The 41806-nt window shown below is 40.6% G+C and carries 31 protein-coding genes; 16 read left to right on the top strand and 15 right to left on the bottom strand.

Annotation, left to right across the window (positions count from 1 at the left end; genetic code table 11):
* Positions 1 to 395 precede the first annotated feature (395 nt).
* Positions 396 to 1031, top strand: coding sequence for a glutathione S-transferase family protein (locus N482_RS01475; protein ID WP_063375403.1), 636 nt, complete (start codon positions 396 to 398; stop codon positions 1029 to 1031).
* Positions 1032 to 1278: 247 nt separating this feature from the next.
* The gene (gene zapE, locus N482_RS01470; RefSeq protein WP_063375398.1) at positions 1279 to 2379 is read left to right on the top strand and encodes a cell division protein ZapE; all 1101 of its coding nucleotides are present in this window, start codon (positions 1279 to 1281) and stop codon (positions 2377 to 2379) included.
* 52 nt (positions 2380 to 2431) lie between these two features.
* On the opposite strand, the gene N482_RS01465 is transcribed toward zapE, so the two are convergent.
* Both N482_RS01465 and dapA read right to left on the bottom strand, forming a co-directional pair.
* A complete protein-coding gene (locus N482_RS01465; RefSeq protein WP_063375397.1) occupies positions 2432 to 3730 on the bottom strand; it encodes a DEAD/DEAH box helicase in 1299 nt (432 codons plus the stop codon).
* A gap of 56 nt (positions 3731 to 3786) precedes the next feature.
* Complete coding sequence (gene dapA, locus N482_RS01460) at positions 3787 to 4701, bottom strand: 4-hydroxy-tetrahydrodipicolinate synthase (protein ID WP_063375396.1); 915 nt, start codon at positions 4699 to 4701, stop codon at positions 3787 to 3789.
* A gap of 149 nt (positions 4702 to 4850) precedes the next feature.
* Between dapA and N482_RS01455 the strand changes: the two genes are divergently transcribed.
* Positions 4851 to 5504: a DUF6058 family natural product biosynthesis protein gene (locus tag N482_RS01455; protein ID WP_063375395.1), complete on the top strand. Its 654-nt coding sequence runs from the start codon at positions 4851 to 4853 to the stop codon at positions 5502 to 5504.
* Between the two features lie 138 nt (positions 5505 to 5642).
* Here the strand turns inward: N482_RS01455 and N482_RS01450 are convergent, their stop codons facing one another.
* A complete protein-coding gene (locus N482_RS01450) occupies positions 5643 to 5903 on the bottom strand; it encodes a hypothetical protein (RefSeq protein WP_063375394.1) in 261 nt (86 codons plus the stop codon).
* A gap of 191 nt (positions 5904 to 6094) precedes the next feature.
* Between N482_RS01450 and N482_RS01445 the strand changes: the two genes are divergently transcribed.
* The gene (locus tag N482_RS01445) at positions 6095 to 6352 is read left to right on the top strand and encodes a type B 50S ribosomal protein L31 (protein WP_063375393.1); all 258 of its coding nucleotides are present in this window, start codon (positions 6095 to 6097) and stop codon (positions 6350 to 6352) included.
* A gap of 100 nt (positions 6353 to 6452) precedes the next feature.
* Positions 6453 to 6593, top strand: a complete 141-nt coding sequence (gene ykgO, locus N482_RS01440) for a type B 50S ribosomal protein L36 (protein ID WP_063365231.1) — start codon at positions 6453 to 6455, stop codon at positions 6591 to 6593.
* 162 nt (positions 6594 to 6755) lie between these two features.
* Here ykgO and N482_RS01435 read toward each other — a convergent pair whose 3' ends face one another.
* Positions 6756 to 10805: a rhombosortase-dependent cadherin domain-containing protein gene (locus N482_RS01435; protein ID WP_063375392.1), complete on the bottom strand. Its 4050-nt coding sequence runs from the start codon at positions 10803 to 10805 to the stop codon at positions 6756 to 6758.
* 227 nt (positions 10806 to 11032) lie between these two features.
* Here N482_RS01435 and N482_RS01430 point away from each other — a divergent pair, with 227 nt between their 5' ends.
* Positions 11033 to 12865 carry a TonB-dependent receptor gene (locus N482_RS01430; RefSeq protein WP_063375391.1) on the top strand — a complete coding sequence of 611 codons (1833 nt, stop codon included), beginning with the start codon at positions 11033 to 11035 and terminating at the stop codon, positions 12863 to 12865.
* Here the strand turns inward: N482_RS01430 and N482_RS01425 are convergent.
* The gene (locus tag N482_RS01425) at positions 12862 to 13251 is read right to left on the bottom strand and encodes a cytochrome b562 (protein ID WP_063375390.1); all 390 of its coding nucleotides are present in this window, start codon (positions 13249 to 13251) and stop codon (positions 12862 to 12864) included. The two genes, N482_RS01430 and N482_RS01425, sit on opposite strands and share 4 nt — an antisense overlap.
* A gap of 37 nt (positions 13252 to 13288) precedes the next feature.
* Between N482_RS01425 and N482_RS01420 the strand changes: the two genes are divergently transcribed.
* Both N482_RS01420 and N482_RS01415 read left to right on the top strand, forming a co-directional pair.
* On the top strand, positions 13289 to 14410 hold the full coding sequence (locus N482_RS01420) for an ABC transporter substrate-binding protein (protein ID WP_081227635.1): 1122 nt from the start codon (positions 13289 to 13291) through the stop codon (positions 14408 to 14410).
* 191 nt (positions 14411 to 14601) lie between these two features.
* The gene (locus N482_RS01415; protein ID WP_063375389.1) at positions 14602 to 16251 is read left to right on the top strand and encodes a S8 family serine peptidase; all 1650 of its coding nucleotides are present in this window, start codon (positions 14602 to 14604) and stop codon (positions 16249 to 16251) included.
* On the opposite strand, the gene N482_RS01410 is transcribed toward N482_RS01415, so the two are convergent.
* From N482_RS01410 to dnaK, 6 genes are all read right to left on the bottom strand, one after another.
* Positions 16252 to 17070, bottom strand: coding sequence for an EamA family transporter (locus tag N482_RS01410; RefSeq protein ID WP_063375388.1), 819 nt, complete (start codon positions 17068 to 17070; stop codon positions 16252 to 16254).
* A gap of 6 nt (positions 17071 to 17076) precedes the next feature.
* Positions 17077 to 18027 (bottom strand): phosphotransferase, encoded by a 951-nt coding sequence (locus N482_RS01405; RefSeq protein WP_063375387.1) that lies wholly within the window; start codon positions 18025 to 18027, stop codon positions 17077 to 17079.
* 78 nt (positions 18028 to 18105) lie between these two features.
* Positions 18106 to 20358 (bottom strand): acyl-CoA dehydrogenase, encoded by a 2253-nt coding sequence (locus N482_RS01400; protein WP_063375386.1) that lies wholly within the window; start codon positions 20356 to 20358, stop codon positions 18106 to 18108.
* Between the two features lie 212 nt (positions 20359 to 20570).
* On the bottom strand, positions 20571 to 21029 hold the full coding sequence (ybaK, locus tag N482_RS01395) for a Cys-tRNA(Pro) deacylase (RefSeq protein ID WP_063375385.1): 459 nt from the start codon (positions 21027 to 21029) through the stop codon (positions 20571 to 20573).
* A 525-nt stretch (positions 21030 to 21554) separates the two neighbouring features.
* On the bottom strand, positions 21555 to 22691 hold the full coding sequence (dnaJ, locus tag N482_RS01390; RefSeq protein WP_063375384.1) for a molecular chaperone DnaJ: 1137 nt from the start codon (positions 22689 to 22691) through the stop codon (positions 21555 to 21557).
* Between the two features lie 119 nt (positions 22692 to 22810).
* Positions 22811 to 24733, bottom strand: a complete 1923-nt coding sequence (gene dnaK, locus N482_RS01385; protein ID WP_063375383.1) for a molecular chaperone DnaK — start codon at positions 24731 to 24733, stop codon at positions 22811 to 22813.
* A 219-nt stretch (positions 24734 to 24952) separates the two neighbouring features.
* Between dnaK and N482_RS01380 the strand changes: the two genes are divergently transcribed.
* From N482_RS01380 to N482_RS01365, 4 genes are read left to right on the top strand one after another with little or no spacing between them, the layout of a single operon-like run.
* Positions 24953 to 25762 (top strand): acyl-CoA thioesterase, encoded by an 810-nt coding sequence (locus N482_RS01380; protein ID WP_063375382.1) that lies wholly within the window; start codon positions 24953 to 24955, stop codon positions 25760 to 25762.
* Positions 25763 to 25821: 59 nt separating this feature from the next.
* Positions 25822 to 27027, top strand: coding sequence for a PqiA/YebS family transporter subunit (locus N482_RS01375; protein WP_063375381.1), 1206 nt, complete (start codon positions 25822 to 25824; stop codon positions 27025 to 27027).
* Positions 27024 to 28682, top strand: a complete 1659-nt coding sequence (gene pqiB, locus N482_RS01370) for an intermembrane transport protein PqiB (RefSeq protein ID WP_063375380.1) — start codon at positions 27024 to 27026, stop codon at positions 28680 to 28682. Before N482_RS01375 ends, pqiB begins: the two co-directional genes overlap by 4 nt.
* On the top strand, positions 28679 to 29272 hold the full coding sequence (locus tag N482_RS01365) for a PqiC family protein (protein WP_063375379.1): 594 nt from the start codon (positions 28679 to 28681) through the stop codon (positions 29270 to 29272). The genes pqiB and N482_RS01365 overlap by 4 nt, the downstream gene beginning before the upstream one ends.
* Here N482_RS01365 and N482_RS01360 read toward each other — a convergent pair.
* Positions 29226 to 29771, bottom strand: a complete 546-nt coding sequence (locus N482_RS01360; RefSeq protein ID WP_081227633.1) for a GNAT family N-acetyltransferase — start codon at positions 29769 to 29771, stop codon at positions 29226 to 29228. The two genes, N482_RS01365 and N482_RS01360, sit on opposite strands and share 47 nt — an antisense overlap.
* A 523-nt stretch (positions 29772 to 30294) precedes the next feature.
* The gene (locus N482_RS01355; RefSeq protein ID WP_063375378.1) at positions 30295 to 33168 is read right to left on the bottom strand and encodes an insulinase family protein; all 2874 of its coding nucleotides are present in this window, start codon (positions 33166 to 33168) and stop codon (positions 30295 to 30297) included.
* Positions 33169 to 33513: 345 nt separating this feature from the next.
* Between N482_RS01355 and N482_RS23945 the strand changes: the two genes are divergently transcribed.
* Together N482_RS23945 and ushA are read left to right on the top strand one after the other, a co-directional pair.
* Positions 33514 to 33702 carry a hypothetical protein gene (locus tag N482_RS23945; protein WP_081227631.1) on the top strand — a complete coding sequence of 63 codons (189 nt, stop codon included), beginning with the start codon at positions 33514 to 33516 and terminating at the stop codon, positions 33700 to 33702.
* Between the two features lie 63 nt (positions 33703 to 33765).
* On the top strand, positions 33766 to 35349 hold the full coding sequence (ushA, locus tag N482_RS01350; RefSeq protein WP_063375377.1) for a bifunctional UDP-sugar hydrolase/5'-nucleotidase UshA: 1584 nt from the start codon (positions 33766 to 33768) through the stop codon (positions 35347 to 35349).
* A gap of 38 nt (positions 35350 to 35387) precedes the next feature.
* Here the strand turns inward: ushA and N482_RS01345 are convergent, their stop codons facing one another.
* Positions 35388 to 36311 (bottom strand): hypothetical protein, encoded by a 924-nt coding sequence (locus N482_RS01345; protein WP_063375376.1) that lies wholly within the window; start codon positions 36309 to 36311, stop codon positions 35388 to 35390.
* A complete protein-coding gene (locus N482_RS01340; RefSeq protein ID WP_196763548.1) occupies positions 36308 to 37198 on the bottom strand; it encodes a hypothetical protein in 891 nt (296 codons plus the stop codon). The genes N482_RS01345 and N482_RS01340 overlap by 4 nt, the downstream gene beginning before the upstream one ends.
* 221 nt (positions 37199 to 37419) lie before the next feature.
* Between N482_RS01340 and N482_RS01335 the strand changes: the two genes are divergently transcribed.
* Entirely contained in the window at positions 37420 to 38256 is an 837-nt protein-coding gene (locus tag N482_RS01335) for a S1/P1 nuclease (RefSeq protein WP_063375375.1), read from the top strand.
* 60 nt (positions 38257 to 38316) lie between these two features.
* On the top strand, positions 38317 to 41538 hold the full coding sequence (locus tag N482_RS01330) for a TonB-dependent receptor (RefSeq protein WP_063375399.1): 3222 nt from the start codon (positions 38317 to 38319) through the stop codon (positions 41536 to 41538).
* The last annotated feature ends 268 nt before the right edge of the window (positions 41539 to 41806 follow it).

The following is a 41806-nucleotide window of genomic DNA, read 5'->3' as shown; positions in this document are numbered from 1 at the left end:
AACTACCTTGAAAAACGCCGGGTTTCGGTCTTCCAGTTGGCCCTAACTCTCCGATCTACTATACTCCTTAGTAGCTAAACAAGGGCATTATATGTGAAATCATATTGTGCCCTTAAGATTTTCCTTCCTAATCAATGCATATATTTTATACATAATGATATTCATTAATTAGGACCACCATCCAATTCCTATTTACATTAAATACCTAGTTAAGGTAAAATCATTAACGCTTAAGAAAGTAATGGTTAATCTTGTAAACGACTCTTGCTGGATATAAATTTTTGAATAAAAATAGATGGTTTTATTTGTTATTATTCAAATGCTGTCCTAAAGTCCTTAAGGAATAATCATAAAAGGAGCTTTCCAGTCAATAAAATTAGATGATAAGGCCAGCTATGTACACTTTGTTTTATTACCCACGTAACGCCAGTCTAGCCCCACATTTTGTTTTAGAAGCACTCGACGTACCCTACCAACTTGAACTTGTAGATAGAAAAAAACATGCTCACAAATCTGCCCAGTATTTAAGACTCAACCCAACAGGAAGGATCCCGACTTTAGTAGACGACGACTTTGTATTATTTGAAAGTGGTGCCATCTGCTTATATCTCGCTGAAAAGCACCCTGAATCTAGATTAATACCTTCAGAGCCAAAAACAAAAGGCGAGTTTTACCAGTGGCTTATGTACTTTACAACCACAGTTCAAGCAGAGTTGATGATTTATTTCTACCCAGAGCGCCATACTCAAAGTGCGTTAATGTACGATGACATAATTAAAACGCAGCAAAGTCGCCTAGGTAGTATGTTTGAAATAATTAACCGTCATCTGGCTGGCAAAAGCTATGTTGTGAACGATAAATTCACCATTTGTGATTGTTACTTATTTATGCTCTGCATTTGGGCAGACGAATTAAATAAACCACCTCTCCAATTTGAGCACTTAGCGAGCTACTTGAAGTCGATGGCTAAACATCCGGTAATTAAGAAGGTATGTGAAACAGAATTTACCGATCTTAGTTCTTATAAATAAAGATTTTTAAAAGGCGGTATGTTTATCACCTTTAATTTAATGCATCAATAACAGGTAAATCGAATTATGATGGTCAATTTGACATAGTCATTTTTTTGCGCGGATGAATTTCCTAGATTAATGCCCTTTTCTACCATGTAAATATCAAAACCTAGCACTCATATAACGACAAAGGCATATTTCATTCTTCATATTCTTTTTATACCAAGCTAATATAGCCTGCAATGTATATTCCATTATAAATTAAATGCGCATCATTCAAACTCGATACAACCAGCTTATTAATCAAGGCACGTTAACCTTTGATGAGGCTCAAAGTTACGCAATCTCCACATTAGATGAGTTGTTACTTCAAATCGAACGTAAAAAAGTTAAAAAAGGCATATACCTCTATGGGCCTGTGGGCCGTGGAAAGTCTTTTTTAATGGACTTATTCTTCGAAGAAATTAACTCTAAGAAAAAACGAAGATTACACTTTCATCATTTTATGGCACAAGTGCATCAGCAGCTGAAAGAAATTCAAGGAACGACCAATCCATTACAAAAAATAGCTAAGGTGTGGGCTAAAGACACCAAGGTGCTTTGCTTTGATGAATTCTTTGTCAAAGACATAGGGGATGCGATGATATTGGCAGGTTTAATAGAAGCATTTATCAAATCCGGTATCATTTTTGTTGCTACCTCTAATTCCCACCCTAGTGAACTATACAAAAATGGGCTACAAAGAATTCGATTTGAGCCGACTATCGACTTACTCATAACACACTGTGAAATAGTTGGAATATCAGGAGACATTGATCATCGTTTTAGAAATAGATTCGACAACCGCTTTTATTTTCACGATAACCAAGAGATGTTTGACGCGTTATTCTCCGAACTTTCAGGTACTAGAACTCACGCTGACATTGAATTACTGAGCCGTTTAATTCCAATAATTGGCACCTCCCCCTCTGCGCTTCTATTTGACTTTATGTCTTTATGCTCTTCACCAAGGGCAACAGCCGATTACATTGAGTTAGCGAACCGATATGAAGTAATTTTTATTCAGTCAGTTGTACAGATGGGCTCATCGCCCGCCCGAAACCAAGTCGCTCAGGGGGTTGAAGATGGATACATGCGTCAAAATTCAGCATTAAAAACTCGTAGCTTAGATGATGAGGCAAGGCGATTTATTGCACTGGTAGACGAGTTTTATGATCGTAACAAGCTTGTTGTTATTTCAGCTAACTGCTCGTTAGATTCACTGTATGTAGGAGAGCAATTGTCGTTCGAGTTTGAGCGTACGCAAAGCCGGTTGGTCGAAATGCAGTCTTGGCTATTAAACACAAAAGCAGGCAAGGTTAAGTAGATAGTGGTATGAAGTTCAAACCACTATCTACTATTCGTTAACAATTAACGCTTTATTTATCCAATTTCAGTTTTACACCCTTCAATCGGCTTCTAACCGAGCTCACCTTACTGCGGTTTTTTGCTCTCGCCTCGCCGCTTGCTTGATTGCTAGGTCGGTTTGTGCGCGCTTTTCGTCTTTGATGGCTAGGCTTTTTACTGAGATTTTCGATGAGATTATCTCGATTCGCAACCTCATAGCCAGGCAAATAATAACGTTTGATTTTTTGACCAATCAAAGTTTCAATATGCAATAAGAATTGTTCTTCTTCTCTACTTACAAATGAAATAGCTTGCCCAGAGTTACCTGCTCGACCAGTCCGGCCAATTCTGTGTACATAGTCTTCTGCAAGGTATGGTAAGTCGAAGTTAACAACACGTGGCAAACCTTCGATATCGATACCGCGCGCAGCAACCTCAGTTGCAACAAGTACACGTACATTACCTTCTTTAAACTCTCTCAAAGCTCGACGTCTCGCACCTTGCTTTTTATCTCCGTGACATACAGTCGCAGCTATCCCATCAAGCTCAAGCTCTTTGACAATATCATCTGCATCATCTTTCATGTTCACAAAAACAAGCACCTGCAGCCAATTTTTCTTACCAATTAGTTCAGATAACAACTCTTTTTTGCGTTGCTGTTCTACAGGGTAAACAACATGACGTACCGTCTCCGCAGTTGTATTTTCTGGTGCAGTTTGAACAAGCTTTGGCTCCTTTAGAACTTGCTTAGCAAACTGTTTTACTTCTGACGGGAAAGTCGCGGAGAAGAGTAATAGTTGTTTATCTTCACGAGCAAGACCTATCACTTTTCGCATTTCGTCGATAAAGCCCATATCTAACATACGATCAGCTTCATCTAGCACTAAATGCTCAATATTTGACAAGTCAACACTGCCCAGTCTTACCAAGTCAAGTAACCTACCCGTCGTTGCAACGACAATATCTGCGCCTTGAGCTAGACGCTGTGTTTGCCCTTCTACACTTACACCACCAAAAACGGCAACTGTGCGCAAAGTTGTATTTTTTGAGAAAGACTCACAATTATTTGCAATTTGCTCGGCTAATTCTCGAGTAGGTGCAAGGACAAGTGCGCGGGGAGATGACAATGAAGTACCTTTTAAAAGGTTGTGGATCACAGGTAGCGCAAAAGCAGCTGTTTTACCTGTTCCTGTTTGCGCAGTCGCCAGTACATCGTGCCCTTTTCTGATAACAGGAATGGCCGCTTGTTGAATAGGAGTAAGCTCTTTGAAGCCAATATCATCTAAGGCTTCTAACATAGGCTCTGGGAAACTAAACGATTTAAAATTCATAACGACAAACCTGCGACCAATAATGAGGGTCGCAGATTATACGTCATTAATTGACTTTAACAAAGCTTAAGTAGCGTATCATCTACTAAATTTGCTTTTCCGCCAACGATATATTGTTCATCAAGCGCATTGATGAGTGCTTGTCCCTGCAATTGCTGCTCTTTATTCAAAGGCACATAAGGCAGCCTAAATACTGGGCTCACCGCACCAGTCATGATCAGTGCTGTATTGATCGCAATTGGGTTTGGCTCACAAAACAACCAATTTACCAAGGGGTTTAACTCTTTGTTCAATGCATCACTGCGCTCATCCATTAGTTGCCTAAACAACTTAGGTACTAGGTTTGAAGTTACAGAAATTACCCCATGTGACTGGAACAGGTGTCGTCCGTCATGGGCTTCATCATCGTTTCCAGACCAGCACGCAATACCTTGTGCTTCATAACGCGCAATTCTCTCATTACCAGCACACTCTTTAACACCAATAAAGTGCTTACTCTTTGATAGTGGTTCGATAATATCAGGGGTTAAGTCTTGTCCTGTACGACCTGGTACGTTGTAAACAAATGCAGGTCCAATTTCTAATACACGATTGAAATGCTCCATCACCCCGTCGATAGAAGTTCTGCCATAATAAGGGTTTATCTGAAGCGCCGCATCCATACCCGAAGCAAAACCATACTCTGTTGCCTTAATAGCTTCACGAGTATTATTACTACCTGTATTTCCTACAATAATCAGCCGTTCAGAAAACTTACTAACACTGTGTGCTATCAGCATTAAGTGCTCTTCCCAGTTCATTAACTGACCTTCGCCAGTTGTACCACCTACAATAATACCATCGACACCGGCTTCTATCTGTATTTCCACCAATGCATCATAAGCTACTAGGTCAACCTCCCCATTCATCTTATATGGCGTTTTTATAGCTGTAATTAAGCTGGCTTTTTTTATGGTTTGTATACTTCGCATGCAAATTCTAACTGATTGTGAATATACGATATGTTGTAACACAATTGGCTCGGTATGCCGAGAGCAAAAATAAAGAATTACGAATTTTCTTGCGTAAACTTGGGATTTAATACACAATCAAAATACTGTACATTTAACCAGTATCAAAGATGCGACTTTCTGAGTACCTTAAAACGAACTTTTATGACACCCAAGAGTTATGCAGTTTATTGAAAATCGATTCATCACAGCTTCAGCTATGGCAAGACAGCAGTCTTTTTCCAAATGCAAGCTATAGTATCGAGAATCAGATCAAATGTAGTTCTTATCTTGGGTTATACGAATGTATAGAGATTACAGATTATTATCCCCGGGGTCTTATTGAATGGGCACAAATATTAGTAAAGAATTCAGTGACTCAATCCAGCCATGCATTTGAGCTCTTCCAACAAAAGTATATTATGACTTTACAGACATGCGCTCAAAAAGGCATTGTTTCTCAAGATGACAGGTTTTCAGAAGATATCGTGGAGCATATTCAGCAGGTTTGGCAGCAATTTTTATGTAGCAAGTATGGCGTAATAAGTTTAAATGGACTTATCGAAGAAGTCGTTTTTATCGATCTTGGTCGAGCCATTGTGGACTCCATTACTGATGATAGAACGAAACATACTATTGCTGTTGAATTAAGAGGCCAGCTTCATGATGCAATTAAACTGCTAAATCGAGCACTCAGCCATCATGCTAGCCATGAAAGAAGTTCGTCACTGCGCGAAAAATACATTGAGAGTTTAATGCAAAAATATGATTTATCGATTTGTTAGAAAATCACAGTATTTTCAATAAATAACCTGCAATTAGGTTAAATTATCAAATGACAAGCGCATTAGAAAGCCACTATAGCAACATGTGGCTTTACAAATAGTTTTAATACAACAACGCTGGCTTTGGATGTGGTTTATCTAATTAGTACCTTCATAGTGAGCACGATATATTTCAAAGCTTTTCAGTACTCTCAGTTGATCTTCACATAAATTGTCATACCAATTATCAAATTTTTGATCATCGTCCTGCTCACTCAAAACTTGATATTGCGCAAGTAATTCTACAATGTCACTGTGATCGCAAGTTAGTCCATCTAGTTGTTGAGCTAAAGATGAATGATCCTTATTTTGCAATTCCGCAATGACACCATTGTCTAATTGTTGTGATTCTTCAGTCACGGCGTTATCCTCTTTCTCGATCTAGTTCCTAGTTATAACAGTCTGATGTCGAAGATCCAGTAACAATTTGCTAATTAGTACAAACAGTAAGCAAAACTCCCCAAAAAAATAATTATTGGAATTAATTGAAAACTATTCTCAAATAGAATAATATTGTGACGTTATCACATTTCATAAGGTTTTAATTTAATATGAAAGCAAATATCCACCCGGATTATCAAGCTGTTGCATTTCATGACACTGCAGTAGACAAGTACTTTATCGTTGGCTCAACTATCAAATCTGATAGAACAGTTGAAATTGATGGTAAAGAGTACCCGTACGTTCCAATCGATGTTTCAAGTGCTTCTCACCCGTTTTATACAGGTAAGCAGAAAATCGTTGCTAGCGATGGCCGTGTTGCTAAGTTCAACCGCCGCTTTAAAAATATCGCTTCTACATCTAAGTAATAGACAAAGCACTATGTTGGGCATCGCTTACTTTCATTAGTAGCGATGCCTAGACGCTATTTGGTACGTAAAATTTAAATCACTAGTAAAGGAGCATAAGTTGAAAGTTTTAAGTTCATTAAAAAGCGCGAAAAGCAGACCTGGATGCCAAGTTGTAAAACGTCGTGGAAAAGTTTATGTAATCTGTAAAACTAACCCTCGTTTTAAAGCTGTTCAAGGTAACAAAAAGAAAAAGCGTTAATTTTTTAATGCTTTTATCAAACCGAGCACTTTATTCTCAAAGTGCTTGTCCATATTTCTAATCGTACACCTCAAAAACAACCCATTATTTCACCTCCCCTAATTTCACAGAAAATGCCGAAAAAAAAGCGGCTATCGCCGCTTTATTTGTACCTTTTTAAGTTTAACGCTTACGTCTTCTTAACAACGCTAATGGTAAACTTAACAGCGTTAAGAATCCTAGTGAACCTGAATCACCGTCATTGTCATCGTCGTCATTACCTCTTACGTCAATTAAGTTAACGGTTACTTCTGTATATTCAGACGTGTTTCCATCGGTATCTTGGGCTCTCACACCAAACTTAATTACACTTTGGAATTCAAAGTCTAAGTTACCACGAACGACAATGTCTCCATTTGGTTCAATACTGAAAGGCGCATTACCTATTACAAAAAACTCTTTTACAGGTGTTGTATCTGGGTCTGGGTCAAAATATTCCAGTTGGCCTACAATAGTACCTAAAGCAGCATTTTCTCTTATTTCAAATACTTGCCCGGTTGGGATCGCTGGTTCTTGATTGTCGGCGCCCTGATCATTTGGATCATCAATAACTGTTACGTTAACTTTCGTGTAGTCAGAACTGTTGCCTTTACTTCCAATCGCTTTCACCGCGAATTCAAAGTATTCATGCGTTTCAAAGTCAATCTCACCTGATACCGTCACACCACCACTGGTGTTAACTTCAAATGGGACATTACCCAAAACTTCGAACGATTCAACAGGAGAGTCATCAGAGTCATTAAACTCTAGCATACCAATAACAGTACCGATCTCTGGGTTCTCAACCACTTCAAATACTTGCCCTTCGTCGATTACTGGATCAACAATCTCGTCATCCGCAGGATCATTTGTTACAGATACATTTACTTCCGTATAATCTGAGCTGTTTCCTAAAGTATCAATAGCGCGTACAAAGAAACTGTAATCATTCTCCATTTCGTAATCTAGCTCTACTGTCGCAAAGATTTCACCCGTTGCGTCAATCATAAAAGGTACTTCGTCTAGAACCATAAACCCTTCGACTGGTGATATGTCAGGATCAGGGTCACTAAACTCTAGTATACCGACTGAAGTCCCTTCTTGGTTATTTTCTTGCACTTCAAACGACTGTCCTTCTTCGATCATAGGTGCGCGCTTAGGCGGCTCATCGATATCTAACCTAAACGACTGTGTAGCCTCTAATTCACCATCACCCACCATTAACGTCATTTGTTGAGTAAATTCTGTAAACGGTCTTCCAGAGAGCACGCCATCTATAAACGACATACCTGGCACTGAAGGCTCCAATGAAATCATAAGCTGGTCATTGTCTACGTCTTCAATATGCTCCTTGAAGTCAATTTCAACTAGCTCATCAATATATAAATTTAAATCGTCCAACTGCTGAATGGCTGGCGCATCATTAACAGCTTTTACCGTGATATCGATAGTATGTTCATCCGCTACACCATCGTTATTTGGCGTATCCGTTGGTTCGTTTGTTGTACCTCTGAAAGTGAATGCGTCGTCACCATTGAAATTGTCGTTTGGTTTATATTTAACACTCGCAAAATCAGCCTGTGCTACTTGCGAACCCACTTCTAATGCTTGGTCTCCTGAAAGTAACATCCCGTTTTCTGAAGTTTGAACAATTTCAATTGAGTCATAGGCCTGCCCAAATTCATCGACCAGCACGTCACTTAACATCAACTCAGTGTCTTCTTCAATCTCTAAGATGCGATTTGCTTCGTTCTTAATCGCAACTTTATACGCGCTGCGCCCATGAGTGAAAGCAAATAGCTCAGAACCCTTAATAGCAAGTTTCGCAATATTAGTATTAGCAAGACCTGATCCATCAGCCATCCAGTTCATGCCACCATCTACGGATACAAATACGCCCAAGTCAGTACCAACAAACAGTCTTTGAGTATCCACTGGGTCTACAGCAATTGTGATAGCAGGCACATTAGGCAATCCATTGTCCATAGCTTGCCAATTTTGACCCCCATCAGTTGTCTTCCAAACATGGGTTACATCAAAATTAGATAAGGTTGCGTATATAATTTGATTGTCTTGGGGATCAAACGCGATAGAACTCACCGTCGCGCCAACCACAGGTGTCGCCTCTACCCATTGGGTTTGAGTGTCAGCTTGCTCGGCACTGTATGACACGTAAATTGAACCGCCATTAGTACCAGCTGCAACCGCATTTTCTGTATTTGGTGCTATCCCTATTGAATACACAGATCCGTTTAAAGCTCCGGAAGCAGCAGACCAACTTTCAGCTTGGTCGCTAGTACGCCATAGTTGATTACCACCAATCCATAATACTTGTGGATTTGAAGGTGCCATTTCAAATCGAGTAATAAACGGAAACCCATTATCCCCTGAAATGCCAGTCGTTGCGGCACTGAAGCTTTGACCACCATTGGTAGACTTTTGAATCGAAAGCCCCGTATTTTCCGCAAACATAATATCTGGGTTTGTCGGATCTATTGCTGTCCAACCACCATCACCACCCAGTATTTCAGTCCAACTATTAAACCCGCCATCTTGACCAGATAACGTGCCATTATCTTGGGTCCCCCCAAAGTAGCTTTCTCCATTGGGCTTAACAGTACCATGGTAAAATTGAGTTACAGCATATCCATTATTTAATGTTGACCAACTTACTCTTTGGGCAGGATCAGCAGCTGTATTACCGCACACCTCATCAAGGGTCAAGCGGCCCGCGAGAGCATTATCGGTTCTTTGAATACCCCCGTCATTACCGACAAACATTGTGGTATTCGTTGTCCCATTATAATCAGGGTGGAACACGATTTCATGATGGTCGGCATGCGCATATTGTGGATTTGTTGGGTCAAACCACCAAACGCTTGCAGGTACGAAAGATTGACCACCGTCATCAGAACGGAATACATCAATACCCCCAGTCCAAACGACATCAGGATTCACTGGATCTACAGCGATAATGTTATCGTACCAGCCTTGATTAAAGAACTGAGCCGTACCTCCAAAGCACTGATCAAACAATCCAAATACCGTATTACTTAAAAGCAATTTGGTGAATGAATCGCCTGTATCTTGTGTTACCGTAGTTACCCAGGTGGCGCCCATGTCTGTAGATTTATAAACCGCGTCCATCGCATGCGAGTTTCTATTAGCAGACAAGGCATAAATTATATTATTGTCAGATGGCGCAACGGCAATGGTTGTTCGCCCTTGGTTTGCACCATTAATAACCTGCACCCAATTTGCGCCCGCATCTGTACTGCGGTGTACGCCACCTGTATTAAAAGAGCCACATGCAGTTAACAAAACATCGACACTAGACTCGCTTAAAACAGTTAAATCTGTACACCCTACTGAAGCGCCGACAGGAACAAATGCAGTGCTCCAAGTAACACCGCCGTCCAATGATTTTTGAACACCAGTTCTCGTCGCTGCATACATTGTACTCGCATCATTTTTGCTAAACGCTATCTTGTTGATATATTGAAAATCACCATTACTTGCAGTGCTAGCAATCTGCTCCCATGTCGTCCCCGCATCAGAAGACTTGAATATCCCGTCGCCTCTCAGTGCATCAAAGTTGAAAAAGCCTTCCCCAGTACCCGCGTAGATAATATCTGCATTATTGGGGTCAAAAGTTAGAGTTGTCACCGCTAAGTTCGTTGCAAGATCACTCAACGGCTGCCAAGATGCACCAGCATCCGTTGTTTTCCATACCCCTCCAGCAACTCCAGCGGTGTACATTATGTCGTGATTGGTTGGATGAATAATAAGTGTTCTTGTTCGGCCACCAATGTTACCAGGGCCAAGTTCTTTCCAATCTCCAAGCTGTTGATTCTGTCCATCAGGCGCATTCAGCTGAGGCTGATAATCAAATAGAACTGAGTTTTCGGCAATTGAATAATGCGGCATGTTTTTTATTTGAGCCAGTGCAGCTGAATACTTTTCCGTCGGCAGTGCTGAAGCACCTATTGGTAGCCTCTGTTGTACATAAAATTCATGGGCTTCTTTCGGTTTATCATACCGCTTTGGTGTCTGAGATTTGCTAGCTGCTTTTTTCTCTAGAAAGCCTGCTTTCTTTTCATAAGGGGTTACTTGGGTATTCTTTTCAAAGGCTAAATATGCAGCTCCGCCGAGCGCTATTGCCACAGCAAGACTTACGGGGTGGAGAAGTGTCATTGGTTTTATCCCTTTTTTTCGTAACAAATTGCCGTCCTATCGGGTCAGCTAAATATTACTACTGGTGTTGAACCACAGATTTCAAAACACACCTATTTGCATAGCGTCAAAATTGTTTGAATCTTCACACGAACACATTTAACATCTTTCAGAACGATAGGTATCCGAGCAAAGTGTAGTAACAAATACCAATTAATCCACGGAAAAAACAATGTTTATGGAGATATATGATTGAATTACTGGGGTTAGCTGTTGCGTTAAACCACATTGAAGTTGTTGAGGTATATGCAGGAAAAAACCTACTACAGGAAGAGATATTTACTGATAGCGCCATAGAGACATTATCTCCAAGTATATTTAGTTCATCTAACACAAATATTGCAGAACAATTAGAACGTTTCTCTGGCCTTAACAAGGTGGGCCAAGGTGGTTTATTCCAAAGTTATAGTATTCGTGGTCTAGGAGGTTGGCGAATTAGAACCCATATAGATGGAATTCCTATCATCACAGACAGAAGAGCTGGTAACTCGGCCTCATTTTTGCCGCCGTCACTTGTACAAATGTATGAAGTAAAGAAAGGTGCCAGCTCTATGATGCATGGTTCTGGTGCTATTGGTGGAGTGATGAATCTCACGACCAAAAAACCGGAACACCCTACATTTAGCGCAACGCGTCAAGCGCCCAATCAGGGCACAAGCTTTTCCATTGGCAGTGGTAACATCTCGAACTCTTTTCTAGTGAGTTATCGTCGGGCTGACAATCAAGAGTCTGCATCAGGAGTGCCATTAAATACTGGCTATAAACAGTTTGCAGCATTGCTTTATCAACAAGGTAGCTTTTCAGGAGGGCTTGAGTACAACTTAAGTTGGTTACCAGCTGTGGGTAAAGATATCGGGAAAAGTAGTGCCAAGTACCCTTCTTCGCAAATCGCAATATACCCGAAGGACAATCATAGTTTATTTCAAGCCACGCTAAATTCAGACAGTTGGTTTCTAAAAGTATTTCATCATTATCAAAATTGGGATAGCCAAGTAGAGCGTATTGGCAGCAGAGAAAATCTGACCAGTTATCAGTCTCACACGTATGGAAGCAATATATACTCCAGCATCCACACACAAACTGCCTCGTGGCGCTATGGGGTCGATTGGTTAGCACGAGAAGGCATTAAAATCTCTGACCGAGAAACACCTATTTCATCAGCACCGCAAAATCAGGTATTGATAGATGGCAGTACTCTGAATATCGCCCCCTTTGTAGACACAGCCATTCAACTCGATAATGTTAAAGTAAACATAGGTGCTCGTTACGACTATTTCGAAGCAATGAATGAAGCACGTGATCGCTCAGATAATCATCTTTCCTACCAAAGCTCGGTAGAGCAGAAGTTCAAAAATCACTTTTTAAGAGTATCTTATGGGAGTGCATTTAGGTTCCCCGCTATGACAGAGCTTTATTTTAACGGTGTTACCCCTCGGGGAGACACGTTTGGCAACCAATTTCTTAAACCAGAAAAAAGTCGGACAGTAGAGCTAAACTATATTTACTCCCACCCCTCTTTTTCAGGGCGTCTAAATGTGTATAAAAGTACTCTAGATAATTTTATCGAACGTACCAAGCTGGAGAATGACGATAGGACATACATTAACTTGAACCGGGTAAATATAGGTGGGTATGAATTCGCACTGGAAACTAAGCCCACATCACAACAAAGCCTAAAATGGAATATCGCAAAACAGCATGCACAACAACACAATGGCAATTACGTGCAGGGAGTAGCGCCGCTAAAAATGAGTGTGACTTATCAATTTAATTTGCGTGAGATAGAGTTATCAACAGAAGTTACCCACCGATTTAAAAAGCACCGAGTGAGTTCTTCGGAGCAACCATTGCCCAGTTCAACACTGGTTAATGCTTATGCAAAGTGGCAACTTACTGACACGCTGAGTAGTACCCTTAGAGTATCAAACGCGTTAAATAGTGAGTTTAGAACTACAGCAGATGAAGACGCCCCCTTTGTTTCACAGCGTCAAATATCTTTGCAGTTAGACTGGCGAAATTAACCCCCAAATAGCAAGTCCCAAATACTTGGTGGCTCGTGCAGCTTGTGATACTCAATACGCAGGTCATCTATTTTTTTTAGCTTTGCTTTGGCTGAAACGAGGTTTTTAGATCTGGCCAAACTTCGAGCTTGCTTTGCAAGTTCTATCGTTTGTTCAAGGCCTTTTATGGACTCATTCGCCTTACCTTCTTGAAACCTTTGAGTTTTGGCTAGTTCCACTAGTTCAATAAATGCACCAATGTGTAAAGACATTTCACTGGGGGCTTGAGCCTTTACTGCAAGTTTATATTCATGACCCATCTTTTTCATGATCTGATTTAAATCTTGCACTTCGCCGCTATGTGCAAAACCAGACAACAAAATTGCTAGAATAATTATAAACTTCATAATCCCCCCTTCTTAAATTGCGCTAGTATATATAAATATGCAAACTGCACAAGAGCAACCACGTGTAAAGGGCGTTAACATTTTGAAAATTTATATCTGTTTATATTTGCTTGTATTCAGTATGTTTCCTTTGGTCCTTGGTGTAACGAGTATAAACGCTCATGCTTCACAGCCATTAAAAGTAACATTCATCAACCCAGGCTTTAACAGTGACAACCCAACTGGTAATTTCTGGTTCAATGTTTCAAACATCATGAATGCTGTCGCAGAAGACACAAATATCGAATTAACAACGTTATTCGCAGAACGCAATCATATTTTAATGAAAGAACTAACTAAGCAGGCACTAAATTCCGATGCAGAGTACCTAATACTCGTTGATGAAAAACGCGTTGTTACCGAGGTTCTTTTGTTGTCGGAAAAATCCCACCCGAATATTCTTTTTTTGTTAAACAGTCCTGATAAACTTGCACAGAAAAGGCTTGCAGCCAAAGGCTTTGGCGTAAAAGCATCAATCTTACCCGATAACTACCAAGCTGGCAGTATGCTAGCGCGTGAGTTAGCACTCAAGGGTAATCAAAAAGAAGTACAAGATAACACTCAGTCAATGCTTGCATTTTTGGGTGATATAGCGACTAATGCAGCGACAGAAAGAGAGCAAGGCCTACTCAGCTATACCAACAGAGTGTCCAATATAAATTTAATTGACAAGGTAGATGCTCAATGGTCAAAGCAGCGAGCTTTGGAATTATCACGTGGGCTCCTGCGTCGTTATAGAGACTTAGATTTGATCTGGTGCGCAAACGATGCAATTGCATTTGGGGTTAGCCAGGCAGCTGTCGAACTAGGGATCAGGGATAGGTTACAAATTGGCGGTATAAATTGGGACGACGAACATGACTCTAAATTGGATGTATCCATTGGTGGACATGTATTATTGGGCGGCTATTTACTGATCGAACTCAAAAAACTCCAACTTGGACTGGTGAAATATATTGGTACTCAAAAGATAGCAATTTTTAGGCCATATAAAAAAGAATTTGCCCCTATCTACAAAGCTATTCATGAAGATAAACTGCGCCAAGTGGACTTTTCTCAATTCATCAATGATAAAAAAGATTACAATATTATGACCATTAACAGTGAATTAAATTTCTAATCTTTTAATGACTCTTTTATTAAAATTCAATCCAAAACCAAATAAAAAATCAAAAATTTAATTCAAATTACACTTATGTTATAAATACATTAATCAAGATGATAAAATGAATGTTTTTCACGCAGTTGACAGTGAGTCGAATACCTGTTTTAGTTAAAATGGTTAACAACATGTAACTAGGACAAACAAAAATGAAACACAACTTTCTAACAAGCACTAAATGTACTTTACTTGCCCTTGGCGTTGCGTCTGCGCTTGGTGCTGCCACAGCACACGCGTCTAATACCGAGCGTATGATCGTTACTCTGAAAAGCGAAGCAATGACAAATACGTTGCCTGTTGCAATGTCAAACGCTGAAATTTCAGAGTTTAAATCACAGTCATTATCGCTGTTCGCAAATGACTTAAATACGACTGCAATCAAAACATTACCAAATATTAATGCAGTTGTAATGGAGGTAACGCCTGCGCAGTTGGCTGAGCTTGAGAAAAACGGTGATGTTGAAACGGTTGAAGTGGATCCAAAGCGTTACGTTCCTGAAGTAATTGAAGCGGGTATCTCTCCACTTGCTGAATCTACTCCTTACGGTATCAATATGGTACAAGCTAAGCTTGTAAGCGACGCTGCAGCTGCTAACCGCAAAGTATGCATCATGGATACCGGTTATCATCGTGCGCACGAAGATTTAGTTAGTGCTGGCGTAACTGGTGATGATGGTTACGGCTCTAATGACACAGGTCTTTGGTACAACGATGGTAACGGTCATGGTACACACGTTGCGGGCACAATCGCTGCACTAGGTGAAAACGGGACTGGTGTTGTGGGTGTTAACCCATCTGGTAACCTTGGCCTTCATATTGTTAAAGTTTTCAATGACTCTGGTCGCTGGGCATATGGTTCTGATCTAATTGAAGCGATTAACCAATGTGAAGCTGCTGGCTCTCACATTACTAGCATGAGTTTAGGTGGAAGTGGCAGCTCAACTGCTGAGCGCAATGCATTCGACCAAAGTTACCAGCGTGGTATGCTGCACATCGCTGCCGCAGGTAACGGCGGAAATAGTGCGCTAAGCTATCCTGCTTCTTATAACAACGTTGTTTCTGTTGCCGCAGTAAACAGCTCTGAAAACAAAGCGTCATTTTCACAATATAACAGCCAAGTTGAGATTGCAGGCCCAGGTGTAAGTGTAAACTCTACATGGAACAACGGTGGCTACAGAAGTATCAGTGGTACATCGATGGCAACGCCTCACGTTTCAGGTGTAGCGGCACTAGTTTGGAGTAACTTCCCACAATGTTCAAACGCAGATATCCGTGCAGCGCTTAATGCAACTGCTAAAGACAAAGGTGCAGCAGGTCGTGATACTTCATACGGTTACGGTATTGTTCAAGCAAAAGCAGCTTATGATTACTTAGCACAAGGTTGTGGCGGCGGTGATCCTGTTCCTGTTGCAAACTTCAGCTTCACGACTGAAGGTCTGAAAGCGACATTCACAAACTCTTCGACAGTTGGCACTTATAACTGGACATTCGGTGACGGAAACTCAAGCTCTCAGGGTTCTCTAAGTCACACATACGCGCAAGCAGGTACTTACGATGTAACACTTAAAGTAACTAACTCTGCAGGTGACTTTGACAGCATCGTTAAACAAGTAACTGTTGACGACGTAGTTACACCTCCTGGTTGTAGTGGCCTATCAGCTTGGAGTGCTTCGACGTTCTACCGTATTGGCGACAAAGTATCTTACAATGGATACGAGTATCACTCTACTTGGTGGTCAAAAGGCGCACACCCTGATGTATTCTCAAATGTATGGAGAAAAGTAGCTAAGTGTAACTAATCAAATAGAAAAGATTACACTAGTTACTAAAATAACCCCAATGCAGGACCACTGTGTTGGGGTTAACTTTTCTTGAAACAAATATACCCCTATCAAGCCTGCACCGATAATGCCAATAGCACGCTTTAACGCTTCCAAAATACCGGGCTGGATTTCTAACAATGCGACAAATTGAAGCGTAACAGCAAACGAGAAGCAAGCTGCTGCACTCACCCATAGACCCGCATATTGTACCAATTTAGACAGATCAATTTTTGGTCTAAATAGCAATCCATTAAAAACGAGCACAACAAGAGTGATATAAACAACATGAAACTCTATGGAGCTGAGCTTCAGTGCCTGCTTATCAAACACAATACAACAACCCCAACACATTGACGTTAGCAATATATAACCGCTGCCCGGCTCTATAAAAGTAAGCTTACCACCTTGCAGAATAAATGAAGCACTCACCAAAACAGCAATGGCTGAAACCTCAATAAAACTTAATGACTCACCTAGCCATATCCAAGCGAAAACGCCAGAAATTACGGGAGTTAAAGAAAGCATAGGTAGCATCACTGCTACTTTACCAACAGCTAAGGCTCGGATAAAACTGACACTGCCAATGCCTGCTAATAAGCCACTGATTGTCGCTGGATAAAAGTATTGAAAAGCAGGGACGGATTTATCTGCATAAAACCAATAGATCAAGTAACACGGTAATACTAAGGCGCTAAAAACGACCGACATTAGAGGAGCTGGGAAAAAGGCAGCCAAGCGCTTGCGTGTGTAGTCAAACCCTACCCAAAATAAAGCACTTACAAGAGCAAACTCCATGAATAGTTAACGCCTCTTAATTAGCATGTGGTTAGACTGCGCCGTCATATAATTATTGATTTTATGATGTTCTGGCTTCCATCCAGCCAAAAAACGATGAAAATCAGCCCAGATTATTGGCCACAAAGGTCTCCACTCACTTTCGACTTGTTTTCCGTCTATTTCACCGTGCGCTTTTCTCAATTGCGTTGTTAACGCTCTAAAATACGCGTCTAACATCGATTCGCATCGCGCTTCTAAACCTTGATTATCCAGTACGGTAGTCAGCAATAACATTACATCTGACAACCCAATCCCGACTCCCACATGCTGAAAGTCGTAACCGAGCACACCTTTGCTATCAAAAGCAAAGTTTGCAAGCTTGGCATCACCATGGATCATAGTTGTGAAATTTGTCGACGATAAAGCATCATCGATAATGTGAGCGTTCTGCTTGAGCAACCCATCAGGCATTTTTTTAAACTCATCTGGCCGAGTTTTGAGGTGCCAATAATTACCAGCCCCATATTGTTCAAATTTCGAGTGTTCCTGAGAGTTTTCCATCCAAGTAGCATGAAAATTCGCCAGCCACTCAATTATCTTAAGTATATCTTCTGTACATGCAGAATTTTTATTTATGAACCCTTTAGCTTCGTAATCTTCAAGCAATGTAACAAACAATCCGCGTTCGGCATGTAGCTCAAACATTTTTGGTACGTTACAGACACCTTTCAAAGCATCCGCACAATGTTGGTAAAACATTTGCTCTTTTTCGTAGCTTCTAACTTTTCGATTAAGAGAAAAACGCGTTTGCTTAATACTACTATGCTGCAAGTCTTCTGGAACTTGAGTCACCTTTGCTACATAACATTGGCTGCCAATCGAAAACTTTTCTAACGTGCCACATCCATTCCAAAGCGCTAAACACTGATCGGTACTTCGAGTATTAAGAAATTGTTCGTAAAGAATGGGCTGCATCTGTTTTAATCATTGAAACTTTTCGTGCAGTTTATATGAAACACCCGCTTATAGATATAAGCGGGTGAAAAAGGAAGGTTACTGATTAATTGCTGTTTTTAGCCCCTCGTCAATTTTTTCATCGGCGATAAGGTTTAAATCAAAATCATACTCATCTACGCGTATTGCTTTTTCACGCTTGCGGTTATAGTCGACAAGCTTGATGTATTCTTGCTCATTAACTACATGGGCAACAAAAGCATTATTTAGCGTTTCATCAAAGCTAACACCTGCTTTAATTTCTTTGCGTTTCAATGCCTTTTTGACTTTTGCAAGTGACTCTAAGCAAGCCATTTTTGCTTTATAAGCTTGCTCATTAATGTCATGCCCATCGTCTGGCGTTGGCTTAACTAAGTGAGTAATTTGCTGTTTAAACGCAGTATCTAGTTGTGCAGCTTTTGCTAATTCACGGATCATGTCATCGCTAATTTTAGGCATGCGATGTGTAAAGTTCACCGTAGCGATTCGCATAAATCGTCTAGCTGCAGCGTTTGGGAAGTTATCCAAGAACTTGTGTAACGCTTTCTCAGCTTCTGCAAGTGCGTAGCGCGTCGCGTAATGGAAATAAGGTGCTGCTTGGGCTCTGTCACTCTCAGACACTTTTTGCTCGTAGTAGCGAATGGACGCCATAGCTGCATACACAAAGCTCATCACATCACCAAGTCTTGCTGACAATAACTCTGCTTGCTTCAACTTGCCGCCTAGCACAAGCAGTGAGAAGTCGGCATAAACAGCAAGTTTTGCAGATAACTGTTGGGCAGCCTTTTCGTACTCTACTACTTCAGGTAATCTTGATGTACCTGACGCTAAGAATGGAAAAGCACCTAGCTTAAAGGCTCTAAACCCATTACCTACACTATATCCAATGGTCTTTCTAAGGCTCTTATTAAACTCTTTATCAGCCGTCGGAGACTCGCTATGAATTGACTCGACCATACTTTGCAGATATGGGTGACAACGCATCACCCCCTGACCGAAAATCATCAGGTTTCGAGTCAGAATATTAGCTCCCTCAACCGTAATTGCAATTGGCTGAGCTACATAGCCACTGGCCAATGTGTTTTGAGGACCGTTTTGGATAGCTTTACCCGCTAAGATGTCCATTGCAGAGTCCAATACATCACGGCCGAGTTCAGTCATATGATATTTTGCAATTGCAGTGACGACTGAAGGCTTTAAGCCCATGCCTAAACCTTCGGTAGTCAGAACACGCATAGACTCTTGTAAATACGCTTTACCAGCGATATCAGCGAGCTTTTCTTGAATACCTTCAAACTGGCCAATTGCAAGACCAAACTGTTCACGTACCGCGGCATATTCTGATGCTGATTTCAGGGCGACCTGACTAGATGACACCCCAAGTGCTGGAAGAGAAATCCCTCTGCCCGCTCCTAAGCAACTAACCAGCATTTGCCAACCACGACCAATATTCTTTTGACCTCCAATGATGAAATCCATTGGAATAAATACTTTCTTACCGCGAGTTGTACCGTTGTAAAAACGGATACCCATCGGGTCATGTCTGTTTCCAAGTTCGACACCTGAGTGGGACTTCGGTATTAACGCGCAAGTAATACCCAGTGATTCTTTACCGCCCAACAAACCTTCTGGGTCAAATACTTTAAATGCTAAACCAAGTACCGTTGCAATAGGTGCAAGTGTGATATAACGCTTGTCCCAAGTTACTTCTAGGCCCAGTACTTCTTTGCCCTCGTACATGCCTTTAGTAACGATCCCTTGGTCTGGAATGCCACCTGCATCAGAGCCAGCTTCTGGGCTAGTCAAGGCAAAGCAAGGGATATCGCGTCCGTTAGCAAGTCTTGGCAGATAGTGGGCTTGCTGCTCCGCTGTACCGTAATGAAGTAATAACTCTCCAGGACCTAGTGAATTTGGTACCATAACAGTTACAGCAACTGCTGACGACTTCGTAGCTATCGTACCAACGATTGTTGAGTTTGCATAAGGACTAAACTCAAGGCCCCCATATTGTTTTGGTATAATTAGCGAGAAAAATCTTTCTTGTTTCAAGAAATCTAAGATGTGATCAGGCAAGTGCTTAGAATTTTGGATCTGATTTTCGTCGATCATCGACATTAAAGTTTTAACAGGGCCATCCAAAAATGCTTGCTCATCAGCTGATAGCTTAGCTTCAGATACCGCTCTTAATGTGCCAAAATCTGGCTTTCCTTGATAGATAGAGCCTTCAAGCCAAACATCCCCTGCGTCTAACGCCTCTTGTTCTGTGGTTGAAATGCTTGGCAATATTTTTCTTAGCTGTGTTCTTAAACTCATAATAAACTCATCCGACCAGATAGATATACCTACATTACGGCATAAAAATAAAATTAGATCAATTGCTCAAATGAAAAAATTAACGATATTTTTACTGAATTAGCTAAACTATGCGGAAAAGTAGCCCAGAATTAATAGCTTACACATGTACGCTGAAATTTTTGAACACAACTTTTTTTTGTTTGACTATTGCGAATTATAGACAAATCTGGTTAAAAAGTAGCAAGCGTTGCTTTTGTAATCTTAATTAATATATTCGGGCATATAGAAATTTCTAGACCACGACGTCCGCCACTGACATAAATATTGGGATATTTCTTTGCCGTTTCATGAAGCACAACTGGGATATTCTTCTTATGCCCAAAGGGGCTTATTCCCCCTAAAAGGTAGCCTGTCGCAGTTTGCGCCCTATTTTTATCAGCCATTTGTGCTTTTTTACCACAAATCGACTTTGCAAAAGACTTCAAATCAACTTGTTGACTCGCTGGTGTTATACCTATGTATAGCGCTCCGTCGACATCTATGACCAAAGTTTTAAACACTTGCTGCTCATCTAGGTTAAGCTTTGTCGCCGCTTCTTGAGCATAATTGGACAGACTAGGGTCGTGCCTAAACTTTAACACTTCAAAGTCTACCTTCTGCTGTTTCAATAAATTTATTGCGGGGGTCATCACGCCTCCTTGATAAAACTAACGAAATATTGAGTTATCGCTTTGCGTCCCAACTCTTTTCAAACGCCTTTTCTTTCGTGTATTACAATCATTTTCAGGTAGCAAAATAAAGCTCATATTATACTAAAATATGCTCGACAATATGGGATTGTCTACTAGAGTAGTATATATCGGCAAACGCTTATTGAACCACGAGCACCTAATGCTTATCTTTACTGCGACACGGTTCTAAAAGCATCAATAGCCGAGTGAGAAAAGTAACATGAGTGTTCAAGTTGTAAAAGCATTAAGCATGATCATTTGCGCATGTTTGGTGGTGTTTTTTTTAAGTAACGAGTACCACTTTTGGCTTGACAGGTTGGCTTGTAATGAAAAATGTGAAGTCTTAGGGTGTCGCTCTGGAACACTGATTTCAGGAGAAGACCGATCGGACCTACTGTGCCGATGCAACGACGATATGGATTATCTCGTAATTTTAGACTGAGAGGTAAAACGGCGCCAGTGGCGCCGTTTTGATTAGATATTCTACTTGGTTAAGTCATCAAAGAACTTTTTAACGCCATCGAAGAACCCTTGAGCTTTAGGGCGATTTTTACTTGTATCACCACTCATGCTTTCTTCAAGTTCACGTAATAACTCTTTTTGACGATCGTTAAGGTTTACCGGTGTTTCGATAACAACCTTACAAATTAAATCACCTACAGAGCCACTTCGAACAGACTTTACACCCTTGCCTCTCATGCGGAACATTTTACCCGTTTGACTTTCAGTAGGTATCTTCAGGTTCGCACGACCATCTAGTGTTGGGACTTCGATCTCACCACCTAGCGCCGCAGTAGTATAACTGATTGGCACTTCGCAGTATAAATTGTTACCATCGCGCACAAATATCGGGTGCTCTCGTACAGATACTTGTACGTACAGATCTCCCGCTGGTGCACCATGCATGCCAGCCTCGCCTTCTCCAGAAAGTCTGATGCGGTCACCGGTATCAACGCCCGCTGGGATCTTAACAGATAAAGTCTTAGTCTTTTCTACGCGACCTTGGCCATGACATTTGTTACAAGGATCAGAAATTACCTGACCAGTACCCTGACAGGTTGGACATGTTTGCTGAACAGCAAAGAAACCCTGGCGCATTTGTACTTGACCTGCACCGTGACAAGTTGTACATGTTTTTGGTTTAGAGCCAGCTTTTGCACCACTGCCATCACAAGGCTCGCAGCTAACCCATGTAGGAACTTTGATCTCTACATCTTTACCTTTAACTGCTTCTTCAAGCGATAGGTCTAAGCTATATCTTAAGTCAGCACCACGTTGCTGTCTTGATTGACGACGGCCGCCACCGCCTCCAAAAATATCACCGAATACGTCCCCGAAAATATCGCCAAAGTCGGCTCCACCACCGAATCCGCCATGGCCTCCACCACCGTTTTGCTCAAACGCTGCATGGCCGTATTGATCATACATCTGGCGTTTTTTACTATCCGTTAGGACTTCGTACGCTTCTTTTACTTCTTTGAATTTAGCTTCTAAAGCTTCATCACCCGCAGTACGGTCTGGGTGATATTTCATAGCTAGGCGCTTATACGCCTTTTTAATATCACGTTCGCTAGCGTCTTTTGATACGCCCAATACTTCGTAATAATCACGTTTTGACATAGTTATCACACTACTCTTACAAGACAACTCTTCGGGTCAACCCCGATATACTGAGCCAAATTTTAAAAATACTAAGGGCGCGTCTAGCGATACCGCTGCGCGCCCTTAACAGTCAACAATTACTTGTTGTCTTTAACTTCTTCAAACTCAGCGTCAACTACATCGTCGTCTGCTTTAGCTGAACCTGATTGAGCACCAGCTTCTGGACCTGCTTGCTGTGCCTGAGCGTTAGCTTGTGCAATTTCCATTAGCTTTTGAGACTTTTCAGCAAGTGCTTGCGTTTTAGCATCGATATCTTCTTTGCTATCACCTTTGATTGCAGCTTCAAGTTCTGTTAGAGCGCCTTCGATTGCTGTTTTGTCATCAGCTGGAAGTGCTTCACCTGCTTCTTCTACTTGCTTGCGAGTTGCGTGTACAAGTGCGTCAGCTTGGTTACGTGCACCAACTAACTCTTCAAACTTCTTATCTTCTTCAGCATTTGCTTCTGCATCACGTACCATTTTTTCTACTTCATCATCGCTCAGACCTGAAGAAGCTTGAATTGTGATTTTCTGCTCTTTGCCTGTATCTTTGTCTTTTGCAGATACATGTAAGATACCATCAGCATCAACATCAAATGTTACTTCGATTTGCGGAGCACCACGCTGTGCAGGTCGAATACCTTCAAGGTTAAACTGACCCAATGACTTGTTATCAGTTGAACGCTTACGCTCACCTTGCAATACGTGGATAGTTACTGCTGACTGATTGTCTTCAGCTGTCGAGAATACTTGCGACTTCTTAGTAGGAATAGTGGTATTTTTCTCGATAAGTGCAGTCATTACTTGACCCATTGTCTCGATACCTAGAGACAGAGGGATAACGTCTAGCAGTAGTACATCTTTAACATCACCAGAAAGTACACCACCTTGAACAGCAGCACCTAGAGCAACAGCTTCGTCTGGGTTCACATCCTTACGCGCTTCTTTGCCGAAGAATTCTGCTACCTTAGTCTGTACTAGAGGCATACGAGTCTGACCACCTACAAGGATGATGTCATTTATGTCGCTTACAGAAAGGTCAGCATCAGCAAGTGCACGCTTTAACGGCTCGATAGACTGATTTACAAGATCTTCTACAAGTGACTCTAACTTAGCACGTGTTAGTTTAACGTTCATGTGCTTAGGACCAGTCGCATCAGCAGTTACGTAAGGAAGGTTAACTTCTGTTTGCTGTGCAGATGACAATTCAATCTTCGCTGTTTCAGCAGCTTCTTTAACACGCTGCATCGCTAACGGATCAACCTTAAGGTCAATACCTTGCTCTTTCTTAAATTCTTCTACTAGGTAGTTGATAACACGGTTATCAAAGTCTTCACCACCTAGGTGTGTATCACCATTAGTAGCTAGTACTTCAAATGTGTGCTCGCCATCTACTTCATCAATCTCAATGATTGAGATATCGAAAGTACCACCACCAAGGTCATATACAGCTACTACGTTATCACCTTGCTTTTTGTCCATGCCGTAAGCAAGAGCAGCAGCAGTTGGCTCGTTGATGATACGTTTAACGTCAAGACCCGCGATACGGCCAGCGTCTTTAGTTGCTTGACGTTGTGAATCGTTGAAATATGCAGGTACCGTGATTACTGCTTCTGTTACTTCCTCACCAAGGAAGTCTTCAGCAGTCTTTTTCATCTTCTTAAGTACTTCTGCAGAAATTTGTGGTGCAGCGCGTTTTTCGCCGCGTACTTCAACCCACGCATCGCCATTGTCAGCTTTAACAATGTTGAATGGCATGATGCTGATGTCACGTTGTACTTCATCGTCTTCGAAACGGCGGCCAATAAGTCGCTTGATTGCATAAAGCGTATTTGTAGGGTTTGTAACCGCTTGACGCTTAGCCGGTTGACCTACTAGTGTTTCGCCTTCTTCTGTAAATGCAATAATCGACGGGGTAGTACGATCGCCTTCAGCGTTTTCAATAACGCGCGTGTTCTCACCATCTAATACTGCTACACAAGAGTTAGTAGTACCTAAATCGATTCCAATAATTTTACCCATGTGAATCTTCTCCGACCTCAAAAAATTCGTTGTTCTGTTAGATGACTTGATAGATAAGGGCGGCAATCTCTAATTCAACCTTAAAATTGAAAAAAATTTCATTTTTTTTCAATTTTTTTTATTTTTAGGATGAACAGAGCAAAAAGCAGACAAAATAACTGCATTTATTAAGTTAGAGTATATAGTCTAATTTGATAAATAATAACATTTGGAAAAACCATGGACTTTGATACTCTCATTTCGTCATCACAACTGTATGAAGATAATTGCCAGCTTTCGGTACCAAAAACTTGGAGCCAAGGCAGAACCGTGTTCGGTGGATTAAGTTCAGCACTGATGTTAAAGCATATGTACCTTCGTATAAATGATGATACTCGCAATCTACTGTCCTTTAGCTGTAACTTTATTGCCCCCTTGTTGACGGAAACACCTTTTATTATTTCCACAAAAATCCTTAGAAGCGGAAAAAACGTCACGCAGGTGGAGACAACCATTCAGCAAAATGAAGCAACTTGCTTGGTATCTCTGGCTTGCTTTGGCATTCAACGACAATCAAAAATAAGCATCCCCGCAGAAGAGGTACCGAGTAAGTTAAACGAAAACATTAACCCGAAACAGACGCTCAGATATATAGAAGGGTTATTCCCAGCATTTATTCAAAACATTGATTTAAACTTACAACATGGCGCGATGCCATTTAGTGGGGCTGATTCCTCTGACATTCACGGCTGGATGAGGTTTAAAGATAAAGCGCGAGGTAATCTCGATGAGTTCAATGTACTTGCACTCGCTGACGCATGGCCCCCCACTTTACTTCAACTATGTGACTCTCCATCTCCAGCGAGTACTGTTTCTTGGTATATTGAATTTTTACAACCACTTGCTTTAAATGACAGTCAATGGCTTGGCTATCAGGTCTCGACTCATCAAGCTAACGGAGGATATGGTACCGAAGATGCAAAAATATTCTCTCAAACAGGTGAGTTAATAGCGCTCAGTCGACAAACCGTCGCTGTTTTTGATAGTTGATATTCTCCTAATGGTCACTCACAATAGAGGATATTCTTCATAGCACTTGCGTTTTTAATGTGATCATAGCTTGTCAACATTGCGACCACCTCGTCTCTATCGCAAAAATGGGCAGACAACAGCGAGCTGTTTGCCCTCACTGTGGTAATGTATTGGCCAATTGCCAAGTCAATTATAATCAAAGCATAAATGCGTTTGGGCTATCTTCAATTTTATTTCTTTTAGTTAGTTTACATCCACATTTTATTTCTTATGCACAGCATGGTTTAAAGCAATCAATTAGCCTAATTGAGGCCATATCATTGTTAGCTGAACATTTCAGTACGTTACTTGCTGGGCTGCTAAGTTTTACAATATTAGTCATGCCTCTAGCTGCATTGCTACTGATATTGTTAGCACACTCTCCTTTGTGGAAGCATTTAAACCCTCATAATGCCAGAGTGTTTGTTAGAGCACTAATGATACTCAAACCACTTAACCTTGCAGACATTTTCCTCGTTGCGGTGCTCATTAGTGCATTCAAATTGACCGAATTCGCAGAAATCGAAGTTGGGCTGGGTTTTTGGGCTTATGTATTATTTGTACTGTGCTTTATCGAAACTCTGTCACTATTGAGTAAAGAGCAACTTTGGGAGCGCGAGCAGCAAACCTTTTGTCCAGATGAGAAAACCTGCTCGTCACGGGCGCTGCAACAAAACTTGAAACAATGCCATGTTTGTGGGCAATTGAGCGACTCAATTCACTGCCCTAGGTGTATGACCAAACTTAAGTTTAGAAAAACAGACTCATTGGCAAAAAGCGCAGCATGGATGGCTACTGCAATGGTCTTGCTCATACCCGCATTGGCTTTGCCCATCATGGACACAATAAATTTAGGCTTGCACACCAAAGCCACTATTTATAGTGGCGTGGAGGTAATGTGGAATGCGGGCTCATATCCCGTCGCTATCCTAATCTTCGTGGCCAGTATTTGTATTCCTATAATTAAAGGCACCGCCCTATTTTACTTACTTTATCAAGTTAAGAAATGTACCCACCCAAAGCTTGCAAGTAAACTGTATGGAGCCCTTGAATTCATGGGGAAATGGTCAATGATAGATGTATTCGTCGTAATTCTCTTGGTTTCTTTGGTGCAACTTGGTACTGTTTTAAGTGTTGAACCACAATCAGGTATCGTATTTTTCACTGCTATGGTCTTATGTCAAATAATCTCAGTTAATCACTTCGACCCACGCTTACTTTGGGACAATCTAGAACAACAATGAACGAGCAAGCCTATATTGAATCCAAGCCGAAATTTTCAGTTATCTGGATTGTTCCCATTATAGCCATCCTGATTACTGGTTGGATGCTATATCAGCACCAATCCAATAAAGGTCATGTAATTTTTCTTAAAATGGAAAATGCAGACGGCATCATTGCTGGGAAAACAGAAGTCAAAGTCCGCAGCGTGCAAGTTGGTATTGTAGAGTCTCTACGACTTCAAATTGAGCAAAATGCGGTAATCGCCACAATACGTATTAATAAACATTACGACTCGTTATTGACAGAAGACGCGAAGTTTTGGACCGTAAAACCCCGTGTCGACGAGACAGGGATCTCTGGATTAAACACCTTACTTTCTGGCGTTTACATCGAGCTTTTACCTGGTGAAAGTGACAGTTCTGCAAGTTTATTTACAATGCAAGACCAACCTGCGCTGATATCCCCTGATGTAGATGGAGTAAGGTATAGCCTAACGGCCGCAAATGCTGAAGTTTTGGACGTTGGCACTGGCATTTTCTTCAGAAATTATAAAATAGGCCAAGTAGAGTCTGCCAAGTTTAACGAAAAAACACTTGAAATGGACTACGGCATTTTCATTAATTCTCCATATGATGAACTCATATCAAAAAATGTTATTTTTTGGGTAAACTCTGGTGTCGAAGTAGACTTATCTACAGAAGGGATCAGGGTTTCCACAGGTTCTTTGTCAAAATTGATTAAAGGTGGCATATCAGTGGATTACCCGCCAGCTGCCGAAGCTGACGAAATAGCGCGTGAAAACACTCAGTACAAGCTTCATAAAAACTTTGCCGTGGCGTTAGAACGACGCTTTGATCTGTTTGAACTCTACCTAATAGAGTTCGAGCAATCGATTAAAGGGTTAAGACCAGGTGCGCCTGTTGAGTATAGAGGTATGCGGATAGGTACTGTAGAGCAAGTACCTGCACAACTGGTAAGAGATGGGCAACCACTTTACTTTCAGCAAGACAATACCTCGATTCCTGTCCTTATTAAAGTTGAGTATGGCCGTATATACGACGTGGATGAACAAGCTAAACAGTATTGGCAAGGCAATATAGAAAAATGGATTAAAAATGGCCTTCGAGCATCACTAAAAAGTGGCAATTTGTTAACAGGTGCGGTATATATAGAGCTAGACTTCTATAGTTCTGCTAAGCCCGAGTCGATTGCTAAGCACTCTGTCTACCCAATTCTACCGAGTGTCCCTAGTGGCTTTACCGCTTTGTCTGAGCAAGTCATGGCGCTTTTAAACAAATTAAATAAGCTGCCGCTAGGTGATACGTTGGGTGAAGCGAAAAACACACTTACAGCTTATAAACAATTGGGCATAGAGACAGAAAAACTCATAAAAGAATTAAACAACAAAAAAGTATCAGAAAAAGTGGATAAGAATTTAACTCAATTACAAGGCACGTTGATTCAGTTAACTGCAAGCTTAAAACAATTCGAGAAAACTTTGGCAACCTATCAACAAGGTTCAGGTGTTATGGAGCAGCTCACTGACACTTTAAGCGAATTAGAAAGTTTGTCTAATACATTAAAGCCGGTAACCAAGAGCTTAAATGAGCAACCTAGCATGCTGATTTTTGATAAAAGCTCAGGTGAAGATCCTATCCCGAGGAAGGGACAATGAGACTAACCTCAATACTTGGCGTTTTTGCTTTATTTTTGGTTGGCTGTAGCAGTAACGTCGACTCTCATAAGTACTACAAGTTTTCGGTCAATGGTAAAAACTCCCCCGCTAAAATATCGGGATCAAGACAAAGAGTTTATATTGATACAATTTCAATTCTTGGGGCCGCAAATCAACAAGCATTAGTTCAGTATACTGATGAAAACCAAATCAATATAGCAAATTTCCATTACTGGGCCGAACACCCCAAAAATATGCTAATGCAAGCGACTCATACATACTTAGCTAATAAGGGCATTTATGCAATCCCACTTGCCTTTGCTGGCGATGACCTAGAGCAACACTTAACACTCAAAATTGTTGTACATGAATTTGCTGGCCATTTTACTAATGGCGCAGTGTTAAAAGGTAACTGGTATTTGTATCAACATCATAAACGCAACAAAACATTGCACAGCTCTAGCGCTTTCTCATTATCAAACTCATTAGAAAACGATGGATTTGAGTCATTAGACGCCGCGCATAAAAATAATTGGCTTCTTCTTATGAAGGATATTTCACAGCAGCTGAACCTGCCAGATCATGAGTAAATAGCTTAACTGGCTTGTTGTGTGGATCGACCTGTAAAAACCCTATGTCTATAAAACCCAATTTAATTAGCAGCCTTTGGCTTCCCTCATTGCTAAGATCTGTAATTGCATTAACAGCTGGTAACGCTAAAGTTGTTTTAGCGAAATTCATTAGCGACTTACAAGACTCCAACGCAAAACCCTGACCTGTAAACTTATCAATAAACGCATATCCTAAGTCGTGAGCTTTCAAATAAGGTCGCTGATAAAATCCAGCGACACCAATCTGCTCCCCAGTGCGCAAACAAACAATATAGGGCGCTGTAAGACCAGATTGATAAGGCGTTAAAAACGATTTTTGGATATATTCATTCGCACTAGATATATCAAAGACGTTTTTATCGCCAATATTGTCTATAAAACTCTTTTGATTCAGTAATTGGATGATAAACACTGCGTCAGAAAGCAACGCTTTTCTGATGATACATCTATGTGTGCTTAATACGGTACCTTCAGCCACGTTAGCTCCTTTTTCATAACATTCATATGGCCATAATTATACTTTGATTTATTTTAAGTCAATTTGAGGAACACTGCTGAACTTTATCACCTTAAAGGCTAGCAGGTAAGCCAGCAACGATAGAGTGATATCAAAATACCTATGGCGATTGTTCTATTAAATAGATGTATAGTTGATTTTGTTAGCCGAAAATTAGGGACTTTGTTCGTTTTTATTTTAACTTATCTGTGTAGGCAAGGTATTCTCTTCCTTTATTCGAAATAAGTTAATATCAGTGGATACATTCAGGGAAAGAGTGGTTCTCCCTCAAAGCTTAAGTAAATTACACTGTAATTTTTAAGCTTAGTTCAATTTGAGTAGGTACGTGCATCTTCTTCAAGGACCAATTACATTAAGCCCGGCGTTCACTGATAGCTTAATAGTAACAGGGGTTTAAAGAGTTACCTTAGCTGGTGAGCATCATAACTGCTCTAATAAAGGAATCGGCGGCAAGCATTAATACACATGTTGCCGCCTTAATGACTTATTTGAATTGTGCCATGTTATACAGATCAGAAATATTATTTATTTGCTTTTGATTTGGTAGTGTTGCAAACGGCTTGTCAGCAAACTTTCGCCCACGAACTTGTATGTTCAAGCGAGCTGCATCTTTATTAAGTAACGTTTCATTTAAGTACGTCTGCACATTCTCTAAAGTGACATTCTTTGCAGCCGCTATGAGCTTTTCTTTAGAGTCAAAAGTCAGCTTATTTCTATACCAATCCGATAGTATTGGTTGCGCCTCTTCTGATAAGTTCTTCGGCTCCTCCATTAAATTGGCCAGAACAGAAGACTTAATCTTATCGAACTCATCATTCGTCAATTGACCTAACTCTAATGCGTAACTGCTCTTAAATTCGTCAAAGCGAGCTTGCATTCCTTGTACACTTTTAACCGGAGTTTGAATAAATAACCCAATAGCAGAGTACTCGTCGATGCTCGTGGACAATGCGCCAACAGCATATGCTAGCTGCTCTTCTGTTCTCAGCCTATTGAACGCTTTTTGGCGAAGGTGCGCTTTGAGTATTAACGCAGCGGCTTTTTGTTCATAACCAGGTGTTGGATGTACTGCAACATCCACTATTGCTACGTCAGCAACATCTGCATCTTTTTGCCAAACGAGTACTTCGCCTTTTTTAGGCTGCCAAAAGCCTGCTCTGATATAGTCCGATTGGCTTAATGTTTCTCCCACTTCTTTCTTTAAAATAGCAACCACATTGTTTATATCTTCATTACTGTAATTACCATAGCCAAAAATTCTTATTAGATTATTTCCTAAAATTTCGTCGCGGTATTTAGCAAATTTTTCAGGAGTCATCTTCCTAGCTGTATCTATCAACAATTCATGATCGAAATTACCTTCTCTGGTTAATTCGCGGTAGGCCCCAAACGCTTGATAATATGGGATCTGTTTATTATGGTTTTGGATTTGACGTATATACCTATCAACAGCTTGCTCCAATTGTTTAGCAGTTGGCGAAACTTTAAAGTCCACGAATGCTTGCTCAAGCAATAGCGGTTGTTTATCTGTAAAACCTGACAACGACATAACCAAGCCATTAGAATAGCTCAAACCCAGTCCCATGCCCGCGACATGTGCTTCGGTCATCAGCTTTGCTTTTTGAATATGATAGAGATCTACCCACAGCTGCGCAGCAACTTTATTCCCTACATTATTGATTGGCATCGCGCTATTAATGACAACCTCAAGTGTGCCCTTGGGTTGCTGCGTATATCTTTCGCTTGACTTGCGCCAAGCATGAATTCTCGCACCTTTATATACCTGCTCCACGCTGTTAATTGGACCATCTTGCGCCAACTTTATGTCAAAGTTTTCAGGTAGTAGCCTATTTACACTAGGAAGCGCAAGTGCCAGTTCACTTGGCTTAGACCACTGCGCAGTTTCTTGATCAGAGATCTCATCAACTTTATATTGCCCATCATAAAAGTGTAGTTTGCTGTCTACAGGCTCATCCTTACTGATATACCACACTCGCATTGACTCAGGCGTTAGTTGTTCTAAAACTTGGTTAATTGCATCAGGTTCAAATTTGGCAAAATGGTAACTCGCGTTAACGGCATGATTAAGAGGATAGTCTTGCATATTTGCTGCTAACTCACTGACATAATCAAACTCATCTTGTTTTTCTAAGAATCTAAATTTATTGTCCAGTGACGTTTTAATTTCTTCAAAGTATTTGGCATCAACGCCCTCTTCTTTGATAAGGTTAATATATTGCATCACGGTCGCAACGATCTGCTCTCGATTTTTCATCCCCTCTTCCGTTAGTTCAATACCAACTGTTATTACACCATAGTTTCCATAGTGATTCGGAGCGTCGTAGGCACTTAAAGATGCAATCCACCCCTTATCTTTAAGGAGTTGAGCAGGACTTCCTTGCATTTCATTGCTTAACAGATAAGAAATAAAGTAGTTTGGCTTAACAGCAAAGTCAGACACGTTATTTTCAATAATAAACTCAATATTGAGCGACTTCACATCTTGATTTGGTTGGTAGTGAATACGCTTTTTACCAGCTTGTTTAAAATCAATAGCCTCTGTCACTACTGGCTCTTCGATATTTTTATTCTTAATACTACTAAAGTGTGTTATTGCTTTAGTTTCCATTTCAGACAAAGGGAGGTTAGATATCATGGCCAGTTTCATGATATTAGAAGAATAGTATTTATTGTAAAAATCGACCGTTTCTTGATGCAAATTGCTATTCGGCTTATCACCCAAAGTTTCAAGGTTACCAATGAGAAATCTATTAGCAGGGTGCTCTCCCAATAACGAACGCGCTAATTTAAACTGGCCAAAAAAGTCCATTTCACGTCTCATCGACCATTCTGCGTTAACCGCATTTTTTTCTTTATCTGTATACTCAGGATATAACTTAGGCGCCTTGAAAAAGTCTGAGAAGCGAGCTAGCGCCTCTTCGTACGCGTCATTATTAATTTTCAACATATAATTGGTGACGTCTAGCCATGTATACGCGTTGTGGCTGCCCCCATTTTTTTGCATAAATTCAGAGTACTCGTCTGGGTTAGGAAATTGCTCGGTTCCCAGAAATAACATATGCTCAAGGTAGTGAGCCATGCCCTGTTGCGACATAGGATCATGCAACAACCCAATACCAACACTGAGTGCAGCCGCAGACTTTTCTGCGTTAGGATCAGACACTAGCACAACATCTATTCCATTTTCGAGCGTTAACACCTTATACTGTCTATTGTCATTTGGGCTGACCACCAAGTTGTCTGCAATGAGTGAGTTTTGGGAAGAGGAGAAGTTGTTCGCTGAGCATCCCGCTAGCAAGCCCAGAGTAATAGCCCCAATAGCAAAAAGTTTTTTCATTAGTAACCCATTTTTGCGCCAACTGATGCCATACAATAAATCACCAGTTGGACAAGTTTTTGATAAGTATAGATTCTATTTATATTGATTGTAATTCTTCGAGTGCACAACCGTTATTAAGAAAAAAGTGTAACTGATTGTGAGACGCAACTTAAACTTCCTTATCTGAACTGATAGTTACATCGTCTGCCCAGCCTTAGTGAGAAAGCGCACCAAATATTAATTTTTTTGCTCAAAAGTGTTTTTTTTGTTATCAAGAAACATTAAGCTGTCGATTAATCGAGCAGAGCATTTGCTGCTCTCATTACAAGGCAAGTATAAAGTGACAACAACAGGGGCAATAATATGACTGACGAGCGCATCTGTGACTTCGGGCTTCATGCCGGAGAACCTTACAGCAAACTACCCGCTTGTTTTTTAAATTGGATGGTTGAAACAAAGCATAACAAGCAAAACATCGCTAAAACTGAGTTAAACAGAAGAGAACAGGCCGTTTCTGCTTCACGAGATATTGCAAATTCATCCACTTTATAATTCCTTTTTTACGCATTTGCTTTAAACTAGGCGCATAAATAAATTCCGAAGTATAAATAATTTATGCGCATAATAATTTCAGTTTTACTACTGTCTTTTTTAACAGCTTGTCAGCTAATACCCACTTCACAAAAAGAACAATACCTTACTGTACTTCACACCAATGACCACCATGGTAGATTTTGGCATAACGAAGATGGCGAATATGGCATGGCTGCCCGTAAGACTCTAATAGATCAACTTCGTCAAGACGCAAATCAACAAGGCCATAGCGTGATTCTGTTGTCTGGTGGCGATATTAACACTGGTGTACCCGAATCAGACCTGCAAGTTGCAGAGCCTGATTTTAAAGGTATGAGTCTTATTGGTTATGATGCAATGGCCATAGGTAACCATGAATTCGATAACCCACTGTCGGTATTAGACCAACAAATTGCATGGTCGGATTTCCCGCTATTGTCAGCGAACATCATAGACAAGGAAACGCGTGCACCTGCTTATCAATCTTATGCGATCATTCAAAAAGGCCATTTAAAAATTGCCGTTGTTGGCTTGACGACAACTGATACCGCCAAAATCGCTAATCCACAATATATAGGGCATTTAGACTTTATTACGCCGTCTGTTGCCACGCAACCTCTGGTTGATAAAATCAAGTCCAAATACAACCCAGATGTAGTTATTGCTGTTACGCATATGGGGCATTATCATAATGCGAGCCATGGTATTAATGCACCAGGCGACGTAACCTTAGCAAGAGCATTGAAGCCGGACACGCTCGATATGATTATTGGCGGCCACTCTCAAGAGCCTGTTTGTATGAACAAACATGGTAAACCAGATACAGCATTTACAGCTGGTAAAGCCTGCTGGCCTGATAAACAAAATGGCATCTGGGTAATGCAGGCCCACGAATGGGGTAAGTATGTAGGTAAAGCTGTGTTCAAGATTTCAAATGATAAAAAAGAACTTTTGAGCTACGAATTAATCGCTGTAAATTTGAAAAATGAACATGGGCATTTCATTTCAAATGAAATAGCAAAAGATGAAGCGCTATACAACTTCCTTCTCCCTTATCAAGAGCAAGGAGCATTGAAATTAGCTGGCTCTGTAGGTTCTGTTGACCAATATCTAGATGGAAAACGCAACACGGTACGTTTCGAGCAAAGTTTGCTTGCAGATTTGATCATCAATGCTCAAGCAGAGGCTGTTGGTGCTGATTTTGGAGTTATTAGTGGTGGCGGGATAAGAGCGAGTATTAAAGAAGGAAAAGTGAGCTATAAAGATATTTTAAAGGTACACCCTTTTAAAAATCGTGTTGCGTACATTGACTGGAGCGGACAAGGTCTCATTCAGTACCTTAACGTTGTAGCAAGCTTTCCACCAGACGCAGGGGCCTACTTACAGTATCATAAAATTGACTTTACCATTAAAGATGGTGTTGTTAGCGTCAAAACAATTAACAACAAGCCATTTGATATAAATAGTAATTATAGAATGAGTATCAATAGCTACAACGCTTCTGGTGGAGATGGTTACCCAGTAATATCAAATCATAAAAACTTTCAAATTACTGACGTAACAGATGCCCAAGCACTACGTCTATATATAGAAAAACACTCACCTGTAAAAGTTAAACGACTTTAACTAAGAAAAATGGGCGCTATATAATAACCGCCCATTTCTTACTTTCCGATAATATCTACATCTTCCAGCGTAATATTTGATAAAGCGTAGCTATGCAATTTCGAGCGAGACCCTTCTCCGTGAGCTTTAGGCGGATAGTATTTGGCTTTAAGATCTGGCGTATTTGCTAACAGCTCATCTAGCGCAGCTCTAATTTCACTCAATGTTTTCTCTAAGCTATTTGAAAAGTTTGGTCGTTTACGTATGGTATGACCAAGGGAAATAAGTCGATGAAAGTACTTGTCGGCTAGCTCTAGCAACTCGTCCGGAAGCTCTTTGTTTTGGTTCAAAGACGCATCTGGGTTCGCCTCACAGTATTCAATCAATGCCAAATAAAAACACATAGGTTTATTAGCAAGCTGCACTTTGACACCCTTATCGTTAGAGAGGTGCAATGCTTTAGAATATAGATCAATTTGTAAAATAGGTTTTTCTTCAATCACTGGAGCAATATTTTTGGTTTTCAGTGAAGTAATTCGGCGTCTAGTTATACTATTTAATAGAACGAAGTTTAGAAGCGCAAAAATAAAGGGAACGATATAAAAAGGCAGCTTGTGATTGTCGTCAGCTTTAAACATCAAATAAGTTTCATGCGTAGTCCCTGTAAGCACGTCAACAACTTCGCCTTCCTTTGCATAGAGCGCTTTGCTAGAAATCGCAGTCAGACGAATTCGACTCTGTTGCTCAGCCAAAATGCCGTTCAATGACATTAAATACTCACTCAAAGCTTCTTCATCGCCGGAATAATTCAGCGTTGGATCTTCTAATGATAATCTTGACCTATCAATTGCAACTCGCAATTTTACACTTTGCATATCACGTAAAATATTATCATTAATTGTATGTTTATTTGATAAATTGAATATAATAAGAAAAATAATTAAATAAAGCGTAAACACAGAAACTTGTTTTAATGTAATCATTGATTTTCCCCTAAATAGTTGTAAGGAAAAGTATTACATTGCCAATATTGATTTACGCTATTGAAGTAGCTAGAACCACCGTCTTTAGCAACACGCTGTAACACAGTTTGTAAAGAACATGCCAGCTCTGTATTGTCATTCAGCATTTTTAGGTACCACTTGCTGCCACTAATATTTTCGCCAATCGGTGTAATGTAGTTTTTCGAAAAGTTACGCTCATCAGATTCATTCCAATAGCTGGCAATAATATCGAGCTCACCTGATGCTAGCTTATCTCGCAATATTTGATGAGAGCTAACATACTGAATGTTCAACGCATCTACATCTATATCTAAACTCTTAAACGCTTTTTTAGGAATAATATGACCAGATCGGCTTGTTGGGTAGTCCAACAGTCCAATTTTCTTGTCTAGAAAATACGCTTTTTCGTATTTTGGTTTCTCTCTATTGGAGATGAGGAATGCGGTATAAGTAGGGTAACCGATAACAGGCATATAGCTATAAGTAGACTCAGCCATAAGCGCTTTCATTACATTATCTTTAGATAAAGTAAGGTCGGCTAGGCCCTTTGCGATAAAATCAATTTGCTCAGCAAGGTTACCGCTCCACCAGACTTCAACCGCACCATACTGCTTTGCCAGCACAGGATCTTCGCAAAGCTGAGGAGCCAATGACTCAGCCAAACTTTTTATAGGCACATGTACACTGAACACCTGAGTATTTGAAACTGACCGAGTTTGACATTTTATGCTCTTTTGCATTACCGGAGGAAACTCCAGCGCTTCACGCCCAGCTAATTGATTTGCAAGAAACCAACAGCCCAGAACAGACAGAAACAAAACTGTAACAATGGTTGTATTATTGCTTAAATTGAGATTGTATTTCACATTGATGATTTTCTTTTCCTTCAACCATGCTTATTAGATCAATTTTTATTACTTATTGCAATAGGTAATTTTACCAATAAAGAATAAGCTGTTGTTTTACATACTTTATTAACAAGAAATTATGAATCTCTTTGACTCCTTTTATTTTCGTGAAAAATCCGGACAATTGACCTCATTGAAATGACTGGTTGCAGCCAGCTTCACAACGTATAGAGTTAGTAATGTTAAGAAGTTCAATTAAAATTTTAGCCGTTTCTCTTGGGTTACTGAGTAGCTCGGTTTTTGCGTGGGGTCAAAATGGCCATAGAGTTATTGGTGAGCTAGCGCAAAACAACCTAACGCCGAACGCATCTTCCCATGTTCAACTTATTTTAGGCGACGACTCGCTAGCTGAGGTTTCGACTTGGCCTGATGAGATGCGCTCCAATCCAGAGCACTTTTGGCGTAGACAAGCTGGCAAATGGCACTACATTAACATTGATAAGCCAGAACAAATACATGAACACACAAACGAGAAAATTTCAAAAAGAGATCAAGTCAAACACATTTTGGACGGAATTCACTACACTGCAAATGTCTTGAGAGATCCTTCCTCAGACCTAATAGACAAGCAATTTGCAATAAAGTTCCTTGTGCATTTAGTTGGTGATGCGCATCAACCCTTCCATGCAGGCAGAGCCGACGACCACGGTGGAAATAAAATCAAAGTAGAATTTTTTGGTAAGCCGTCTAATTTACACAAAGTCTTTGATACTGAATTAGTAGAGCATGAGAAACTTTCTTATATTGAACTTACCCAGTTTCTATCTACATCAGATAAAAATAAAATTGCTGAATATTTAAATAGTACCCCTTCAGATTGGTTATTAGAATCTAATCGAATTGCAGAAGAAATATATGAGAGCAATGAAACTGAAATAAGTTGGGGTTATATATATAAGCATACGCCAATGATTAAAACACGCCTACAACAAGGTGGTATTAGATTGGCTGGTTTGCTAAACCAAATTTTTGACAAAAACTCAAAACCTTTAGTTAACGCACTTGCGAAACGATAAGAGTTTTGAAAAATGATATTTAAACTAACTGATAAACCTAATAACACGGGAAACAACATAATGAAAAACGTTCGCTTAACTAAGGTAGCTGGTGCTTTAGTCTTAGCCCTAGGCGTATCTGCTTCAGCTTTTGCTTCAGACACATCATCTGCGATGCGAGGCAAGATCACAACACCTGAAGGTAGCGCAGCCGCAAACGTTAAAGTAACTGTAATTCACGAACCTACTGGTACAGTGAGCCACTTTGTAACGAATGACTCTGGTGCGTTCATCGCTAAAGGTCTTCGCGTTGGTGGTCCTTACAAGGTCATCTTAGATTCTGACGCATACAGCGACACAGAACTTGATAATATCTACCTAGACCTGGGCCAGACTCGCCGTGTAATTTCTCAGTTAGAGCCTAAAAAAATTGAAACTATTCAAGTTTCTGGATACAAAATTGTTCAGCAAGCTGGTGGCTCTTCAAGTGTTTTCGGTGAGGAAACACTTAAAAATATGCCAAGCTTCAATAACGACCTTAAAGACGTTGCACGTTTAAACCCATTAGCTTCAATTAACGGCAATGGCGAATTAACAATCGCAGGTAATAACCCAAGAACAAACAGCTTCACCGTTGATGGTATCGGCCAAAATGATGACTTCGGCTTACAATTTGGCGGTTACGCAACTCAGCAACCACCAGTTGCACTAGATGCTGTTGAGCAGGTATCAGTAGATGCAGCCCCTTTCTCAGCTAAAAAAGGCAACTTCGGTGGTGGTACAATTAATGCTGTAACGAAATCAGGTTCAAACGAATATACGTTTACTGGTTTCTACGAATTTTCAAACCCAAGCCTGTCTGGTGATTTGCAGTCAATCAATGAAATCGATGGATTAGATAACGATAATCACCGTCAGTACGAAACGGTTGAATCAGATTCGATAGTTGAAGAAAACCGTTTTGGCTTTAGTACCGGTGGCGCAATTTTAAAAGACCAATTGTTCTATTTCGTTAACTATAATTCATGGGAAAAAACACGTGAAATGAGTTATGGCTGGGACGATTCAGGTACAACTCACGAGCATAATTTAAGCCAAGCTGACTACGACCGCTTCACTAGCATTTTGAACAACAATTATGGCCTTACTGACGAACTTGGTGGTGACCCAGTAAGTACTAATGATTCATTACTTGTTAAATTAAGCTGGAATATCAGTGATGCACACCGAGCTGATTTTACTTACCAGTGGCAAGATGATACAGAAGACCGCAATGTTGCAGAAGGTGGTGACACGGTAAAACTTGCATCAGGTCGTTATACAGAAGAAAAGTCATTCAATAACTTCGCAACCAAAATTTATTCAGACTGGACAGACAGCCTTTCTACAGAAATCGGACTAGCATACAAAGACGTTAACAGTGAGAGTATCAACAACTCTAACCTTGGTACTGTAGAGGTAAGTATTGCTGATGGACGCGGTCCAGGCTTCCACTTCGGTCGTGATGAGTTCCGTCATGAAAACCAATCTGAAACAGAGACAATTGCGTTTACTTTCGACGGAACATACTTCTACGGTGACCATGAAATTAACTTCGGTACACACTTAGAGAGCCTACGTCTATATAACCTATTTGGCGCGAATACTCGCGGCTTTTGGGAATTTGACAGCTTAGAAGACTTTGAGGCGGGTAAAGTCAAAGAATTCTCTTACCGTAACGCACATACTAACGATGTAAACGACTTAGCATATGACGCAACGCGTAAGCAGTTCGCAATCTACGTAGAAGATAAGTTCTACCCAACTGACGACTTAGAATTAAATGTCGGCCTACGTTATGAGCGTTTATCTTCAAGTGACAAGCCAGTGCTTAACCAAGCGTTCCTTAATACGTATGGTTTCACAAACCAAGAAAACCTAGACGGCTTAGACATCATCCTACCTCGTATTGGCTTCAAGTATTATGCAACTGAAGCATTAACAATCAACGGTGGTATTGGTCGCTTCCAAGGTGGTGTGCCTAATGTTTGGTATAACAACCCATACCAAAATGATGGTGTTACATACGCATCTGCACCACAAAGTGCGCTTGATGCATATGTTGAAACAAATAATGCGATAGCAGCAGGCAACAGTGGTAATATTACCGCAGATGGATTTGGTAGCGTACCAACATCAGTGCAAGAAAAAATGGTAAGTGGTGCTGGTAGTACAAACTACACAGATCCTAATTTCGAGCTACCTTCTAGCATCCGCGCTCAAATCGGCTTCGATTATGAGTTTGATTCAGAAATGCTAGGTGATGGCTTCAAGTGGTCTGCTGAACTTTCTTACCACAAAAAACAAAATGAGGCTGTATGGTACAACAATGCGTTAATCGATCCGCCAGCAGATAAACTAGCGGCGACAAAAGATGGACGTAAGATTTACACTTCTCGTTACGAAGGTGATGCCGCAGAGAACTTTGACATTATGATGACCAACGCGTCAGAAGATGCTCGTTCTATCATCTTTACTACGTCACTAGCGAAAGAGTGGGATAACGGCCTATACGTGTCAGCAACTTACACACACCAAGACGTCGAAGACATCTCGCCAGGTTCCTCTTCACGTGCACAAAGTAACTACAAGCACGCAGTTACAAAGAGCCGTAACGTAGACCATATTTCTACAGGTCACTATGAAATTGAGCATAGCTTCAAATTAAACCTAAGCTACAAGACTCAGTTCTTTGATGGTTATGATTCTCAATTCAATGTGTTCTTTGAGCGTCGTTCAGGTCGTCCTTACAGCTACGTAATGGGCTTCTTTAGAGATGATGACTATGGTGATACGCGCGACTTCTACACAAACAGCGCATACTTAGCATATATCCCATCAGGTCCAAACGATGATAACGTTACTTACAAAGATGATTTCGGATGGGCTGACTTAGAAAAGCTACTTAATCGTGCTGGTATTTCAGAGCGTGGTCAAATCCTAGACCGTAACACATACAAGCAGCCATGGGTTACGACAATGGATATCAGCTTTAAGCAAGAGATCCCAGGGTTCTACGACGATCACAAGGCGCAGGTTTACGTGATGATCGAAAACTTTGCCAACATGCTTAACAGCGATTGGGGCGTTGAACGTCGTTTACGCTTCACTACACAAAGCATCTATGACTTTGGTGGATATGATGATGACGGTCGTATCATCATCGAGAATAAGTTCCGCGGTGCTGACGTACGTAACTACAGCGAAATCGAAGATAACAAGTCAGCTTGGCGTGCGAAAATCGGTGTTCGTTACACATTCTAATATCTAACTTAAACATGTAATTAGATTCCAAAGGCCAGTTTATACTGGCCTTTTTTATTCAGGCTAGTTCTACCCATATTTTCTATCTACAACCTCCATTATTTTTTATTCTTCTTTTTTCACCGGCTAAAATAAAACCTATTTCACAGCATTGAAATAAATACAGAATATTATATTCACTGAATTGCAGTTTCTTATATATTGCAATGTACATTTATTTCAAGAAAAGGATTAAATTCTAATGAAATCCCGAATTCAACATGCAAGT

Source organism: Pseudoalteromonas luteoviolacea NCIMB 1942 (assembly GCF_001625595.1).
GTDB lineage: Bacteria > Pseudomonadota > Gammaproteobacteria > Enterobacterales > Alteromonadaceae > Pseudoalteromonas > Pseudoalteromonas luteoviolacea_A.
This window is presented reverse-complemented; position numbering and strand designations above follow the sequence as displayed.

Excerpts from the sequence above, each read along its gene's own strand:
- N482_RS01475 (WP_063375403.1), top strand. The coding sequence starts at position 396 with ATGTACACTTTGTTTTATTACCCACGTAACGCCAGTCTAGCCCCACAT.
- zapE (WP_063375398.1), top strand. The coding sequence starts at position 1,279 with ATGCGCATCATTCAAACTCGATACAACCAGCTTATTAATCAAGGCACG.
- N482_RS01465 (WP_063375397.1), bottom strand. The coding sequence starts at position 3,730 with ATGAATTTTAAATCGTTTAGTTTCCCAGAGCCTATGTTAGAAGCCTTA.
- dapA (WP_063375396.1), bottom strand. The coding sequence starts at position 4,701 with ATGCGAAGTATACAAACCATAAAAAAAGCCAGCTTAATTACAGCTATA.
- N482_RS01455 (WP_063375395.1), top strand. The coding sequence starts at position 4,851 with ATGCGACTTTCTGAGTACCTTAAAACGAACTTTTATGACACCCAAGAG.
- N482_RS01445 (WP_063375393.1), top strand. The coding sequence starts at position 6,095 with ATGAAAGCAAATATCCACCCGGATTATCAAGCTGTTGCATTTCATGAC.
- N482_RS01435 (WP_063375392.1), bottom strand. The coding sequence starts at position 10,805 with ATGACACTTCTCCACCCCGTAAGTCTTGCTGTGGCAATAGCGCTCGGC.
- N482_RS01430 (WP_063375391.1), top strand. The coding sequence starts at position 11,033 with ATGATTGAATTACTGGGGTTAGCTGTTGCGTTAAACCACATTGAAGTT.
- N482_RS01425 (WP_063375390.1), bottom strand. The coding sequence starts at position 13,251 with ATGAAGTTTATAATTATTCTAGCAATTTTGTTGTCTGGTTTTGCACAT.
- N482_RS01420 (WP_081227635.1), top strand. The coding sequence starts at position 13,289 with ATGCAAACTGCACAAGAGCAACCACGTGTAAAGGGCGTTAACATTTTG.
- N482_RS01415 (WP_063375389.1), top strand. The coding sequence starts at position 14,602 with ATGAAACACAACTTTCTAACAAGCACTAAATGTACTTTACTTGCCCTT.
- N482_RS01410 (WP_063375388.1), bottom strand. The coding sequence starts at position 17,070 with ATGGAGTTTGCTCTTGTAAGTGCTTTATTTTGGGTAGGGTTTGACTAC.
- N482_RS01405 (WP_063375387.1), bottom strand. The coding sequence starts at position 18,027 with ATGCAGCCCATTCTTTACGAACAATTTCTTAATACTCGAAGTACCGAT.
- N482_RS01400 (WP_063375386.1), bottom strand. The coding sequence starts at position 20,358 with ATGAGTTTAAGAACACAGCTAAGAAAAATATTGCCAAGCATTTCAACC.
- ybaK (WP_063375385.1), bottom strand. The coding sequence starts at position 21,029 with ATGACCCCCGCAATAAATTTATTGAAACAGCAGAAGGTAGACTTTGAA.
- dnaJ (WP_063375384.1), bottom strand. The coding sequence starts at position 22,691 with ATGTCAAAACGTGATTATTACGAAGTATTGGGCGTATCAAAAGACGCT.
- dnaK (WP_063375383.1), bottom strand. The coding sequence starts at position 24,733 with ATGGGTAAAATTATTGGAATCGATTTAGGTACTACTAACTCTTGTGTA.
- N482_RS01380 (WP_063375382.1), top strand. The coding sequence starts at position 24,953 with ATGGACTTTGATACTCTCATTTCGTCATCACAACTGTATGAAGATAAT.
- pqiB (WP_063375380.1), top strand. The coding sequence starts at position 27,024 with ATGAACGAGCAAGCCTATATTGAATCCAAGCCGAAATTTTCAGTTATC.
- N482_RS01365 (WP_063375379.1), top strand. The coding sequence starts at position 28,679 with ATGAGACTAACCTCAATACTTGGCGTTTTTGCTTTATTTTTGGTTGGC.
- N482_RS01355 (WP_063375378.1), bottom strand. The coding sequence starts at position 33,168 with ATGAAAAAACTTTTTGCTATTGGGGCTATTACTCTGGGCTTGCTAGCG.
- N482_RS23945 (WP_081227631.1), top strand. The coding sequence starts at position 33,514 with ATGACTGACGAGCGCATCTGTGACTTCGGGCTTCATGCCGGAGAACCT.
- ushA (WP_063375377.1), top strand. The coding sequence starts at position 33,766 with ATGCGCATAATAATTTCAGTTTTACTACTGTCTTTTTTAACAGCTTGT.
- N482_RS01345 (WP_063375376.1), bottom strand. The coding sequence starts at position 36,311 with ATGATTACATTAAAACAAGTTTCTGTGTTTACGCTTTATTTAATTATT.
- N482_RS01335 (WP_063375375.1), top strand. The coding sequence starts at position 37,420 with ATGTTAAGAAGTTCAATTAAAATTTTAGCCGTTTCTCTTGGGTTACTG.
- N482_RS01330 (WP_063375399.1), top strand. The coding sequence starts at position 38,317 with ATGAAAAACGTTCGCTTAACTAAGGTAGCTGGTGCTTTAGTCTTAGCC.